The organism is Microcoleus harperi Pol14_C6 (assembly GCF_036701295.1).
GTDB lineage: Bacteria > Cyanobacteriota > Cyanobacteriia > Cyanobacteriales > Microcoleaceae > Microcoleus.
The window spans coordinates 57,672-101,817 of sequence record NZ_JAUBQN010000025.1; the positions used below are offsets into that span (position 1 = coordinate 57,672).

Below are 44,146 nucleotides of genomic sequence, written 5' to 3' on the forward strand. Positions count from 1 at the left end.
TGATATTGTCTCCTACCCTAGCATAGCCCGATCGCGCTACCAGAATCACATCGTTGTTGCGGAGAGTTGGGTTATTATTAGGATTCAACCCTTGAGCAAAATCTACCTCTATCGTGCGGCGAGAAACAGTACCGTTGGGGTTCAAACGCAATAGTTCTACCTTGTCTTTTTTAGCCCGCAATTGATTGAAACTGCCTGCGGTGAGCAAAGCTTGGTGAAGGGAGGTACTAGGCCGCACCTGCAAAGCCCCAGGCCTAATTACTTCTCCTACAATATTGATGCTAATCGCGTTCGGAGAAAAACTGCTATTTGCGACTTGAGAAACTTCAGCCAAGTCTACAGTAGCAGCAGTCGGGATAATTACGCTATCTCCTTCTTGCAGCAAAATATCTTGAGTTGAGTCGCCTTTTTGCAGCAAATCCCACAGATTTACCATGATAGTTTGTTCATTGCCACCTCTGACTCGGCGGCGGATTTGCACGCGGCGAATGTCAGCTTCTGTAGTAATACCACCAGCAATTTTCAGTGCTCTAGTTATTGTTGGTAAGCCCACAACTGCTCCTTGCTGTTGGTCGATAGATACAAAACTCAACTCGGTTTGTTGGTTGCTCGATCGCACATCCGAAGCAAATACAGTATAAGGCCCCGGCCGGTTTACTTCCCCGACAATTACCACGCCAATTGGTTTAGTAATATCAGCGGAAAAATTAGCACTGGCTCTTTGACGAACTTCTTGAGTATTCAGAGCCCTTGCTGTGGGTACAAAAATTGTATCTCCATCTCGAATCGTGACATCTTGACGCAAATTTCCCGTGTCTAAAAAATCCTGCAAATCAACATTAGTAACTTGCTCCGGCCCGCCTCTGCGGGGACGGCGAATTTGGACATTTCGCATATCTCCTGCTGATGTCACCCCTTGTGCAAGTTGCAGCATTTCCATCAAAGTCGGGAATTTTACTCCTCCTCCTTCTCTAGTGGGATTAATCTTGTAGGAACCCGGGCGAGTAACTTCACCCGCAAGACCTATATTTAGGGGGCGAGCGACGATCACAGTCACGGTAACAACCGGAACATTGATGAAGGGTTCGTATCGCTGGGTAATCACGTTAGCGGCTTGTTGCAGGGTCAACCCTTGAATTGAGACGCTGCGAATGATTGGCAAATTGAGCGTCCCGTCAACTAACACTTGATATTCCTTGCTGAATTCAGGAACGCCGAAGATATCTAAAGCAATGCGATCCCCTGGGCCTAAAGTATAAGCTGCTTCTGGTGTCAGCGGCGCAGAATTGCCGATCGGCGGCAAACTTGAACCCCTCGGTGGCGGCGGCGGTACTATCGGTTGGTTTGGGTTCCTAGCGGGCGCAGGATTTCTGATGGCAGGCAACTGAGCTCTACTGGGCAGCGAACTCAATAGCACCAGGAGTGCTGACAAACTCAGACTTGTAGCGGTTTGAATGGTATGTTTCATCTTTCTTCCCTGGTTGCAGCCTGCCAATGAACAAGAGCAATTTAGCTAGTGGATTTTAGTTTATTTTCCCTGCTGTCCAGTGTAGCCTCGCTGCGCTGTAAAATCCACAGGTGCCAGCATAAAAATTGTGCGATCGCACTTAACTATTTAGTACCTTGTTTATAAAGAAACTGTAAAGTCCCCCAACTGCGATCGGGATTAGGATCTCGTTTGAGCAAAATTCTTCCTACATAACTCGGAATACAAATCAACCCGCCAAGGAAATGGATAAAAAAAACGCCCGTATTAGAGGTAAAATGTTAAATAATTCTCTCTGCAGGACAAAGACAAGTGTCACTAAAACTGGATCAAGTAATTCCCTGGGGACGCTGCTTGGATGAATACATAGGAATGTTTAGCTTGACATCAAGTGACCTCAAGCTAAACATTCTTGATTGTGCCGCCGGCCCGGCAAGTTTCAATGCCGAAATGACTCGCCAAGGTAAAAACGTAATTTCTTGCGATCCAGTTTATCAGTTTACTGCGGTGGAAATTGGCGATCGCATCCAAGAAACATATCAAACTGTGATTGACGGTGTTAAGGCAAATGTAGACGGCTACCTGTGGAATAATTTTGAATCGCCGTACCAGCTAGGCGAAGTGCGAATGAAGGCGATGCAGGAATTTTTAGAAGATTTTCCCTCTGGTTTGCAGCAAGGCCGATACATTACTGCTGAATTGCCTGTTTTGCCTTTCGAGAACGGTAAATTCGATTTAGCTTTGTGCAGCCATTTCTTATTTGCTTATTCTCACCTTCTTTCGGAAGAATTTCATCTGGAAGCAATTACAGAAATGTGTCGGGTTGCGAAGGAAGTCCGGGTATTCCCTCTATTGCAGAGTTTTAGCGGGGAGGAATCCGAGCACTTAAACCCGATCGTCACAGAATTGAAAAAGAGAAATTTTAGTGTAGAAATTCAAGAGGCTCCTTATGAGTTTCAAAAGGGCGGTAATAAGATGCTGCGAGTTAGAGGGCGAATGTAATTTGCGGCTATACAAACTTTCGTCCGCGCCACGCGGAATGAAATAGAAATAGGGTGACTAGACTTAGTTTATAAATTTTTCCTTAATCAGAAAACAGCAGATTAACGCAGATGTCTTTCAAGATATTTTGCGACTTTTTCAAGATATCGATAAAAAGCTCGCTTGCCTACCTGATTTTGAATACATGGCAAAATCTACTGTAAAGTTAAAAACACGATCGCATCCATCACCCATTACCAAATCCACCATCCATCTGCGTCTATCTGCGTGCCTCTGCGGTTAAAAAAAATCTCATCAATAGCTTCGGAACAAATCAAATTACCAAACTTTGATATAATATTACACCTAGAAGAAGCCAAACTCAAACCAACTCATGCCGCAAACAGTCTGGATCGCACGACATGGAAACCGCATCGACTTCGTTAACCCCGACTGGTTTCTCACCGCAGAACGCCGCTACGATCCCCACCTTTCCGAAGACGGTCACGTTCAAGCTAAACAACTCGCCAATCGCCTCAAAGGTGAAGGAATTTCTCATATTTTTGCTTCCCCTTTTCTGCGAACTGTCCAAACAGCAAATCATGCGGCAGAAGCTCTCGATTTGTCAATTAAACTAGATTGGGGATTGTGCGAATGGCTGAATCCTGAATGGATGACAGAAATGCCGGAAACTGAGTCAGTCAAAGCTTTGTGCCGGCGTTTTCCCAGGATTGATGCTTCCTACAAAGGCGGTATTGCTAATTATCCCGAAACAGGGGAAGCTTGTCTCAAAAGGGCGGGGGAAACTGCTAAACGCCTCGCGGCTGAGTTTCCCGAAGATATGTTATTGGTAGGTCACGGTGCGTCGGTTTTAGGAACTGCGATCGGGCTGGCGGGCTGTGCTGAAACGGAAATTAACGCTTCTTTGTGCTGTTTGGTGAAAGTGGTGCGGAGTGAAGGAAAATGGTCGATCGCACTTAATGGCGATACTTCTCACCTGACTGACTCTGAAACCGCGATCCGGTTTAATTAAAGTTGAGATTCGTGCCAAAAATCGCATTTTATGCTATGTGTGTAAGGTGCGCCGAGGTGCACCCTACGTTAATCTGATTAGTCCGAATCTGGGTGTTATTGTTTAATCTCGATCGCACATTTTAAATCGAAAATCTTAAATAGGTATGGCTGGACACAGTAAGTGGGCGAATATTAAACGCCAAAAAGCTAGAGTTGATGCCGTTAAAGGCAAGGTTTTTGCTAGAATATCTCGCGAAATTATTGTCGCGGCCCGCAGCGGAGTTCCCGATCCCGCTGGGAATTTTCAACTGCGGACGGCTATAGAAAAAGCGAAGGCGGCGAGTATTCCTAATGAAAACATAGAAAGGGCGATCGCCAAAGGTGCGGGCTTGGCGGGGGGAAGTTCGGATTTAGAAGCTATTCGCTACGAAGGTTACGGCGTTGGCGGAGTTGCTATTCTGATTGAAGCGCTGACAGACAACCGCAACCGCACAGCGGCTGACTTGCGAGAAGCTTTTACTAAAAATGGCGGCAACCTGGGCGAAACTGGTTGTGTGGGCTGGATGTTCGACCACAAAGGAGTTTGTATTGTACGCGGCCCGATTGATGAGGAACAATTGTTTGAAGCGTCGCTAGAGGCGGCTGCGGAATCTTATGATTTGATATTAATTGATGAGGATACTGAAGGTGCAGAGGTATTTACAAGCGTGGCTAATTTGGAACAGTTGGCTGATGTTTTGAAACACAAAAAATTTGCAGTTTTGCAGTCGGAAACTCGCTGGATTCCCAGCAATACAGTGGAAATAGACACTCCTGAAAAAGCTCGCTCGCTCCTTAAATTAATGGATGCACTGGAAGATTTGGACGACGTGCAAAGTGTGACTGCTAATTTTGAAATGACAGATGAATTGATGTCTTCGGTCATGGTTTAATGGTTGAAAGATGAGGGATGGTGAGCGTCCTGCTGGCACTGCAAAAGACGAAAAATGGCCGGCGGGACGATCGCGCTAGACTATTACCAGGAAACGAATCCCTATCTGTACGCGAGTGGGGAGTCTCAATCCAACGCATTGCTCAAAAAGCTGCAATGAAAACGTCACCCCAAAATAAAGCCATGCTAGATAACAACGAAAGCAAAAGAGACAGCACCCACTCACAAGAAGTTCTCTCAGTAACCGAAGTAGCAGAAACCAAGGAGCGATCCAAATCCGAGGTGCAGGCTGAACCAGGGGATAAATCCAATTGGTTCGGTTCCGTTTTCGGAGCCGTCTCTGCAACGGCGAGTGCGGTAGGGAATGCGGTAGGGAATGCCGGAAGTGCGATTGTTAATACGGCGAGTGCGGTAGGGAATGCAGCAGGAAGTGCTGGAGATGCGATTGTTGTTAATACCGCGAGTGCGGTAGGCAATGCTGGAAGTGCGATTGTTAATAGCGCGAGTGCAGTGGGGAATGCAGTAAGCAGTGCTGGAGATGCGATTGTTGTTAATACCGCGAGTGCGGTAGGCAATGCCGGAAGTGCGATTGTTAATACCGCGAGTGCGGTAGGTAATGCAGTAGGCAATGCCGGAAGTGCAGCACTCCAATTTCCCAATTTTTGGGGTTCAGCCCTCGGTTCGATTTCCCAGAGTCCTATCCTGAAAAAACTCACTGAAAATTTCAAAATTGATTGGTTAGTCAGCGCCATCGATAAAGTTGATGTCGTGAATGCCGAGGCGCAAGTTCGAGAGTTGCAGCGCCAATATCCTCACGAGAAACCTCAAGAAATCGCACACCGTTTAATGGTGGAAAAAGCCTTGCTAGCGGCAGGAAGTGGCTTGGTTAGCAGTTTAGTTCCGGGCGCAGCTTTGGCATTTGCTGGCATGGATTTAGCGGCAATGACGGCGTTATCCGCCGAGTTGGTTTATCAAATAGCTGCCGCCTATGGAATGGATTTGCAATCGAGCAATCGCAAAAAAGAAGTTGTCGCTATTTTCGGTTTATCCTTGGGGAGCAATTTAGCGATCGAAGCTGGAGTTACGCTTGTCAGCAATATTCCCTTGGCGGGTGCCGTGATTAATGCTAGCGCCAGTGCGACAATGATTTACGCGCTGGGATACGGTGCTTGTCGGTTTTATGAAGCGCATCTGGATTCCTCGAAAATCGCAACCAAGCTCGAAGATTTACGAGAAGTCTTGCAAGCGGAAGGTGAGCAATATTTAGAGAAAGCGATCGCACAAGAAACGGTGATGGATTGGATTTTGGTGTATGTCGTCTATACCACCCAAAAATTTACCCTATGGGATGAGTTATTACCCCAATTACAAGCAGCGAGTTTAAATCCCAACTCTTTAGCTGAGATTGAAGCTGTGAAAAATAAGTCTAAATTGCCTCCCAAGCTGGATATTTTACTCGAACAACTCGAACTCGACTTTGCCGAACCACTTTTAAAGCGATGCACTGAGATCGTCGAGGCTGACGGTGAAATTAATGAACAAGAGGGGAAAATTTTGCTGACAATTCAACGGGCTGTTTTGAGCAAAAGAAAGCAAGCTCAAAAGCAAGCCTAGCCAACTTCTATCGAGGATGCGGTATCGGAAGCCACTGAAGCACAAACTGAAGTCTAAGCTAGATCGCAAACTCCCCCGTGCGTTCACGGCCGGAAATGTCAAATCCAATGCTCATAAACTGGCTCAAGCGAATGAGTTATAACTCTGGGAACGAGAGCAGTTAATTGATATAATTCCGGTTGCACGAGCGAGAGGATTCTTGACTGTTGACTAAAATTATGATTTCGGGAGGGACAACTGACTGTTTGGACATTGGAAGAATACCGATGCAACCGGACAGGATATGATTTAGTCTTGATTCGAGCTAAAAAATAAGGGATCTATAGACCAAGAATCCCAGTCTCTGAAAGAGCGGGGAGTGTCACTCGATTTTAGATTTTAGGTGTTAGATTTTAGATTGAGTCTACAGATGAATCTCGGAATTTGAACAAGAGTCTAAAATTTGTTCTCTCCACAACAAAAGTCTGAGCCTTGTATCCGTTTGTGGGCCGTGTCAATAATCTTTTTTCCCAGTCAGCAAATAAGTAACCATGTATCCCTTGCCTTTAACTTGAATGGCGCCGCGCTTCTGAAAAGCATATTTATCTTTTAATAACTGGTAGGTTTCGGCGGTGACTTGAATGCAGCCAGTAATGCCGTGGGATTCCATGCGCGAAGCAATATTTACTGTGTCGCCCCAGAGGTCATAAATAAACTTTTTTAAGCCGATGACGCCGGCAACGACAGGGCCACTGCTAATCCCGATCCGAATGCTGAAAGGTTCCGAATGTTCTAAACTCAGGAGCCGAATTTCGTGCAGCATATCGATCGCCATGTTCGCAACCGCCTCGGCGTGATCGTCTCTGGCCGTAGGCAAACCGCCGACAACCATGTAAGCGTCACCAATAGTCTTAATTTTCTCCAAACCGTGGCGATCGGCCAAGTGGTCAAAAGCCGAAAAAATATCGTTGAGCACTTCCACCACCGCAGTCGCTGAAATTCTCGACGAAAGCTCTGTAAACCCCACAATGTCGGCAAACATCACAGTCACTTCCGCAAAACTTTCGGCGATATTGTGTTCATTGTCCTTCAAGCGCAGGGCGATCGCTGCGGGCAAAACGTTCAGCAGCAGTTGCTCGGATTTAGCTTGTTCGAGTTCCAACTGTAGGTAAGCAGCCTGCAACTGTTCGGCTTGGCGAATTCTTTCTCGGGCTAGCTTTTCGATTTGGGCGGTGCGGCTCAAAGCTGTCAGCATATATGTCACCGGAATCAGAGTCCACAGCATCCCCATCGTCAGAGTTCCCCAAGAGCGCCAGTGCTTGCGAATCCGGCGAATTTCCGGCGTTGCTGACACGTACATAGACCACTGGCGGCCGCTAATTTTCAGCCGCCTTCTGCAAGCTGTATAGTTCGGACCTGGATTGTCAAGAATCGGGCAGTTTTGCAGGAGAGATGGTTCCGCAGTGGCTGATGCTGGAAGCACTTGTTGGCTGGCCGATTGGAACTGCACCGCAAATTGCTGAATTCGCCTCTCAGCAGGGAGATTTTTGAGAACTGGGTTCCCCGTTTGCGGTAACAGCGACCCTGCTTCTTGCTTGTTTGGAGCCTCGCTAACGAGATAAATATTGAGGTAGTCGGTATTGCGTCCTTTTAAAGAGGTTTGGAAAATATCTTTGCCTCGAAATACGCCCAGAACAAATCCTTGTAGCAGTTGGCGACGGGATACCAGGGTAGTCGGTTTACTGCTGTTTTCGTAAATCGGAACTATAGCCAAAAGACCCTGTTCCGGGGAATTACCCTGAGTTAAGCCGATGTAGTTGGTGACAATCATTTCTCCTGTATCGCGCCCTCGATCGAGCGCGACGCGGATTTCTGGGTGGGAGGCGAGGTCAAAGCCTAATACTGTCTCGTTTCCGGCTGGTGGTTCGACGTAGAAAGCCGGGAAGTATTCTGAACGCTGGAGAGCCTTGCGGAGTTCTCCTCGCGGGCCGCGCTCTGTAATCTCGAAGCTGGGCTCTGTTTCGTTTCTAGCTTTGGTTTCGTAGTTGCGGCGCTCGGAAGTGGGGACGCGGGGGGCCCAAGCCAGGAGTTGCAGGCTGGGGTGGACGGATAGGGGACGGGCGACAAACCGGGCAAAAGAGGAACGCTCGACGGCGCTGAAGGCTTTCATGTAGTCGCTGAGGGCGAGAACAGTATCTAAGTCGGAGTTGAGCTGGCGTTCGATGCCGATCGAAATATCGTCAATGCGGCGGTGCATTTCGTAGTCGCGGCGCTTGTCTTCCCAGTCCCAAACCAAGGCGAATGTTAGAAGCGACAGTCCCACACCCAAACCTAGCGTCAACGCGGCTGGAATGTAGCGAGACCAGGATAAAGGTAGTTTTTTCAGCATATTTGCCTAGCGAATAAGGGCAGCAGATTAGCACACCGCTGAGTGCGATTTGTTCCGGCCTCTGAGTGCGGTTAATTCAAAACCCTGATAACTCAAGCACCGACGGCAATTGGGAATTAAAAGTTATATCTTGAAACTTTTAAATTAATTTCCGATCGCTCAGCAGGGGATTTCAATCCAGAATTCCGCTCCCTGTCCGGGCGCTGAGATGCACCGCAGGCTTCCCTTATGTTTTTCTACCACAATCTGATGGCTGATGGATAATCCCAAGCCAGTTCCAGACCCTACGGGTTTGGTGGTGAAGAAGGGATCAAATAGCCGCTTGCGAACGTCTTCGGTCATTCCCGGGCCGCTGTCGGCGATGCAAATTACAATGCGATCGCCATCACAGAGCTGGTTTTTACTGTGGCTTTTCAGATCAGCTTTTTTCATGAGGGTGCGAATCACGATCGTCCGAGGTTGCGGTTGGTTTTCTAGAGCGTCGATCGCATTGCTGATAATATTGAGAAATACCTGGTTTAACTGACCCGCACAACAGGAAATTTTGGATATCTTCCCATATTCTTTAATAATTTCAATCCGGCTTTTTCTATTTGCCTGATGCAATCTGTGCTGTATAATTAATAGCGTACTGTCAATTCCTTCGTGAAGGTCTACCAACTTCATTTCTGATTCATCTAGTCGCGAAAAGTTACGCAGCGACAACACAATATTACTGATTCTTTCTACTCCTACTCTCATGGAATTTAGCATTTTTGGCAAATCTTCCTTCAGAAAATCTAACTCTAAGTCCTTAACTTTTTCAGCAATCTGAGGCACGGGGGACGGGTAGCATTCCTGGTAAAGACTTAACAGTTCAATTAAATCATGAAAATAGTTATCAGTGTGAGAAATATTGCCATTAATAAAAGTTGCGGGATTGTTGATTTCGTGAGCGATGCCAGCCACCATCTGACCGAGGCTCGACATTTTTTCGGATTGTACTAATTGGATTTGAGCGTTTTGTAGTTTTTCGTAGGCTTCTTGCAATTGGGTGGCTTGTTTTCTTAATTGAGATTCGGAAGCTTGGAGTGCGGCGGCGGAAATTTTGCGGTTTGTTATATTTTCAATCATCCCTAATTTGTAAATAGGTTTTCCTTCGCCGTCTCGAATTAAAGTAGCTGTCACATTTACCCAAACAATTTTACCTGTAGCTGTAATTTGGCGGAGTTCGATTTGATAGTGAGTAATTTCTCCCCGCTCAAGAGCATCAGCAACTTGGATATTTTTTGGAGAATCGTCGGGATGCCCGAGTTCTATAAAAGTTTTGTTGAGCAATTCTGCTATGGTATATCCCAGCATTTCGCAATAAGTTTTATTGACTCTCACTAACTTGTTATCATCTAAGTTCGCTAAGTATATAGCGATTGGTGCATCTTCAAAAATTGTGCGAAATAGTTCCTCGCTTGCACGGACTTTAGCTGCTAGGGAAAGCCGATCGGTGATGTCTTCAAACGTAGACAAAATGCCGACTACATTGCCGGAATTGTCGTGTAAAGGTATTTTATTTGTATCCAGACAGCACTGGGTGCCGTCGGCTTGCATTTTGGATTCTATGATGTGATATTCTGGGGTGTTGGTTCCCATGATACGACTGTCGCAGGCTCGAAAAACTTTTGTTTCTTCCGGCTTCCAGGGCATATCGAAGTCGGTGAGACCAGCGATTTCGCTGGGGTGATTGAAACCTGCGACTTTAGCAAAGTTTTTGTTACCTCCCAAGTAAACTAAATCTCGATCTTTCCAGGCGATTAACTGAGGGATATTATTGATTACCAACCACAGCATATTTTGGGATGTTTGCAAGGCTTCGGTACGTTCGAGGACGCGCTTTTCAAGTTCTTGATTGGCTTCTTGCAGGGCGATTTTTGACTCGCTGAGGGCGATTTCTGCTAGCTTGCGATCGCTGATGTCGATTGTCACTCCTTCCCACAGTATATCGCCCCCAGGTTGCGCTTCGGGGCGGGCGATGCCGCGAATCCATTTCAGTTTTCCAGATGGCGTTACGATCCGCCCTTCATATATCCAAGGTTTTAAAGTGTCGCCGGAAATTGCGATTGATTCTAAAAGGACTTTTAGGTCTTCTGGATGCACCGTTGACCACATTAAATCCGAGTTTTCTTGAACTTTTTCTGGATCTAATTCGTAGAGTTCGCAACAGCCTGAACTGACATAAATGAATTTATCGGAACCGTCGGGATGTAGCAAGTATTGATAAATCATCCCCGGCACGTTGGCGGCCATTTTTTGAAATCTGGCTTCGCTTTGCCGCAGTGCTGATTCTGCAAGTTTACGATCGCTAATGTCAATCAACAAGCCATCCCAAATAATGTTATCATTTTCGCCCCGTTCGGGTCGCGAAGCCCCGCTAATCCACTTAATCCGATCGCCCGGAAAAACAAATCTGCCTTCCCACCGCCAAGGCTCTAAAGTTTTAGCTGAGATAGCAACTGATTCATGGAAGCTGGGCGCATCCTCTGGATGAATCATTTCTATAGCGGGAATAGCTGAATTTTGGAGTACCTCTGGTTCTAATTCCCAGAGTTCGCGGCAGCCGGAACTGACGTAGGGGAATGACAAAGTACCGTCTGCTGCTAACTGAAATTGATAAATCATTCCCGGAACGTTGGCGACCAGTTTTTGAAACCTCGCTTCGCTTTGCCGTAGTGCTGTTTCTGCTTCTACGCGATCGGTAATATCGTAAAATGCCGATAAAATTGCGGCTTCGCCATTAAAATTAATCGCTCGCATCGACATTTTTACCCAAAACAAACTGCCATTTGCTTTCTTGAGGCAAATTTCTTTGCTGTCGCTAAAGCCGTTTTGTTTGACTAAACCTATCAATTGACGGCGGTCATTGATATTGGCATAAAGTGCCAGTTTTTTTCGCCCTATAAGTTGTTCGTAACTCAAACCTAAACTTTTACCTAGAGCAGGATTTGCATACAAAATAACGCTGTCTTCTAGGCGCGTAATTAACATGGGAACGGGAGTCGTACTGGCGATCGCGCGCAATCTTTCTTCGCTTTCTTCCCTGGCTATTTCGGCTGCTACTCTTTTGCTAATATCGTTCTGAACTCCGATAAAATGAGTTAATTTTCCCTCATTGTCTAAGATGGGGGAAATCATTAATTCGTTCCAAAAAGGAGTTTTGTCTTTGCGATAATTTTTAAGAACTACCTGAATTTCAGTTCCCGCTTGCAAGCTGTGGCGGAGTTTATTTAATTCGGCCCGATCGGTATCGGGACCCTGCAAAAATCGGCAGTTGCGTCCAATAACTTCTTCGCGGCTGTAACCGGTCAGTTTCTCAAAAGCAGGATTGCAGTAGATAATAGGTGTGTCATGCTTGCGAGCATCCGCGATTAGGATGCTGTTGTTCGACGCTGCGATCGCCCGCTCTAGGAGAGACAGGTTGAAAGAGTCTGTTGTCATCTGTGGCAATATCCAAATTCCCAGGGAGGGGACAGAACAATAAAAATTTATAAAAAGCTTGAGCCATTCTTATTCTATAATTTTATTTTCAATTTAGCTTTTTGAACAAAGTCAGCAGCCCAAAAAAGCCCATGGGGGAGAGGACTAATACCATTTTAGATTTTAGATTTTAGATTGGCAATGACTAATTCCATTAGGGTTTGGCGCACGGGCATACAGTTGCCTTTTGGTTTGAAAGTAGTACAACCGAAGGCATTAGGCACTTATCCAGAAAACAGAATGTGAAAATACCGAAAGCCCAAAGAAAACAGAAGGTGAAAATACTGATATTTTTAACTGTTTTTCTTCTCCCCTTTCCATCCGGCTCATCAACCCTTTTAAATTGACAAGCTGATGGAAGAACCCTGAGCAGTTTTGCTTACTTCAATCCTGGCTTGAAAAGCTTCTTTCAGGTGGGGCATATGGGTAACGGTGAGGATGCAGGCGAAGTCGGAGGCGATCGCATTAATTGCAGCAATCAGCCGATCGCACCCTTCAGCATCCTGAGTTCCGAATCCCTCATCAATAATCAACATTTGCAAAGCCGTTCCCGCCCGCTGAGACAGCAGTCTCGCCAGCGCCAGCCGAATCGCAAAATTAATCCGAAAAGCTTCACCGCCAGAGTAAGTTTCGTAGGCGCGAGTACCGCGAGCATCAGCAATTAAAATGTCTAAAGTGTCAATCAATTTAGTTGCTTTTTTAGAAGCAGCAGCCCGCTGAGTAATAAATTGAACGTGCAATTGATTCGCGCTCAATCTCGACAATATCTGATTGGTTTCCGCTTCGAGTTGAGGCAAAACATTTTCAATCATTAAAGCTTGAATGCCGTTTTTACCAAATGCTTGACCCAACTCTTGATAAACTCGCTGCTGGCGTTTTGCAACTTGCATTTGCTCTTTTTGAGCTACTAGCTGAACTTGCAGATTTTCCAGATTTTGCTGCTGCTGCTGGAGGCGTCCGAGACTTCCCAAATGTTGGTCTAGCTGCTGGCGGCGGCGACTCATTTGCTGTTCGATCGCACTTATGCGGGCTGTGGGATCGGGATGTTCTTGCAATTGCTGGTTCATCGCGGAAGTTTGAGCGCTGACAGCTTGCAAATCTCGATCACGCACGGCGATGGAATTTGCTATTTCATTAACCCGCTGCTGCACTTGCGGGTACTGCACAGTTGCTGAGCGCAATTTTTCGGCGCGGGCGATCCAAAACTGCGATCGGCGCATTTCGCTGCGGACGTGTTCGTGCTGCTCCAAATTATAGCCAACTTCCCCAATGTATCTATCTAAAGACAGAATTTGCTGCTGTATTTCCGAGCTATTTTTTTGCTGTTCTAACTGTTGCTGTACCGTGGCTAATTGAGTTTGCAAATCCGGGCGGCGAGCATTAATTTTATTCAGTTTCTGCTGAGCATCTTTGATTTGAGCTTGCTTAATTTCCGCCCACCGCAAGCGCTTTTCATCGCTGCGGGCGAGGGAGTGGCTGCGATCGCTGTAATTGAGCTGTTGCAGTTGCTGTTCGATTTGCTGGAGTTCGCCCAAATCATCGGCTGCATACTCGCCGGTGCGTAGCAACCGCTCTATTTCTGCAGCGTCAAGACGCATACTTTGCAGTCGGTTTTCATCTTGGCTCAGGCTATCTAATTGTGCTTGCAAATGGCTGCGGCGTTCCCGCAATTCTTGGTAGGGCGCTAATTCCTCTTCTAGTTCGCGGTATTCATGTCTGAGGACTTGAATTTCGCGCTCGGAGACGGCCAACTGTTCGCGCACAACCCACAGTTGGTTCCAGATTTCCTGCTGTTGGGTGTGGTGTTTTGTGACTACCAAATTCCAGTAGTGTTCGTCTAAAGGTCGATCGCACAAAGGACAATTGCCAAAATTCGCATCCCGCACCATTAAAGGCGAATTCGATGGCTCGTTTTCGGCAAAATTTGAGGTTTTACCTTCACTTGCGCTGGTTTCTCCTTCATGTTTCCGCAGCAGTTGCAGTTTTTGGTCGATCTCGGCGAGCCTGGTTTGATAGTCGCGGCTTTTGGCTTGCAGGTTTCCGAGAAAGTCGTGCCTTTCTTGACCTTTTTCGCGGACTCGCTGCTGATAAACTCGCTTGTTTTCCAACTGCAAAATTTGATTGGCGATGGCCGAGATTTCCTGCTGTAATTGCGGCTGTCGCTGCTGCTGCTGAACTTGCACCTGTCGGTTGATTTCCTCTAAGCGGGCGGTTAAACCGGCGCGGGCGCGATCGAGCTTTTGTTGCTTTTGCTGCTGCTGTTGTAGGAGCGGCGAAACTTGCAGTTGCAGTTGCTCTAGTTCGTTGAGGCGCGATCGAACTGCTTGCAACTGTGCGAGTCCTTTGTCAACCTCCGGCTGCTGTTTGAGAATTTCCCGAACATCTTTTTCATCTTGTTCTAAAACCTCTAATTGAGCTTGCAACTGCTGAATTTTGCTTTGCAAAAAGCTCAGTTCTTGACGTTGCTGTTCTTGCAATTGCTGACGCTGATTTTGGGCTTGTTGGTTGGCTTTGAATTTGCCAGCCAGAGTCTCTTCTGTCGCTTGCAAGCTGTGGAAATACGCGATGCCTGCTGTTATTTCCTTTTCTTGTCCTAGGAGGGCTTGCAGCTCATTTTGTTGCTGTTTGGCTGCGCTGAGCTCTTGCTGCAAGCGGCGGCATTCTTGAGATATATTGTAGTGCTGTTGCTGGTGGCCGGCGAGGAGTTTTTGCCAAGTTTGGCGGTTGTGGTGCTGGAGTTGCAGTTGCTGTAACTCGGTTGTGTCGGCTTGCTGCTGCTGCTGAAGCAAATCTGTTGCTTGCTGCAATTGAGTTTGTTCGGAGGCGATGATCTCTTTTTGTTGCAGTTGCTCTTGTACGGTTTGCAAACTCTGTTTGAGCACTTCGACTTGAGCTTTAAATTGTTTGGACGTATCTTTGGCTTGTTCGGATAAAGTATCGTAGGAGTCGAGCTTGAGCAGGTTGGCTAAAACTTGTTTGCGTTCGATCGGCTTTTTGAGCATAAATTCATCAGCTCGCCCCTGCCGTAAATATGCCGAGTTGATGAAAGTATCGTAATCGAGTTTGATGTGTTCGAGGATTTTTTGCTGAGTTGTTCTGAGACCTTTGTCTGTAAGCGTGCGAAAATTAAGTTTTTCCTCGCTGTCGGCAGAATTCAAGCTGACTTGAAATTCCAGACTTCCCGATTGTCCGCGCCGGCGGTTGCGAATCACCCGGTAGATTTGGCCGCCGGTGGAGAAAGTGAAATCAACGCGCACATCTGTTTCGCCGATGTGGATGATATCGTCTTCCGTATCGCTGCGGCAACAGCCCCAAAGTGCCCAGGATAGCGCTTCTAAGAGGGAGGATTTGCCAGCACCGTTAGGCCCGCAAATGCAAGCGGTGTGCAAGCCGCGAAAGTCTAAAGCAGCTTCGCGATAGCTGAGAAAATTTTTGAGTGTAAGTTGTATAGGAATCATTTAGGCCATCGCGCCATACAATCTATCTATAAATAACACTATTTGTACGCTGTTGCCTAGTTATTCAATCCAGATCCAGAACAATTGTCAGTGCTTCTGCAATTTATTCCATAATTGTCTCGGACAGGGTTCCGAGTTGTCGGACAAATCTTTGTTGCGAGACGGAACGGACTTGAAAAGTATCGGCGGCGGAGACTTTAGTCAAGCCATTTTCGTCGCTGGGTTCTAGTCGAACCATCGAATTTCTCTCGGTGTATCGCTCTTTTTAGTCAGTGATGGGAACAATAACTTCAAGCAGCAAAATTCCAACCGTTTCATCACTGACAATTACTACCGGACGGGTTTTGCCGATTTCAGCGCCCACAGTAGGTTCAAGCCCAACCAGCCAGATTTCGCCTCTACGCATTAGTTTTTATCCCTGCGTTAAGGCATTCTTCCTCGGAGTCAAAATAGGGTTCGCTGTCAGCCGACCACAAATCATGTAAAGCACCTCCCGGCATATAATCTTTGACTGCTGCTTCTGCTGAGGCTCTGAGTCTCCGCTTTCTCTCGGCTTTGCGCTGGGCTTTTTCTTCTATTTCTTCGCGCATCATCCGCGAAGCTGTTTCGATGATTTCTAGGCGTTCTTCTGCTGTCAGATTTTTGAGTGCTGCTAAGATTTCTGTTTTAGTCACGGTTTTTTCGGGTGGTGGGTGAGAAAGTGCGATCGATCTCATATGTTGCACCATTCTCAATAATCCTTCTTTGGGCGGGATCTCCTGCCCACCCCACAAGAAAATCTACTCTTTGTGGAACGGGCAAGATGCGCGTTCTTGACAAAAATGACGCAACATCTCTGATCTATCCAACCATCATTATATCTTTCACAAAAATCAATCTCGGCGCTCTATGCTTGTGGCGCACCCTGCATCGATTGCACAGGCAGATTTTCCATTATCAAAAAGGGTTGACTGTATTCCTACAGCCAACCCCGCACATATTTATTTGTCCTGTGTTTGCTAAAACAGCAACACTACCTGACAACATTAGGGAACGTATAGCCGACACCGACTAACAATCCCACTTCAGCTCCGTCGAGAAAACCAACATTCAGTCCCGCTGTAGCTGTAAAATTTCTCGACAGCGGCACATCTACACCACCCGAAATCAGGAAGCCAAAATTACTGTCATCGCCGGTAGAAAATGCTACGCCAACACCTGCATAAGGAGCAGCAGTAATCACAAAATCATCGCTGACTTCGACGGCCTCTTGAGATACAAAATCGTAGGTAACGGGAACTAGAACAGTTACATTGTCGCGGAACAAAACAGTCGGTCTCACCGAGAAATTGTTGGTCAAACCGATTTTGCTAATAATCGCAAATGAACCGTCGCCTAAGGCTGTATCTCCGCCAAAACCTAGATTGCCGCCAATGCCGATGTAGCTGGGCCCAGAACGAGTAGCTCGGCCCGGTCGGATTTGAGTTCCTTGAGCCACTTTTTCAGTTGCTTCCGAGACGGTTGCGGGTTTTTCAGCAACTTTCGGTTGGTTTGTCAGAGCGGAGGCGGAAGTGCTGACAGGATTGCTCAACACTTCTTTTGCTGTTTTGACTTCTTTTTCTTCCTTGGTTGCAGTCGGTTCAGAATTATTGCGATCGGTAACAATTGAGGTAGGTCGATCGCTCTTTTTGGCAGTCTCGACTTTTGACTGCACTGTGACACCATTATCAGCAATTTTAGCGGTTTCTTCCGAATTTTCAGTCTCAGCAGCAATGGAGGTATTTTGCGCTGTTTCTGTCTCAGCAATTTCAGATGTTGCTGCTTCCGATTTTTCTGGTGCAGCAATAGATACTGGCAAGTTTGCTGTCGGTTCAGAGGCTACTGGCTCTGGCGCTTCTGTTAGTTCGCTCCAACTGATGGAATCAATTTTTTTATTACTAGCCGTTGTTTCTGCGTCGGGTTTAACTGCTGAAGTTGCCGTCGGCTCAGAAGTTTGGTCAATATTTTGAGCGGCTATTGTTGCAGTTGTAGCGACATCGGGCAAGTTGCCAGTTTCAGCTTTCGCTGACATGGTACTGCAACAAACAGCTAAAGCTGCAAGATTTATTAACGCAAAAGTTGACTTGGAAAATAGACTATTCATAGAAACTCCTCAATGAACCGTGTGTTAAAAGTGTAAGTGTTTGAGGGCGACCGCCGAGAGCTTTGCTAAAAAAAGACACAAATAGGAGTTGTGTTGTTCCTAGATTGGCACTCAACCGTTGAAGAGTCAACTCTCAAACTGATTAGATTTAAGAACTGACGGCCGGTTTAGAGGCTAATTTAAATTTACCTATCGATCGGCTAAAAATCAATCCTAGGGATGGTTCCACCCTTGCTCCTGTTTAATTGAGAGGTCGATCGCGCGTCTGGCGTGCATTCTACAATACTGTACTTGGGGGGCCCTGCACTCGCAGCCACGCCGGAAAAATCCGGTTTTTGAGGGTGCACCAGCTCCCAACCAAGAGACAACAAGCTTTCAAAACTGTTTTGGCAGCCCCACTGTCCACAGCAAGTGCAGTTAATACAACGCGATCGGCTGCTGCACAGTCCATGACAATTAATGTAGAATAATACCACCGATCCGAGAAAGATTTGTGGCTCGATCGTGTCAAACTTACTGAATATTATGAAATTTGTGTAAAATTTAGTGTTCTATTTGTAAAGTTTAGCCTTCGCTTTCGCTCAGGGTCTGACCATCTAACAACAGCACGCAACTAAACAAGTAAAAAAATACAAATTATCTCATCTCAACCTGACTTTATGAGCAAAGTTCTAGTCATATTAGGCGAATTGAGCGATCGCGACATCGATTGGATGCTCGCCAACGGCACCCGTACCCAAGTCCTCCCCGGCACAACTCTGATTACCGAAGGTAAGCCCTTAGACGCCCTGTACATAGTTCTGGAGGGAACTTTGAGCGTTGCTGTATCATCTTTAGGCGACAAAGAAATTGGAAAAATTATTTCCGGGGAAGTTTTGGGCGAAATGTCTTTTGTAGACGGGAGGCTTCCTTCTGCTAGCGTCACGGCAATTGAAGAGTGCCTCATCCTGTCAATTCCCCGGCGGCTGCTAACTGAAAAACTAGAGCAAGACGTGCTTTTTTCCCTGCGGTTTTATCGGGCGATTACCAAATTTCTGTCGTCGAGACTGCGGGGTACAGTCAAACGTTTTGGCGATGATAATGATGGTTTAATATATCAAGATCCCGACGACGAGAGCGCTATCCCGGAAAATGTCGAAAATCCCGATTTGGCTGAATCGAGATTTCAATGGCTGTTGGAGCGTTTGAAGGGGAGTTGAAGTTGGACAACGAACAGTGTACAGGACTTAATGGATTTAACAGTAATTCTCAGTTGCCAATTTCTAGTTACTAACTCCCAATTCCCAATTAGAAAACATATTTTTCAGCGACGCGCCAATAGCGAGAAAAACGCTTCAAATCAATGTAACCATCGTAGCGGACAAAGGGATCGGGTGGCAAAACTTCTACAGGGTGCGATCGCTTAATTTCCCGGCAAATATCCTGAAACCGAGGACTGGGACTTTCCGCAGTCACCACTTGATTCGCGCCGGATTCGATCGCAAAAGCGATAACTTCTTCAGCCACATTGCCCCGCCGAATAACTACCGGCAACTCCAGCAAACATTCGTAAATAAACACCATTCGTTTGAGACTCAACTGCCATTCATCAATGAGCGCATCATCCCAAACCCAGATGGCTGGTGCCTCTGGGTGCGCTTGAAAAGCCGGACCTTCAGGACTCAAACAGTCGCCGTGCAGCCAAATAATCGGATTGTTCATAAATTGGGAATTGGGAATTGGGAATTGGGAATGCGGAATTGGTATTTGGTAACTAATTACAACAGTTAACAGTCAACAGTCAACCAATAAATTTTTAATTTCTGCGACCTTTTTTAGGGCGTTCCCAACTTTTAGAACCGCCACTGCGATCGACCTTTTCTCCATGAGGAAACAACTGCCCTTCCAAATATTCGTAAGTTCCCTCAAAATCGCATTGCCCATAAAAAGGACAATCGCGACAATAAACCGCCTTAGTGTAACGCTCCAAATTTTCCCGATTAAAAAAATAAGGCTTGTGGCTAAAAGTGCTGGCTACCCACTGCCAAGAAAGATTGTTGCTTGCCGGATCTCCATCTAGCAAGTGTTGCAAAAACCAGCGAGCTCCGGCTTGCCAACGAACGCGGCGCCAGTGTACGAGATAAGCTGCAGTCCACATCCGCTGATGATTGTGCAAATAACCAGTTTCTCGCAACTCACGGCTGAAACTGTCGATGCAAACCAAACCAGTCGTGCCCTCGACGACATCCTGTGGCAGAGTTTCGCTGTAATCTTTAGCAGTGTAACCAGTTTTGTAAGGTTCGCGGTCTTGCCAAATCCCGTTGCCCAATTCGGCGTACAGTCGCTGCCAATAATCCCGCCAACCCAACTCGTTGACAAGTTTTACGGCCTCTTCTCGATGCCGCACCTTCTCCAGCACGGCATCCCGGACTTCCGCAAGACTCAAAACCCCGTACCGCAAATAGGGCGACAAGCGCGTTACCGCACCGTTGAGGAAATTGCGGGTTGAGCCGTATTTGCTGGGGTCAATTTGTTGCAGGGCTGTCTCGGCTGCTTTCCGCCCGCCTAGGGTTGGGGGTACGCTGCTGTCCCGGCCGGCGGCTTCGGGGAACTGTTCACGCACGTAGGCAATTAATTCGTCGCGGCTGGCAAATTCCCGCTTCATGTCCTGACTCATTGTTTTTTCAAGCACCTGCTATTGTTTCTTAATGTTAAAGCTATGCGATGGGGTTAGAAGCTGCCCGATCGCCATAAATTGCCATGAGAGCCTGGTAACTTACAGTGGGCCCCAGCAGGAATCGATCGTCTGCTAGCAGCCAAAATTAGCATCAAAGTCAGTACACTCAGGGATAGATATAATACCAAAATCTCATGGAAACTTTTCCGGCGGACGCTCAAGCGATCGCCAGCTTAGCTAATCGACAGCAGCCAGGTACAAAACAACTGGAAAACAGCGAAATTCAAGAGTTCGATCGAGCCATGATGCGCCGCTGCATAGAATTGGCTCGCCGTGCTCTAGGCAAAACCGCACCCAACCCCCTTGTCGGTTCTGTAATTGTCCGAGATGGCAAGATTGTCGGCGAAGGGTTTCATCCCGGTGCCGGTCAACCTCACGCCGAAGTTTTTGCGCTCCGGGAAGCGGGGGAACTCGCCGAAGGAGCGACCGTCTACGTAAACCTGGAGCCATGCAACCACTACGGGCGGACTCCTCCCTGTTCCGAAGCTTTAGTTAAGGCCAAGGTGGCAAAAGTAGTGGCTGGCATGGTCGATCCGAATCCTTTGGTCGCTGGAACTGGGCTGACCCGGTTGCGAGAGGCTGGGATTGAAGTGGTGGCGGGAGTGGAAGGCGAAGCTTGCCAAAAACTCAACGAGGCTTTCGTTCACCGAATTTTATACCGCCGGCCTTTGGGAATTTTGAAATATGCAATGACTTTGGACGGTAAAATTGCTACCAGTAGCGGCCACAGCGCTTGGGTAACAGGCGAGGAGGCTCGGAGCGAGGTACACCGGGTGCGCGTCGGCTGCGATGCTGTGATTGTTGGGGGCAATACGGTGCGTCTGGACAATCCCCTACTAACGAGTCACCAGCCTGATAGGAATAATCCCCTGCGGGTGGTGATGAGCCGCACTCTGGATTTGCCGAAGTCGGCTTGGTTGTGGGAAACCTCTGTGGCGGCTACTTTGGTGCTGACTGAGCCTGGGGTTAACCCGGAATTTCAGGAATTTTTGATCGCAAAAGGGGTGGAAGTTGTGGAACTCTCGCCGCTGACACCGACTAATGTTATGGCTTATTTGTACGATCGATCTTTTCTTTCTGTACTCTGGGAGTGTGGCGGCACTTTGGCGGCGAGGGCAATTGCTGAGGGTGCAGTTCAAAAAATTATGGCTTTTATTGCTCCTAAAATTGTCGGCGGTCAAGGGTCTCCAACTCCTGTGGGAGATTTGGGGTTTTCCGCAATGACTGATGCTTTGACTTTAGAGCGGGTTTCTTGGCGCCCGGTGGGTCCAGATTGTCTGGTGGAAGGCTATTTGAAAATTAAAGATTGAAAGTTAAAAGCGAGTCTTTTTAGTTTTTGATTTTTAACTTTTAACTCCTTTTATGGTTGAAATTCTGATTTGGAGTTTGATGGTTGGCAGTCTCGGCTTGGAGGCGGCGCTCGCGGGTGTATTGGTGAGCCGCGAGCAATTGGCTGTGTGGCAAAAATACAACGAGGAGGAGGAAGTTTTGACTCGGTACGAATCTCAAGAAGATAATTTTAATGCGCCTGAAAATGCGCCCTCTAATGGCAATCCTCCACCTACTCCTAATGCTGTTGATTTGACGGTTTGGGAGTACAAGATTGTGCGGGCTAGCAACGATTTGTTTCGCAATCCTGCGATTTTTCACAAACTGTGCCAAGAAGAGGCGGAAGTTGGCTGGACTTTGCTCGAAAAGCTCGACGACAGGCGAGTGCGGTTCAAACGTCCGATCGCGCTGCGGGACGCCCCGAGACCTAATTTACCCACCTTTGACCCTTACCGCACTCATTACGGCCCGATCTCGAATGCGATGAGTTGGGCTGCGGCGATCGTGTTTCTGAGTGCGATCGTGCTTCCCGCTGTTTTGGGCTATGCTTTGGTGTCTACTACTCTAACCAGAAGTCGCTCTAATTGGCCTCCGGCACCTGTTCAATCTTTGCCCTCTCCCAGGGGGTAAGAAACTAATAAGTGAAAGATCGGCCCAATGGAAGAGGGAAGATGGAAGAATGAAGAGAGAATTGTTTTTTTTATCTCAAGTCCGGTCAACAAAGTATAATTAAGTTTGTAGTGAGGAATTCAGTCCTCTCTTCTCTTAAAAAGCTGACGACAAACTATTATATTAGAAGCAATTAACCGGACAACATCTAACTGACCAACCAGCAGAATTATTGAATTATATGTTTTTCTTTAATTCTGCCTTCTGTCTTCCACCTTCCAATTTTGGCTGCCTTCGACTGTAAACCATCCTGTCATATAAGCGGCGTGGGAGAAGGAGCGGAAAGCAATCTCAAGTCATAATTTGTATCGCCTTGAAATTGAGAAACGCGGACGAAATAATTCCCCGCAGGTAAAGGGCCATTGCTGACAATTGTTTCTGAAGTCGTGCCTAAATTATTAGACGAAGCAATAAGATCGTCTAATCCAACTGCGCCGTTGCCGTTGAGATCTTGAATTAATTCAACATCAACATCTGCACTCAAACCGTCAACAGTTACACTGAAAAGGCTGGGAGTATTGAGGATGAAACTGTAAATGTCGGCTGGTTCAGCATTTCCCACAAAATCGCTCGCCGTTTGAATTTCTGTGACAATGCCCAGGCTTTTTGCTGCGTTCAAATTGTCTGCGGGATCGGGGAGAGTGCTCAACAGTCCTTCTTGTTGACCGAATTGAATGTAATGGTCGATCGCACTTTTAACTGCGCCGCTATTGACTGCTGCTGCTACCAGCGGATATTTTTCTAGATAAAAGCTGGGGTCGAAGAAAACGCTGGCCTTGCGGTTTTCTAATTGACCGGCTTTGAAGTAGTGTTCAAATGGGGTAAATTGATTTGTTTGGACTGCTGTCTGCACGTCTGGGTTGCTTGTTAGATAGAAACCAACATCGAAGAAAGGGTTGGGGTTGCGTCGTTCAAATTGACCGAATCTAATAAAGTGATCTGCGGCTGAAAAGCCATTGAGTTTGGCTGATACCGCTACATCTGTATTGGTGTCTAAATAATAGCTGGCGTCGAACAGGGCATTCGGGTCGCGATTTTCAAATTTGCCAATTTTTCGGTAGTGATCGAAGGGACTCGATACCGTGCCTCTGGCAACTGCTACGGCCACATCTGGGTTGTTTTCGAGATAAAATTTGCTGTCGAACAGTGTTCTGAGGGTTAGCATTATTAAAAAAATCTCTCTGGACTTTAGTCGGGAAATTGCACGATCGAGAATCCAGTTTACATCAAAGTTTTGTTTTGTGAGGATGTCTTAATTATGGCTAAATCTGGACTGATGGCAATGCTGCGCCGCGCTGCGAGTATTGCTCAGAAATCAAGGGAAACGGGCATTCCGGCTGATGAATTGCTGGGGATGCTGAGCGCTGGCATTCCCAATTCTCCCATATCTCGACGCCGCTTACTGCACGGAGGTTTAGCTGCTGCGGGGGCTGTCGCTGCTGCGACTTTTACCAGGGAGGGAGGAGGAGCTTTTGCTCAACAGGGCGGACGATCGCCGATTTTGGTTGTGGGTGCGGGAATTGCGGGTTTGACGGCGGCTTATCGCTTGCGGCAAGCGGGTGTGCGCGCCGATATAATCGAGGCAACTAACCGCGTGGGGGGGCGGATTCGCACTATTCCCAAGGTGGCTGGAACGCTGATTCCGGCGGATCTGGGGGGAGAATTTATTGACACTGGCCACACTAATTTAATCTCGCTGGCGACGGAATTGGGTTTGCGCGCGATCGACTTAGCCCAAGTGCAGAGTGGACTGGTGAAGGATACTTTTTTCTTTCAAGGGCGCCGCTTTTCTCTTGAGCAATTAATCGCGGAATTTGCGCCGCTAGCGAGTAAAATTACTGCTGATTTGCAGGCGGTTGGCGATGAAATTAGCTATCAAGATTTTACCGAAGCAGCGGAAAGAGTGGACAATCTTTCGATCGCTGAATATGTAGACCAAGCTGAGACTAGCACCATTGTCCGGCAGTTACTCCGCATTGCTTACACGACTGAATACGGTCGAGATCCTGAAGAACAGTCGGCGTTAAATCTGCTGTTTTTAATAGGCTCTGAAGCGGGCAGTTTTGAATTGTACGGCAACAGCGATGAGCGTTATCAAATTGACGGCGGCAACAGTCAAATTATCAACAGTTTGGCGGGTCAATTGTCTGGTTCGATCGAGGCGGGGACGGTTTTGGAAGCGATTACTCTTTTGCCGGATGGCCGCTATCGGGTAAATTTGCGATCGGGACAAAGCGCGTTCGAGCGCACTTACGAGCGAGTTTTGTTAACTTTGCCGTTCAGCACTCTGCGAGACGTTAAAATTAACGTACCTTTGCCCCAACCAAAGCGCAGGGCGATCGAGCAATTGGGTTACGGTACTAATTCTAAGTTAATTACTGGCTACCGCAGCCGGATTTGGCGGGAACCTTATCAATCGACTGCTTCTGTTTATAGCGATTTAGGATTCCAGAATACCTGGGAAGCTACACCTTTTGTTCCTACTCCTAACGGTTTAGTTACTAATTTTACAGGAGGAAAGCAGGGTTTGTCGATCGGTGCCGGAACTCCAGAAGACCAAGCACAAAGATTTTTGAACCAATTTGAAAGAGTTTTTCCCGGAGTGAGAAATTTGCGATCGGGCAAAGCTGTGCGGGCTTATTGGCCGGGAGAACGCTTTTCTAAAGGTTCTTATGCCTGCTATTTAGTCGGACAGTGGACGCAAATGTACGGGGTTGAAGGCGAACGAGTTGGCAATTTATATTTTGCCGGGGAACACACTTCGCTGGAAAATCAAGGTTACATGGAAGGCGGTTGCGAAACTGGACAAAGGGCGGCTGTTGAAATTTTGCAAGACTTGGGTTTGATACCTTCTGCTAATGCTTTGAATGCTCGAAATGCAAGCAGTTTGAACAGTCGCCGTCCCAGCCGGAAAATTCCCGGAGCGCAGAATCTTAGGAATAGAAAGCCGAGTATTAGATAATCTCGTAAGGTGCGTATTTAATACTTGTTTGCCGTTGCTCCTAGCCCGTGCATCTAATTCTTGTGGGGTGGGCTTCTAGCCCGCCCAAAAATACAATTTAGATGCCCAACAGCTTAAAGCCATTTAACTGATTTTAAATCGGAACTTACCCCCTGCGGGGGTAGTTCTGGGGGCTGTATTCTTTGTCCCGTCTCGGTTTTAGCGACTTGACTGCCGACAAACCGCAGTCATGTATTTAAGATTTTCTCAATATTTAGCGCCAGAGTATTGTTCTATAGATGAATTTAAGCAAAAACCCAGCCACATAAGGGTTGTAAGAGATTGTAGTCATGTAAAAGACTTGGAGGCTCCGGGCAAGTCTCACCTTGCAATGGTTTCAGACGGAACTTACCCCGTGTGCGGGGTAAGTTCCGTTTAATCAGTAAAATTACTGGTGTTTAAGATGTGTCATCTACCTTAAGATAGAAATTATGAAGTTATTCGAGCATCATTAGGGAAGTACCACGGGAGCATCACCCCTAGCAGGTGTCGCTGATGGACAAGAACTATGAGAATTCCCCCATCCCCTACAGGTAGTTTCCACCAAAGCACAATTTTTCCTACCCATAAGAAAAGATGAATCAATTGAAGCAGTCGGTAAAGCAGTTTTGGTCGATCGCAAACCCCTACTTCTTTTCCAGAGAAAAATGGGGAGCTAGGGGGTTGTTTGCCCTCGTAATTTTATTAATGCTAGGTTTCAATGCTGTGAGCATAGTCCAGAGCTATATTATGCGGGACTTGATGAATGCAGTCACGGGAAAGAATGTTTCAGACTTCTATAAGATGTGGCTGATGCTATTGGGTCTGTTTGCCATATTCACGCCCATTATGGTTTTCTTCTTCTATTCACAAAATGTACTGCAACTCTACTGGCGAAAGTGGCTAACGAACCACTTACTGAAGAAATATTTTAGCAATCAAGGTTTCTACAAAATTAAGTTCAATGATAAGGTTGATAATCCCGATCAGCGTTTAGCTGAAGACGTTAATTTGTTTGTTAAACAAAATATTGATATTTGGGGATTATTATTCAACCAAGTTGTCACAATAATTTCTTTTCTCGGCGTTCTCTTTACAATTGACAAGGCACTGACTTTAGCTGTATTCATACTGGCTGCTTTTAGAACTGTTTTCACTATCTTTATAGGTAAGAAATTAAGTAGATTAAAGTTCAATCAGTTACAACGAGAAGCAAATTTTCGTTATAGTTTGGTTCATCTTCGAGACCATAGTGAATCCATTGCATTTTACCGAGGTGAAGACCGTGAATTTAGTGCAGTATCACAGCGATTTAATGAAGTCTTGAATAATTTTAATAACCTGATTGTCTTGCAGCGTAACCTTGGTTTCTTTACCCAAGGAACCGGGATGATATTTACAAATTTACCTATAGTTTTTTTAGCTCCTCGATACTTTGCGGGTCAGATAGATTTTGGGCAGGTAACGCAAGCTTCTGGAGCGTTTGTGTCTATTTTAAGTGCCCTGGGCTTTATTGCCGAGCATTTTGATATGCTCACTAGCTTTACAACTCAGATTAATCGTTTGGGAACATTCGATCGGGTTCTGTCCGAGCAAATGGCAGCACCTCAAGCCGGCATGGCAACGATTGATGTTGTGGAAGAGCAGTATCTAGCGCTCCAACGGGTTACCTTAGAGACACCTAACTATGAGCGAATTTTGGTTAGGGATTTATCTTTCAAGGTGGCGCAGGGTGAAAGCGTCTTGATTGTTGGACCTTCTGGCGCTGGCAAGAGTTCGTTAATGCGAGCGATCGCAGGATTGTGGAATGGGGGTACGGGTTGCATTGTCCGTCCTAAACCGGAGGAAACGCTGTTTTTGCCCCAACGGCCTTATATGCTGCTAGGGGACTTACGCAGCCAATTGCTATATCCCAACACCAGCGGTCAAGTTACTGATGAACAACTGCACGAAGTACTCGAACAAGTCAATCTTTCCCATTTGCCAGAACGGGTAGGTGGATTTGATGTGGAATTGGAATGGGCTGATGTTTTGTCACTAGGAGAACAACAACGGTTAGCATTTGCACGCCTACTGCTGACTAAACCTCGCTACGCTATTTTGGATGAATCAACGAGTGCATTGGATGTGGCTAACGAGAGACGGCTCTATCAGTTGCTCAAAGAAACAGGAACTGCCTTTATCAGTGTCGGTCACCGTCCGACTTTGGTACAGTATCACGAGCAGGTCTTAAGGCTAGTTGGTAATACCAATTGGCATCTGATATCGGCTAAAGATTACAGCCCCGCTCTCGCCGAGTTTGCTTGAAAAATGCAATTGCCGAACTGCAAGTAATGGTCTTTACCGTATCTGCCTCAAAATTCCAGGCGTGCGATCGGGTAGAACAGAGTAACTTTTGACCGTACACGTCAATCACTTCCTTTTTAGGAGTTTTTCAATAGTGTCGCGTGTTGCCATAGCATTGACATCACTTGAAAGCAGTTGATGAAGACTCCAACGCACAGTATACTGATAGCGATCGCCCTGTTTGAAAAGATGTAGTGGAGAAAGCAGTTATAGTTCTGCTGCCCTAGTTCTACACCAGCAGATGCAACCCGCTACTATCAGCAGGGTTCGCGTGAAGATAGCGACCCGTCGTCTCAATTTAGCTGTGTCCCAATGTTGCTTGCACCAAGAAGTTGATGGGCACACCCCTATTCAATGCCTGACTGGCGGGAGAATGCCTTAGCCAGTGCGGCGAAACTTTCCCCTCAACCTCGGCCCGCTTGCCGGCAGTCCCTACAATTTTGAGAACGTGGGATGAGGTCAAGTGCTCTCCTTTCCTGCTCAAGAACACCACAATCTGTTCTAACGTTTTTGTCCTGGGTTATCTTGAGTAACGACCATGACTTTACTTTACTTTCTAAAGTTTGATGTCTTATTATAGCACCATGCAGCGTGAGTGCGACGCCCCCTAAATATAGATATGCTAGCCTAATTTTTAGCTGTATTGTATTGTAGGATTTATTTCAGAAAAAGCCGAAAAAACATGATTTATTTACATTTAACAGTAGCTTTCTCTAGTTTACTAATGTCCCCGATATCAGCTCGCCCTTTGATTGCAGACGCTACAAATACAATTGCCCAAAACTCCGAAATTGACGAGCCGTTTTGCTACATGAAAACCCCCGACGGCAAAACAGTAGACTTGGGAAAGTTATGCGAGAAACAGCCAGCGTTAGGAACTTCCCAAACTTGCATTCCCGGTTCCAACATTGCTGCGAAAGTGTCTATTGCTGCGACTAATTATGACGGCAACTTTTTTAGCGGTAAAGTCCTTAATCAAGGCTGCAAAATAATTAAGAATGTCAAAGTCAATTATGAAGTTTTGGACGAGTCAGGCAATTTAATTGACAACGGATTTATCTACGCTGAACCAGTTAATCTTGCGCCCGGACAGTCAGCCGCCTTTCGGGGCGAAGTTGTCGCGGGGGCTAAGGTACAGGCTACTCATGCCGACGGTCAGGAATTATTTTAGATTTTAGATTTTAGATTGTAGATTGAAGAATTGGACAATTAGTCCCACGGATGAATCCGGGAGCTTTGTATCCCGAATGCTTTCGGTGAAGAATGATTGTTGAGATTTGCCCGATCGCTGATATCATGTTTTGGCTCAGATATCTCTATGACTTACGCAGAGATCCCCCTAAATCCCCCTTCAAAAGGGGGACTTTGAATAATAATCTTGTCCCCCCCTTACTAAGGGGGGTTAGGGGGTATCGAAGTTTGAATATTCTTGCAGAGATCCCCAAAAACAGAATTTGCGAGGGCAAAATATCTTGAAAACTCGATCGACATATTGGCAAATCTTACCCTACCTCCGTCCCCAAAAACAAACCATCGGTAAAGCATTAGCTTGTACCGTAGTATTTACCGTATTTTGGCCGATTATAGCGTGGCTAGTTGGCGAAACAGCCAAATTTATAGGCAAAGGAGATTTACAAGGGTTCGCTCAAATTGCTGCACTCAGCGCCATTATCTTTCTAATTCGCGGTACAGCCCAGTACGGTCAAGATACGCTGATGGCAAAAGCTGCTTTGACTATTGCTTTAGAAATCCGCAAAAAAGTCTACTCCCACCTGCAAAAACTCAATATCGGCTACTTTGAAACTGCCAAAACCGGAGACTTATCCTACCGCCTCACCGAAGATATTGACCGCATTGGCGAAGTCGTAAATAAATTTTTTCATCAGTTTATTCCTTGTGTTTTGCAGCTAATTGCCGTCCTGGGATATATGATTTATCTCAACTGGCAATTAACTCTAGGTGCATTAATTATTGCACCGCTGATGGCTATCTTAATTGGCTGGTTTGGTGAAAGACTGCTAAGTTACTCGCGGCAAAGTCAAAATCGCATCTCTGATTTATCCGCTTTGCTGACAGAAGTATTTAGTGGCATTCGTTTAATCAAAGCATTTGTGGCTGAAGACTACGAAATTGCCCGCTTTGCAGAAGAAGCAGAACAAAACCGCCGCGCTAAGTATTTGTCAGAAAGAATAAAAGCACTTCAGTTCGTTGTAGTTGGCTTTCTGGAAGCGATGAGCGTAATTTTGCTATTTTTCCTGGGAGGTTGGCAAATTTCTCAAGGAAATCTCACAGGTACTCAATTTATAAGTTATATCGCAGGGGTGGCGCTGTTAATTGACCCGATCGCTATTACAACTGCTAATTACGGGGATTTTAAGCAGGGAGAAGCTTCTAGCGATCGCATTTTTGAATTATTAGCAATTGAACCAACAGTAGTCGAAAAGCCTGGGGCGATCGAACTTCCCCATGTTACCGGAAAAGTCGAATACCGCAATATTAATTTTGCCTATAGCTCAGAGACACCCATTCTGCAAAACATGAGTTTGTTGGTGCTTGCCGGAGAAATGATTGCTCTCGTGGGTGCATCGGGTGCGGGTAAAACTACTTTAGTAAACTTGTTACCAAGATTTTACGATCCGCAAGCGGGACAGATTTTAATTGACGGTATTGATATTCAAGATGTCACCTTAAATACTCTGCGGAGGCAAATCGGAATTGTACCGCAAGAAACGATTTTATTTTCTGGTACAATTGCTCAAAACATCGCTTTTGGGCGATCTTATTATGAACTGAAAGATGTGCAAAAAGCTGCGGAGATTGCTAACGCTCATCAATTTATTAGTGAGTTTCCCGACGGCTATCAAACTTGGGTAGGAGAAAGGGGTGTAAATTTATCTGGGGGACAGAAACAAAGAATTGCGATCGCCCGTGCAGTTTTGCTCGATCCCAGAATATTGATTTTAGATGAAGCGACATCGGCGCTGGATTCGGAATCCGAAAGTTTAGTGCAAGAAGCGCTGGAAAGATTGATGCGCGATCGTACTGTGTTTATTATCGCTCACCGCTTGGCTACTGTGCGGAGAGCCGATCGCATTTTAGTTTTGGAAAAAGGCAGAATTGTCGAATCTGGGACGCACGAGGAGTTGTTGGAAAAGGGCGATCGATATGCTGGCTACTACGCTCAACAGTTTAGTCAGTAGGCTAGGTTAGAAACCGGGTTTTTGGTCATTTCTGCTGGCCTCAACGAAGTATTCTCGAAAAAACCAGGTTTCTGACCACCCGTGGGTAAGTCCTGTTCGCGATAACTGTAGTAAAAATCTCATTCTAAAGCCTCTCTCGTCTCCACAGAAGGGTGAGTCCTGACTCGCATAAAATCGTCCGAGAACATATTTAAACTATCAAAAAAAGTTTTCCAAGGATTTTCTTTGGAGCTCGGGAGCTTTTCTGGTATAATCACAAACACTTCTACTTCTTCACCCACAGATCCAGGCGGCAGTTGAATTTCAAGTTTATTTCCTGCAAGAACTTTGGTTGTAATCCGTATTGCTGACTGCATACTTCCTCCTTTTCGATGATTAATTTTCAACAGCACCTAAAGCTTTGAGCGTGGCTTTTTCAACTTCCGTTAAACCTGTAACTCCTGTGATATTCATGTTTTCATAAGGTCTGTCACTTTTGAGTATTTTGAGGCACTCACCGGTCTCAATCTCCCACATCATAATTGTTCCATCCCGACTACAAGCAGCAATATTTTTTTCATTTGAACTGAAGGCAACTGAGTTAATTCTACTGGTATGACCTTGCAAAATTTTTAGACATTCACCTGTACGGATATCCCATATTCTTACCGTTCCATCTACACTTCCACTAGCAACTATTTCACCCGAATAACTAAAGGCAACTGAACGTATCCAATCAGTATGCCCCTGCAAGATTTGGAGACATTCACCACTGCGGACATCCCATAGTCTTATAGTTCGATCGACACTTCCAGTGGCAAGTATTTCACCGTTATGGCTAAAGGCGATCCCGGGTGCCCAATTCGTATGCGCCTGCAAGATTTGGAGGCATTCACCAGTATGGATATCCCACAGCTTCACCGTTCCGTCAAAACCTGCACTGGCAAATATCTCGCCCAAAGGACTAAAAGCAGCCGAGTGTACAGAATTGTTATGCCCGTCCAACGTTTTGAGGCATTCGCCAGTAACGATATCCCACAGCCTCACCGTTTGGTCATAACCTGCACTCGCAAGTATTTCACCATTTGAACTGAAGGCGATCGATCGTGTTTCATTGCCAAATTCTGGCAAAGTAAGGAGGCATTCACCACTGCGAATATCCCACAGTTTCAGTGTTTGGTCGTAACTAGCGCTGGCAAGTATTTCACCCGAAGGATTGAAGGCAACTAAGTTTACCCGATCGAGGTGTCCGCGCAAGATTTGGGGGCATTCACCACTGCTGATATCCCACAGCTTGACTGTTTGCGCGTCATCGCCGCTGGCCAGCATTTCACCGTTAGGACTGAAGGCGATCGACCTTACTTGATTGCTATGCCCTTGCAGTGTATTCAAGCATTCACCGCTGTTGATATCCCACAGCTTCAGCGTTTTATCGTAACTGCCGCTAACAAGTATTTCACCCCCAGGATGGAAGGCGATTGACCCTACTCGATCGTTATGCCCTTGCAAAGTATTCAAGCATTCACCGCTGTTGATATCCCACAGTTTTGCTGTGCGATCGTGACTGCCACTTGCAAGTATTTCGCCATTTGGGCTAAAGGCGATCGACTTTATTTGATCGAAATGTCCCTCCAAAGTTTTGAGACATTCACCGCTACCAATATTCCACAGCTTCACTGTTTTGTCGCCGCTGCCACTAGCAAGTATTTCACCAGCAGAATTGAAAGCAACTGAAAACACGTTTTTAGTATGACCTTGCAAAGTTTTGACACATTCACCAGTACCGATATTCCACAGCCTCACTGTTTCGTCACCGCTTCCACTGGCAAGCATCTCACCAGCAGGATGGAAAGCAACTGAACATACAACTTTAGTATGGTCTTGCAAAATTTTGAGGCATTCACCCGTGCGGATATCCCATAACCTTATCGTGCGATCGTAACTCCCGCTAGCGAGTATATTTCCATCGGGATTGAAGGTGACTGACATTACTGATTCGGTATGTCCCTGCAAAACTTTTAAACATTCACCAGTCTTGACATTCCATAACTCGATCGTTTTGTCATAACTCCCGCTAGCAAGGATCTCACCATCAGGACTGAAGGCGACTGACTCCACCACGTTGGTATGTCCTTTACAGGTCAATATTTCTCTGCCACTGCTAGCTTCCCACAAGCGAACTATGCCATCAGTATCACCTGTAGCTAACAGTTTCCCATCAGGGCTAAATATGACCGATCGCACGCTGCTGAAGATTTTAGTAAAATCAGAATTAGCCAAATTAGCTTCAGCAAAGTTGACGCCACGCAGCGTCGCATTTGTAAAATCAGCACCTAAAATAACCGCACGAGCAAGGTCTTTTGTTTCTAAGGCAGTGCGATCGATTTTCACCAACAGCGTCGCCGCATTCCCTCCCACATAACCTACCTCACTTTCTGTTTTTCCCCGCGTTGCTTCCACAATTTCCAATAATTCCTCCGTAGCTGCCCCTACATCGAGGCAGGGCCGGCACGAGGACACCGCCCCTACCATTGGTAACAACAAATCCATCACTGCTTTTGTCAGCGGCGCGTGTCCGAAACTCTGACGGAGTTGCCCTAAATCTTCAGCAACAAATCCCTGCAAAGCTGCGATAAGTTCACCCTTATTTCTCTTCAGGGCTTGCAATCGACAATAATTAGACCAAGTATATTTTTGAGGCGCTGCATTAGGATCTAAACAAGAATGTTCAGGCGCAACTAATTCGGTAAAATCTGCCGCCAAAACTCCCAATTCCGCCGCAAATTTATAAGCGACAAAAAACTCTAATAACGAACGGTGGGCTGGAGTATAATCCCCATCTGCATTGCGGATCAGCATTGTCTGACCCATCATATCGTAGTGCCAGTGGTCTAAGTCTTTTTCCTCTTGGACGACGGAACCAAACAGGTTGCGAATGCGATCGGGAAAACCGCGATAATTCAGGCTCATTTGGTCGGTAGACAGCATTTCCCAAGACAGTTCGCACAAAAAGTAAAGCTTATCTGCTACAGAAGTAAAAGTACGTTCTGCTTTGATATCTCTCTCTATCTTCCGCCGCACCGCATACAGATATATCCGCGACATATCGACTGGTTTTCCTGCTTCAATATCGGGCAATGCTTCCAAAATTAACTCGGTCATCACCGGGCGACGCGCTAAATCCAATAGTTGCGGGTTTCCCATGACTTTTTCGACTGTCGCTGCTTCTGTTTGAAATGACAGCGCTTGCCCAATTTGCTCGTCGTTAAATTTCTCTAATTCTAAGACTTCAAATTGGGGAGTTTCGCCTGTTAAAATGGTTGTTGATGCTTGCAGTTCTGCATTGAACAATGCCCGTCCTTCCTTGCCTTCAGGAAAGTGTTCGGTACGGCAAGTGAGGATGACTTTTGCGCCGGGAACGACGGTTTTTGCTAGTTCCCAGAAGTTGTTGATGGTTTCTTGCCGATCGCACTTAGCTGCCATTTCGTCAAAACCATCGAAAATTAACAGAAATTTGCCCATGCGATTCAGTTGTTCAAAAGCAGAATAACCCGCCAAAGGTATCTCGTGCTTGCGAAAGAAAAACTCGGAAAATAGCGACTCAACGCTAACTGCTTTGGCGTAATCTCGCAAAGGAATTACTAACGGCAAACGCGGACGTTCTAAGCCGCGCTTTTGAGCATCTCGGTAGCGTTGCAGCGCCATCCAAGCATAGTGCATCGCAAACCAAGTTTTCCCGGTTCCAAATTCTCCTAAAACTGAAATATGTTCTTTTACTGGGTCATTCAACCACAGGTCAATATAACCTTCGATCCAGCCATCTCGCCCGTCATAATGACTCACGCCTATCTTGCGGTGAGTATCGGGGTCAATTTCTTCTTTCGTACAGGCTAGCGGCACATATTTGGTATCAATTTCTCGGCTAGTAATTTCTGTTTCTAGCCAATCCAGGTAAGCGGTGAAATCGGCATCTTGGTCGAGTAATTCATCGAAGGTATAACAAGCTAAATCGCGATTTTCATCTTTTTCTACTTCATCCCGCGCGGCGCGACTGATGCGGCGGGCGGTGACTAACCAGCCTTCATCGGTGCGCTGTTTTTCCACAGACTCGCGCAAAGCTGAGATATCCCTGAGTCCGGCTTCTCCGGCAATGCCGCGCACTAAAATGCGATCGTACCGATTGCGTCTGACGGGAACATTGATAATCCATTCAAAATAGTTATCTTCCCAAATTTCATATTTCTCAAACCGATAACTTAATGTTTCAAACCAACCTCGAACTTGTTGCGATAAAATAAAAACTTTAGACTTTTGAATATTGCTTGATTCGGCTGCTGGAAGTGCGGGATAATCTTCAGCTTCCAGTCGTGCAAATTCGGTGCGAATTCCTTCGATAGTGGGGAGGCGTTCGATGCGATCCATTACCATAGAGAGGCGTTTTTGCAAAGAGGCGAGCGCATTTCCCACCATCACATCTCCCAGCGTCCGCGTCCGCTTTGCTACTTCCATAAACACGGCGGCAAATGCCATGAATTCCCGTCGGGGGTCAATGCCTAAATCTCGAATTTCTTTGCCTAAAGCACTATCATTCAGATATTCATCGCCTGCTTGAATTAAAATGGCTGGGCTATCGGACTCGAAAGCTTTGCGAAATGCTGATTCAATCTCTTTTTGGCGAAACAGTTCTAAAATTTGCTTGGGTTTGCCAGCGCCGTACTCTACTAAAGTATAAACATAGACTCCCGCGAAATCGGCGGGCGGAGCATCGGGGTCGAGGTTAAATCTTTTTAATAATTTGATGACAGTTTCGTTTCGCTGAAACTTGTCTTTGACGGTGCCGAAGGGAATTGCCGTCAGGAGACTGATAACTAAGTCGAGACTAATTGGGATCATGGAGGTCTTCCTGTTTGTCCGTGGGAGTAATGCTCAAATCTCAAATCCGGTGGCTGCGTCCCTGAAATGCGTTGCGGGCGATCGCAAACTGCTCTAATTTTATGTTAACAGGAGTTACGCACTCCGGCAAAAGAAACCTGGTTTTTACAGACTCTGCGGGCTGGAACAAAAATTTTTCGGAAAAAACCAGGTTTCTGACTACCCGTGCGTAGGTTATATTCAGTTAATTAGCTTAGCATATTTTCCAAAAAATGACAGTAATAAACAGAGCAAATACCGACCTATTTTGTAGTAAAATAAACTTTTATATGAGTTGTTATATCTTGAAGGGAAAAGCTAAAATATAGATAACTAACAAATAAATCTTGCTATCTATGAAAATACAATCTTCTGTCTTAGTCCACCTGGGATTTGGCAAATATGTACGCTCCGATCGAGTAACAGCAGTAATACCAATTGAAGAAGAACGCGGGCCCGGTCGGCGCACTTTCGTGCATATAGACGGCGAAGCAGATCCAATCGTTGCTTCGCGCGCGGAAGACACGATCATCCGCGATTTGGTGCAGGAACCGCGCGAAATAACTCAAGCTCGGCAGCAACAAGAAATTCTCCAAGATTTGCTGGCAGATTTGAGCAATGTTAACGTCACCGTGCGCCGCATCAGCCGCGATGAAGGCGGACTCGACCTCGAACGTTTAGAGCGTCGGATTCGTCAAATTCTAGAAGCCTAAAAACAAAAGACCGCCCGGGCGGTCTTTCTGATTATTTGTGTCGCTAAAAAGTTTAAGTTAAGGGTTTCAATGTAATTTCGATGTCCGCTAAACCGGTGAGTTTTTCCACTACTGGCTCTTCTTCAACTCGCGGTACAAAAATAGTTAAACCTCCTGGAACGCACTCAATAGAAACTGGAGTCATGCCAATGATTTCCCCATCTAAAACCACTTTTTGAGGCGGCTCCGTACTAATCGTTACTTTTTTTGCCCGCAAATAACCGATGTCGTCGCGATCTGTAGGATTGCCGGTCAAAGCTGTTTGCAATAGGTGATAAGAAGCTGCGATCGCCCCAGCTTTATTCTGAGGCGCCACCAGCGTCACGTCCAGCAAGCCGTCATCAAAAACAATCCCCGCCGGGCCTTGAGCTAAAATGGAAGTAGGCGGCGCTGCATTCGCCACTGTCACGGCCACAGCAGTAAGGCTGATAATTCTATCTTCGGTTTCGATTTCTGCTTCAAATCTTTCTAAATTGTTTAACTGTTTAATTCCTGACAGGATGTAAGCCAGCATTCCCCAGCGATTCTTCATTTCGCGATCGGCTAGTTCGACAGTTTCCGCCTCAAAACCCACTCCAGCTAACAAAACCATCGGCTTTTCACCGTTGCAAATCGCCGCATCCACCACCCGCGTCAACCCTCCCAAAATAGTTTCGCAGGCGGTGTCAATAGTATTGGGAATGTCTAAAGCATTAGCAAAAGCATTAGCAGTTCCCCGCGAAATAATTCCTAAAGGAATATTTGTGCCGACAATCGCCCCAGCAACTGCGGACAAGGTGCCGTCGCCCCCGGAAGCAATAATTGCCTCAACCCCCCTAGCAACTGCTTCGCGGGCGATTTGATCTGCGTCTAATTCGGGGGCTGTCAGCCGAATGTCTAAGTCAATAAAAGGCTCTAAAAGTTCCTGAATCCTAGCTAAGTCTTGGTCGGGGTCGCTGTTGCCGGCGGCGGGATTGAAAATTAGGCAAGCTGAACGTTTCATAGTTGGTAATAGGTAATGGGTAATGGCTGAACGGAAACCCTAGATTGTTTTGGTTTGTATCCAAGTTTCGAGCGCCATCGCATCCCCCTTAATAAAACCCATTTTGACTGTTCTTATCCCCCGTTATTAAGGGGAGTTAAGGGGGAGCAAGACTCAACTATAACCCTGATTTAGACATGGTTTTAACATTAAGTTAACACAACTGCCATGCCCGCTAAACTCCGACAACAACCTTCACCTATTTTTCAAAGGTTTAATTAAGACTTGACAAAAGTCCACTCTAAGACTTCGCGCCGAGCTTTGTGCAACGCTTCCTTGATTTCCTTGTTGCTGTCGAACTTGACTTTATCCAAAAGGCACGCTTCGACGTTAACAGTAAACTTATCTTCTTCAAAAGGCCAAGGAGTTACAGTCACGAGTTCGTTGCTGTGCTGTACAATATCGTAGCGCTTGCCGTCCGGGCCGACACTAATTTCTAAAGCTCGTTCTCCGGCGGGTAACTCGCGGCTGCAAAGAATTAATGATAGCCGATCGCACCACTGGAAAAAAGCATAAGCTGCCTTAGCATCTTCCTGAGAAATATTCAACTCTTTTTGCCATTTTTTTTGATTTTCCAGTTGTTCGTCCAAAAACTCGTCGAGTTCCTTCGACTCTCCCCGCTTTCCTTCATTGAGATAGCTCATGTGCATAGAAATCAGCATTGCTACCCACCTACCGCGATATAGGGAATTCTCCGTCATGGCTTTAATTTTCGGCACAGAAGTTTCCGTCTGCAAGGTAAAATCAAAGGGCGCGCCCGCTTCAGTCAAAATATTTTCTTCCCATTCTTTCTCCAAATCGTCGTGATGCGAAATAGCCGCTATGGTTTCGTAGAGGCGAACCGGAGATTTCGAGCGCTTCCACTGTCCGCCAAGTTGGGCCGCGAGCAAAGCGTGGGCCCGGTGGTAAATAATTTCCCAGCCCGTTGCGGTTAAGTTAGCAATCATTGAATTTTTCTCCTCAATTAAGTTAATACGAGTATTTTGTGCCAGCATTCCGCTATCCATCGCCCCGGCGCCTTAAAAAGGGGGGAACCGGAATCGGTCAAAGTCCAGATTTTTAAGGGCGATCGAGACTTACAGAAAAACGAAAGTTAAATCACAAAAGGTTCGATCGAGATATCCTGCCATTTCCCCTCAAATCGTTCAACAACCAAAGGTCGGATGCGGAACTTCGGGGGACACCCATCGAGAACATCAATCCGCAAACACGAATAAGGACGGCGTTTGTGGGAACCTTGACCGCTGCGACCGACAAATAGCAAAGATTCCGCTACCCGCCGGCTTGCTGTTTCGGAACCAGACTGCCGCGCCAACCGATCTTCTGGACTCGATGCTTCCTGCAACACCGGTCCTTCCGGGCGCTGGCGGCGGAGACTGTGGCCGCTTCCGCCGCAGACAATCCAATTAATGCCAGAGTCGCCATGTCCGGTATCCCCAGTCCGCAGGTATTCCAAACAGTGAGCGTGGCCAGTCAGCACCAAATCTACTAGCGGACGCCCCCGCGCCACTTCCCCAACTGCATCAGCCACCCAGTCGAGCACCTCGCGCAATCGCAACCGAACCGCCAAAGTTTGAGCTTGATTCCACTTTGTTGCCTCTGTCACGTAGGGGGGGTGGTGCAGGTAAATTACCCGCCCCCGCACCTCGGAATCGCGCCAAGAGTCAATCAGCCTTTTTTTCAGCCATTCGAGCTGTTCAACGTCGGTGGCGGCTGTTTTGTCGGGGGACAGTTGTTTGTCAATATCCATCAACATTTCGTCAACTTGCTCTAACTTGGCGCCTAAGTCGTCTAGCTGTTCGGCTTCCTCGGGAATTTGGGGGTTGAGCCGATCGCACATTTCGAGCATTACCAATTTTTCTTGTTCCAATTTCTGGCGATCGAGTTCCAAATTCTGGCGGCGAATGTCGCCCTGTTTGGTTTTCGGGATCGGTAAGGGCTCGTTGAAGGTGTTGGAGTCGAGGGCGAAGAAGTCTATGCCGCCGCTGCGGAAGGTGTAATAGCGGTTGGGTAAGCGGGTAAAGCGTCCGGGTTGGTAGCGGAGGCAGCGGCCTGTGCTGGTGCTGGCAGTGTAGTGGGCGTCTAGGTGGCGATCGAGCTCTCCCGGCATTTTGTGAGCTTGCAGGTAGTCGAGAAACGCTTTGGCGTAGGTATTTCCGCGATCGGAACCGCGCCAGCCGACATCGAGATCCAACTTGGAACCCAACAGCCGGCGCAGCGGCAAAGCTGTCGCCGACAGAATGCCGTAGACTATCGGCAAGTCGTAATAGTCGTGGTTTCCCGGTACGGGCAAAAACGGAAAGTTAAACACCATACGATCGTAGGCAATGCGAGAGGGATGCTCGCCGCCGACTATAAATTCTCGGTAGGGGCGAATAAAGTTTTGCAAGTAATATTCGCTGGAACCGACGAGATAAACTACATCGCCCGTGTGCAGCACGAAACGGCAAGTTTCGCGCTCCGAGACCATCAGTTCGGCAATCTGCCGCTGGGGATTGTAGCCGCGGTGATTGCCCGTGCCGCTGTCGCCTACGACTAAAAACGAAAACTCTGGAGAGTCGGTGGTTGGAGATTCCAAAACCATCCGAGTTTGGTCGATTCCCCGATCGACGATCGATTTTTCTTGCCACCGCACCCGCTCGTTCATTTTGCGGATTTTAACTTTTATTTGCGGGTCGGAAACGAATTTCAATTCACCTCTTCTCCAAAATTGCTGAGTTCTTAGTTAATAGTGTAGCGATCGGGGGACTTTTTACCTCTCTCTAAAAGCTGAAAATCGAGGCCGGGTGGTCAGAAACCAGGTTTTTTAGGAGAATACTTCGTTAAAATCGACAGCCACAGCCACAAATCCGGTTTCTTTGGTTTTGATGCGATCGCCCCGTATCTAAACTCAAATAAGGGTTTGTACGAGCCGGTGCTGTTTGTTGTTGCCGAAGACGAGGGAATCTATCAAGGAGTTGGGAAGATAACACTAACAATGCCAGCCAACTACACCGAACTCGAAATTATTTGATCGATCGCCCGGAAGCTGAGGATATTGGCGGGGCGATTAATGCTGCCATGAAGGCGATCGCAGATGAAAATGAGGAACTCGGCGGCGCTTTACCTAGAAATTATAACAGCTTGGAAAAACCGATTTTGCGGGAGTTGTTGAAAATCTTAAATCCGATTCGCCCAAAGAATATTACTGAGGATGCCTTTGGGAAAATTTATCAGTATTTCCTGGGGAATTTTGCTCATAAAGAAGGACACAAAGGCGGAGAGTTTTTCATTCCAATTTCACTTGTAAAGCTGGTTGTCGATGTAATAGAGCCGAATTACAGGCGAATTTTAGACCCGGCTTGTGGTGGGGGAATGCTGGTTTCGAGTGGCTAAATAAAAATTTGGGTTAACAAAAAGCCATTACGAGAGAGTAATTCTCGCAATTTGCGGTTTGATTAGATTGAGAGTTGGAGCTTGAGTTTTACCTAGTTAATAGCTGACAAAATTCTAAAAAAAACGAATAAATTCATCGATATTTATTCACTCTTTTCAACTAGAATTGCTTCTAATCCTTATGCTGTCCTCAAATCTAGGTTAAGTCAACTGGCTTTGCAAATTATGCACAATTGTGTCCCAGTAAGCCATTCAGCTTGTGCCCAGATGTCTAGTGTTTTTGCGAAATAGTTTTAACGTTCTGGACTAGATCGATTAAACCCCCTAATCCTTTCATCCTCGCAACTATTGCCGAGGAGTGTTCAGGTTTTATTTTATAATCTTAATCAACACTCAAAGCATCGAACCACTGTAAAATCCGATTCCAGGCCCACCACCGATCGCTATCAGCAAATTGACGCTGACAACGTTTACTACTGATATGCCCAACATGACCGCCGTAGGCTGTCACCACTAATTCTAAGGCCGGATTGTTCGCGCTAATGGCTTGCAACTCAGGGACAAGAATCGGGTCAAACATCGGATCGTCGGCTGCATAGAGGATGAAAGTGGGTTTTTTGAGGTAAGGCAATATGTGTAGAGCGCTGCTAGCGTCATAGTATTCTTCCACAGATGAGAAACCTAACGGGCCAATTACCAGTTCGTGGTCAAAGCCCCAAATGCTGTTGGCGCGTTCAATAGCGGCAGGATCGATCGCCCCTGGATGCAATGCGGCGATCTGTTTTGCTAGTTTTTTTAACTGTCGCGCGATCGCTTTTTCTAAAAATTTCCCCCACTCATCTTTAACGAGATAAGACAGAGAACGGTTCGAGTCCAAGCTGGGGCAAATCACCGCCGCGCCTGCTAGTTCTGACTCTTCAATCCCTAAGTCAGGCCCCCAATCTGCGATCGTCTGAGCAGATTTTACGGCCCACAAGGCTAATTGTCCGCCCAGGGAATAAGCCGTGAACCAAAAAGGGGCGGGACATCCCATTTCTTTAGCAGCGGCAGCAATCCGAACGAAATCTTCGCCTTCGTATAGGCCATCAGAAGTCAGGGTGGGAGAGAGTTGGGCAGTTTTGCCGTGAGCTCGCCAGTCAAATAATACCACTGCACAGCCTTGGGCATAGGCTTTACGGCCTAGTAGCTTCAGATACCATTGATTATCCAGATCGCCAGTAATGCCGTAAGTGCCGACAATGGTATATCGGGGATTTTCGGGGATGGCAACCCAGCCGAAAATCGGGACTCCACAGGCGCCAGTAAAGATGTGTTCTCGGTAAGGGGGTTCTGGGTAAGGGATCGTCTTTTCCCAACCGCGACTAGCCCTTAATGCGGTGTACAACGTCATTAATAGGCCGTTGTTCAGCAGCCAAGGTGGAGTATAGGCATTGGTCATAAGCGAATGTCGGAAATGTCTGTCTCGTTGGTGGGATTTTTTTACTTGACAGGTTGGCTATTCTAGCGAATAACCCTGAAAACCGCAATACTTTTTGAGTAAATGCACTCAAGGGCGAAGTCAAGCCAAAATATTAATGGCTATTCATTTGGAACCCTTTATTGGCGAATAGAGAAGAATGCCAGCTAACGAGGTTTAGCATATTGTAGCGGAGCGCCCAAACTACAACAACCTGGTTGCTTTCAGAAACAGGGTTTCTGAGTCTTGCATCCCCGCGCAGATGTACAATAGGGCGATCGCACTTGGAGTCGAAGTGCGATCGAGCCCTACACCCTGCCCCAAGTCGGCAACATCAGATAGAACGCCGTAAACAAATATAAAATGGAAGCAATACAACTGTCTTTATTCTCAAAAGAGTCAGAACCAATTCCTGCCAAAAAGCAGAAGAAAGCAAAATTAGGGCGTTACGAACGCATCCAACGCGAACTAGAAGCAAATGACTGCGACCCCTACAAGATATTCATTGATGTTGAATCTCAGTCACTGCCAAAATCAGACTATACATTTGTCGATCTTTTTTGCGGTGCGGGCGGCATGACCCAAGGTTTATTGCAAGCAGGTTTTCGACCAGTAGCAAGCCTTGAAATTAATCCCATTGCCTCTGCAACTCACACAAAAAACTTTCCCGATTGCCATCACTTGTGCGACGATATAAAAAACTTAAATCCCCAAAATTTTCTAGCGGAAATTGGTTCGCCAGAAGTTCATGTTGTTGTAGGTGGGCCGCCGTGTCAAGGCTTCTCTGTGGCAGGAAAACGCGACCCCAACGACCCTCGAAATCGCTTATTTAGAGAGTTTGTCCGCGTTGTCTCTGAAATACGTCCTTGGTATGTTGTCATGGAAAACGTACCCGGAATATTGACTATCCAAAAAGGAACTGTTAAGCAAGCAATTTGCGAGGCTTTTGAGGAAATTGGGTATCCCCATATGTCCGTTGCTGTTCTGGAATCCGCAACCTATGGAGTCCCGCAAATCCGGCCGCGAGCCATTTTTATTGCCAATAGATTTGGGATGCCAAACCCCTATCCGAAGCCGCAATTGTTGCCCGAACAATACAAAGCGATTGAGTCAGCAATTGATGATTTACCAGAGTATACTCCCATACCGGAAATTAACCACGAATGGACTCGTCATTCTGTTGAGTACATGGAAAGACTTGCTAAAGTTCCACCAGGCGGTTCTTTGTACGAAAGCTATGCCGATGCTTTCAAGCGACAGTATCCGGGAAAACCGAGTATGACTGTTAAAGAAAATCACGGTGGCACTCATATTCATCCTTATCTCAATCGCGTTATTTCCGCTCGCGAAATGGCTAGATTGCAAACTTTCCCGGATTCATTTATTTTTGAAGGTTCAATGAAAAAGGCAATGTGGCAAATTGGAAATGCCGTGCCGCCCCGTTTAGCAGAGTGTATCGGTTTTGCACTTATTCCATATTTGACTGATATTGCTGTGAACAAATTTAAGCAGCCTGAAATAATCGTTCTAGCTTCTTAATTGCTGGTAATGGTTTACCTTCAGCTTGACAACTCTCGATTAGTAACTCCAGTACCTCTCGCGCATTGTAGATAGCTTCTTCATAAGAATCTCCGTGAGTTACCGGCTGCATTACCTCCTCAAATTCGGGCAAAAACACGACAAAGCACCGATCTTCTTCTGACCATTGGATAACAATTGTATATTTCATGGTTCTGTCTCCTGTGCTTCGATTTGCCTAAGCACCTCAATTGTTTCGTTGCTGGGGGGGTGACAAAGAGGTCTACGAAATAGACTGTATAAGGGTTGCAGCCCGCATACCTTGTTGATAAAAGCGGCGTTTAGAAGGAGTTAACTTCATTAACTGTTCCACCTCCGAAGAACATTGTTCTAGATAATTAACCCACTTTTCT

Annotated in this window: 33 protein-coding genes and 1 pseudogene (1 of these 34 running past the window's edge); 14 read left to right on the plus strand and 20 right to left on the minus strand. The window is 46.5% G+C overall.

Going from position 1 to position 44,146, the window contains the following annotated elements; genetic code table 11:
* On the minus strand, window positions 1-1,468 hold the 5' portion of the coding sequence (locus tag QUA27_RS17495; protein ID WP_333069360.1) for a polysaccharide biosynthesis/export family protein. Its footprint begins 377 nt before the window's first position; 1,468 of the gene's 1,845 nt are visible here — the first part of the coding sequence; its start codon is at window positions 1,466-1,468; the stop codon falls past the left edge of the window.
* A 330-nt stretch (window positions 1,469-1,798) separates the two neighbouring features.
* On the opposite strand from QUA27_RS17495, the gene QUA27_RS17500 reads away from it, so the two are divergent.
* From QUA27_RS17500 to QUA27_RS17515, 4 genes are all read left to right on the plus strand, one after another.
* Window positions 1,799-2,488, plus strand: a complete 690-nt coding sequence (locus QUA27_RS17500) for a class I SAM-dependent methyltransferase (RefSeq protein ID WP_333069362.1) — start codon at window positions 1,799-1,801, stop codon at window positions 2,486-2,488.
* A gap of 373 nt (window positions 2,489-2,861) precedes the next feature.
* Window positions 2,862-3,500 (plus strand): histidine phosphatase family protein, encoded by a 639-nt coding sequence (locus tag QUA27_RS17505; RefSeq protein ID WP_333069364.1) that lies wholly within the window; start codon window positions 2,862-2,864, stop codon window positions 3,498-3,500.
* A gap of 145 nt (window positions 3,501-3,645) precedes the next feature.
* On the plus strand, window positions 3,646-4,413 hold the full coding sequence (locus QUA27_RS17510; protein WP_333069366.1) for a YebC/PmpR family DNA-binding transcriptional regulator: 768 nt from the start codon (window positions 3,646-3,648) through the stop codon (window positions 4,411-4,413).
* Window positions 4,414-4,430: 17 nt separating this feature from the next.
* Complete coding sequence (locus QUA27_RS17515) at window positions 4,431-6,026, plus strand: hypothetical protein (RefSeq protein ID WP_333069367.1); 1,596 nt, start codon at window positions 4,431-4,433, stop codon at window positions 6,024-6,026.
* Between the two features lie 493 nt (window positions 6,027-6,519).
* On the opposite strand, the gene QUA27_RS17520 is transcribed toward QUA27_RS17515, so the two are convergent.
* The 7 genes and pseudogenes from QUA27_RS17520 to QUA27_RS17550 form a co-directional block, all read right to left on the minus strand.
* The gene (locus tag QUA27_RS17520) at window positions 6,520-8,394 is read right to left on the minus strand and encodes an adenylate/guanylate cyclase domain-containing protein (RefSeq protein WP_333069368.1); all 1,875 of its coding nucleotides are present in this window, start codon (window positions 8,392-8,394) and stop codon (window positions 6,520-6,522) included.
* Between the two features lie 159 nt (window positions 8,395-8,553).
* Window positions 8,554-11,862 carry a PAS domain-containing sensor histidine kinase gene (locus tag QUA27_RS17525; RefSeq protein WP_333069369.1) on the minus strand — a complete coding sequence of 1,103 codons (3,309 nt, stop codon included), beginning with the start codon at window positions 11,860-11,862 and terminating at the stop codon, window positions 8,554-8,556.
* Between the two features lie 377 nt (window positions 11,863-12,239).
* A complete protein-coding gene (locus QUA27_RS17530; protein WP_333069370.1) occupies window positions 12,240-15,359 on the minus strand; it encodes an AAA family ATPase in 3,120 nt (1,039 codons plus the stop codon).
* Between the two features lie 103 nt (window positions 15,360-15,462).
* Window positions 15,463-15,765 (minus strand): annotated as a pseudogene (locus QUA27_RS17535) (type II toxin-antitoxin system PemK/MazF family toxin).
* Window positions 15,758-16,087 carry a hypothetical protein gene (locus QUA27_RS17540; RefSeq protein ID WP_333069371.1) on the minus strand — a complete coding sequence of 110 codons (330 nt, stop codon included), beginning with the start codon at window positions 16,085-16,087 and terminating at the stop codon, window positions 15,758-15,760. Before QUA27_RS17540 ends, QUA27_RS17535 begins: the two are co-directional and overlap by 8 nt.
* Window positions 16,088-16,371: 284 nt before the next feature.
* On the minus strand, window positions 16,372-17,481 hold the full coding sequence (locus tag QUA27_RS17545; RefSeq protein WP_333069372.1) for an outer membrane protein: 1,110 nt from the start codon (window positions 17,479-17,481) through the stop codon (window positions 16,372-16,374).
* 277 nt (window positions 17,482-17,758) lie between these two features.
* A complete protein-coding gene (locus QUA27_RS17550) occupies window positions 17,759-17,932 on the minus strand; it encodes a hypothetical protein (RefSeq protein WP_333069373.1) in 174 nt (57 codons plus the stop codon).
* A gap of 208 nt (window positions 17,933-18,140) precedes the next feature.
* Here QUA27_RS17550 and QUA27_RS17555 point away from each other — a divergent pair, with 208 nt between their 5' ends.
* Window positions 18,141-18,680, plus strand: a complete 540-nt coding sequence (locus QUA27_RS17555; RefSeq protein ID WP_333069374.1) for a cyclic nucleotide-binding domain-containing protein — start codon at window positions 18,141-18,143, stop codon at window positions 18,678-18,680.
* Between the two features lie 88 nt (window positions 18,681-18,768).
* Here the strand turns inward: QUA27_RS17555 and QUA27_RS17560 are convergent, their stop codons facing one another.
* Window positions 18,769-19,182 (minus strand): hypothetical protein, encoded by a 414-nt coding sequence (locus QUA27_RS17560; protein WP_333069375.1) that lies wholly within the window; start codon window positions 19,180-19,182, stop codon window positions 18,769-18,771.
* A 94-nt stretch (window positions 19,183-19,276) separates the two neighbouring features.
* The gene (locus QUA27_RS17565) at window positions 19,277-20,152 is read right to left on the minus strand and encodes an FAD-binding domain-containing protein (RefSeq protein ID WP_333069376.1); all 876 of its coding nucleotides are present in this window, start codon (window positions 20,150-20,152) and stop codon (window positions 19,277-19,279) included.
* A 179-nt stretch (window positions 20,153-20,331) separates the two neighbouring features.
* Here QUA27_RS17565 and ribD point away from each other — a divergent pair, with 179 nt between their 5' ends.
* On the plus strand, window positions 20,332-21,507 hold the full coding sequence (gene ribD, locus QUA27_RS17570; RefSeq protein ID WP_333069377.1) for a bifunctional diaminohydroxyphosphoribosylaminopyrimidine deaminase/5-amino-6-(5-phosphoribosylamino)uracil reductase RibD: 1,176 nt from the start codon (window positions 20,332-20,334) through the stop codon (window positions 21,505-21,507).
* Window positions 21,508-21,559: 52 nt separating this feature from the next.
* Window positions 21,560-22,156, plus strand: a complete 597-nt coding sequence (locus QUA27_RS17575) for a hypothetical protein (RefSeq protein WP_333069378.1) — start codon at window positions 21,560-21,562, stop codon at window positions 22,154-22,156.
* Window positions 22,157-22,448: 292 nt separating this feature from the next.
* On the opposite strand, the gene QUA27_RS17580 is transcribed toward QUA27_RS17575, so the two are convergent.
* Window positions 22,449-23,360 carry a PPC domain-containing protein gene (locus QUA27_RS17580; RefSeq protein ID WP_333069379.1) on the minus strand — a complete coding sequence of 304 codons (912 nt, stop codon included), beginning with the start codon at window positions 23,358-23,360 and terminating at the stop codon, window positions 22,449-22,451.
* 93 nt (window positions 23,361-23,453) lie between these two features.
* Between QUA27_RS17580 and QUA27_RS17585 the strand changes: the two genes are divergently transcribed.
* Both QUA27_RS17585 and QUA27_RS17590 read left to right on the plus strand, forming a co-directional pair.
* Window positions 23,454-25,157: a flavin monoamine oxidase family protein gene (locus tag QUA27_RS17585; RefSeq protein ID WP_333069380.1), complete on the plus strand. Its 1,704-nt coding sequence runs from the start codon at window positions 23,454-23,456 to the stop codon at window positions 25,155-25,157.
* A gap of 615 nt (window positions 25,158-25,772) precedes the next feature.
* Window positions 25,773-27,482, plus strand: a complete 1,710-nt coding sequence (locus tag QUA27_RS17590; RefSeq protein WP_333069381.1) for an ABC transporter ATP-binding protein/permease — start codon at window positions 25,773-25,775, stop codon at window positions 27,480-27,482.
* A gap of 337 nt (window positions 27,483-27,819) precedes the next feature.
* Here the strand turns inward: QUA27_RS17590 and QUA27_RS17595 are convergent, their stop codons facing one another.
* Window positions 27,820-28,014, minus strand: a complete 195-nt coding sequence (locus tag QUA27_RS17595; protein WP_333069382.1) for a tyrosine-type recombinase/integrase — start codon at window positions 28,012-28,014, stop codon at window positions 27,820-27,822.
* A 231-nt stretch (window positions 28,015-28,245) separates the two neighbouring features.
* Between QUA27_RS17595 and QUA27_RS17600 the strand changes: the two genes are divergently transcribed.
* The gene (locus tag QUA27_RS17600) at window positions 28,246-28,692 is read left to right on the plus strand and encodes an FxLYD domain-containing protein (RefSeq protein WP_333069383.1); all 447 of its coding nucleotides are present in this window, start codon (window positions 28,246-28,248) and stop codon (window positions 28,690-28,692) included.
* A 301-nt stretch (window positions 28,693-28,993) separates the two neighbouring features.
* Window positions 28,994-30,721 carry an ABC transporter ATP-binding protein gene (locus QUA27_RS17605; protein ID WP_333069384.1) on the plus strand — a complete coding sequence of 576 codons (1,728 nt, stop codon included), beginning with the start codon at window positions 28,994-28,996 and terminating at the stop codon, window positions 30,719-30,721.
* 119 nt (window positions 30,722-30,840) lie between these two features.
* Here the strand turns inward: QUA27_RS17605 and QUA27_RS17610 are convergent, their stop codons facing one another.
* Both QUA27_RS17610 and QUA27_RS17615 read right to left on the minus strand, forming a co-directional pair.
* Window positions 30,841-31,077: an antitoxin gene (locus QUA27_RS17610; protein WP_333069385.1), complete on the minus strand. Its 237-nt coding sequence runs from the start codon at window positions 31,075-31,077 to the stop codon at window positions 30,841-30,843.
* Between the two features lie 19 nt (window positions 31,078-31,096).
* A complete protein-coding gene (locus QUA27_RS17615; RefSeq protein WP_333069386.1) occupies window positions 31,097-35,593 on the minus strand; it encodes a WD40 domain-containing protein in 4,497 nt (1,498 codons plus the stop codon).
* A gap of 374 nt (window positions 35,594-35,967) precedes the next feature.
* Here QUA27_RS17615 and QUA27_RS17620 point away from each other — a divergent pair, with 374 nt between their 5' ends.
* Complete coding sequence (locus tag QUA27_RS17620) at window positions 35,968-36,324, plus strand: hypothetical protein (RefSeq protein ID WP_193972401.1); 357 nt, start codon at window positions 35,968-35,970, stop codon at window positions 36,322-36,324.
* A gap of 52 nt (window positions 36,325-36,376) precedes the next feature.
* On the opposite strand, the gene QUA27_RS17625 is transcribed toward QUA27_RS17620, so the two are convergent.
* From QUA27_RS17625 to QUA27_RS17635, 3 genes are all read right to left on the minus strand, one after another.
* Window positions 36,377-37,345 (minus strand): YegS/Rv2252/BmrU family lipid kinase, encoded by a 969-nt coding sequence (locus tag QUA27_RS17625; protein WP_333069387.1) that lies wholly within the window; start codon window positions 37,343-37,345, stop codon window positions 36,377-36,379.
* A 257-nt stretch (window positions 37,346-37,602) separates the two neighbouring features.
* The gene (locus tag QUA27_RS17630; RefSeq protein WP_333069388.1) at window positions 37,603-38,331 is read right to left on the minus strand and encodes a DUF3891 family protein; all 729 of its coding nucleotides are present in this window, start codon (window positions 38,329-38,331) and stop codon (window positions 37,603-37,605) included.
* Between the two features lie 146 nt (window positions 38,332-38,477).
* The gene (locus QUA27_RS17635) at window positions 38,478-40,076 is read right to left on the minus strand and encodes a metallophosphoesterase family protein (protein WP_333069389.1); all 1,599 of its coding nucleotides are present in this window, start codon (window positions 40,074-40,076) and stop codon (window positions 38,478-38,480) included.
* 317 nt (window positions 40,077-40,393) lie between these two features.
* On the opposite strand from QUA27_RS17635, the gene QUA27_RS17640 reads away from it, so the two are divergent.
* The gene (locus tag QUA27_RS17640) at window positions 40,394-40,759 is read left to right on the plus strand and encodes an N-6 DNA methylase (protein ID WP_333069390.1); all 366 of its coding nucleotides are present in this window, start codon (window positions 40,394-40,396) and stop codon (window positions 40,757-40,759) included.
* A gap of 382 nt (window positions 40,760-41,141) precedes the next feature.
* On the opposite strand, the gene QUA27_RS17645 is transcribed toward QUA27_RS17640, so the two are convergent.
* Entirely contained in the window at window positions 41,142-42,197 is a 1,056-nt protein-coding gene (locus QUA27_RS17645) for a YheT family hydrolase (RefSeq protein ID WP_333069391.1), read from the minus strand.
* Window positions 42,198-42,419: 222 nt separating this feature from the next.
* The gene (locus QUA27_RS17650; protein WP_333069392.1) at window positions 42,420-42,593 is read right to left on the minus strand and encodes a hypothetical protein; all 174 of its coding nucleotides are present in this window, start codon (window positions 42,591-42,593) and stop codon (window positions 42,420-42,422) included.
* On the opposite strand from QUA27_RS17650, the gene QUA27_RS17655 reads away from it, so the two are divergent.
* Window positions 42,579-43,754 (plus strand): DNA cytosine methyltransferase, encoded by a 1,176-nt coding sequence (locus tag QUA27_RS17655; RefSeq protein ID WP_333069393.1) that lies wholly within the window; start codon window positions 42,579-42,581, stop codon window positions 43,752-43,754. The genes QUA27_RS17650 and QUA27_RS17655 overlap by 15 nt on opposite strands.
* On the opposite strand, the gene QUA27_RS17660 is transcribed toward QUA27_RS17655, so the two are convergent.
* The gene (locus QUA27_RS17660) at window positions 43,720-43,944 is read right to left on the minus strand and encodes a type II toxin-antitoxin system HicB family antitoxin (protein ID WP_333069394.1); all 225 of its coding nucleotides are present in this window, start codon (window positions 43,942-43,944) and stop codon (window positions 43,720-43,722) included. The genes QUA27_RS17655 and QUA27_RS17660 overlap by 35 nt on opposite strands.
* Window positions 43,945-44,146 lie beyond the last annotated feature (202 nt).

Bases quoted from the DNA above. Each gene is read 5' to 3' on its own strand.
- QUA27_RS17560 (WP_333069375.1), bottom strand. From the start codon at position 19,182: ATGAACAATCCGATTATTTGGCTGCACGGCGACTGTTTGAGTCCTGAA.
- QUA27_RS17585 (WP_333069380.1), top strand. From the start codon at position 23,454: ATGGCTAAATCTGGACTGATGGCAATGCTGCGCCGCGCTGCGAGTATT.
- QUA27_RS17525 (WP_333069369.1), bottom strand. From the start codon at position 11,862: ATGACAACAGACTCTTTCAACCTGTCTCTCCTAGAGCGGGCGATCGCA.
- QUA27_RS17550 (WP_333069373.1), bottom strand. From the start codon at position 17,932: ATGGACTGTGCAGCAGCCGATCGCGTTGTATTAACTGCACTTGCTGTG.
- QUA27_RS17615 (WP_333069386.1), bottom strand. From the start codon at position 35,593: ATGATCCCAATTAGTCTCGACTTAGTTATCAGTCTCCTGACGGCAATT.
- QUA27_RS17590 (WP_333069381.1), top strand. From the start codon at position 25,773: ATGAATCAATTGAAGCAGTCGGTAAAGCAGTTTTGGTCGATCGCAAAC.
- QUA27_RS17540 (WP_333069371.1), bottom strand. From the start codon at position 16,087: ATGGTGCAACATATGAGATCGATCGCACTTTCTCACCCACCACCCGAA.
- QUA27_RS17555 (WP_333069374.1), top strand. From the start codon at position 18,141: ATGAGCAAAGTTCTAGTCATATTAGGCGAATTGAGCGATCGCGACATC.
- QUA27_RS17600 (WP_333069383.1), top strand. From the start codon at position 28,246: ATGTCCCCGATATCAGCTCGCCCTTTGATTGCAGACGCTACAAATACA.
- QUA27_RS17610 (WP_333069385.1), bottom strand. From the start codon at position 31,077: ATGCAGTCAGCAATACGGATTACAACCAAAGTTCTTGCAGGAAATAAA.
- QUA27_RS17515 (WP_333069367.1), top strand. From the start codon at position 4,431: ATGGTGAGCGTCCTGCTGGCACTGCAAAAGACGAAAAATGGCCGGCGG.
- QUA27_RS17620 (WP_193972401.1), top strand. From the start codon at position 35,968: ATGAAAATACAATCTTCTGTCTTAGTCCACCTGGGATTTGGCAAATAT.
- QUA27_RS17625 (WP_333069387.1), bottom strand. From the start codon at position 37,345: ATGAAACGTTCAGCTTGCCTAATTTTCAATCCCGCCGCCGGCAACAGC.
- QUA27_RS17530 (WP_333069370.1), bottom strand. From the start codon at position 15,359: ATGATTCCTATACAACTTACACTCAAAAATTTTCTCAGCTATCGCGAA.
- QUA27_RS17630 (WP_333069388.1), bottom strand. From the start codon at position 38,331: ATGATTGCTAACTTAACCGCAACGGGCTGGGAAATTATTTACCACCGG.
- QUA27_RS17510 (WP_333069366.1), top strand. From the start codon at position 3,646: ATGGCTGGACACAGTAAGTGGGCGAATATTAAACGCCAAAAAGCTAGA.
- QUA27_RS17580 (WP_333069379.1), bottom strand. From the start codon at position 23,360: ATGCTAACCCTCAGAACACTGTTCGACAGCAAATTTTATCTCGAAAAC.
- QUA27_RS17505 (WP_333069364.1), top strand. From the start codon at position 2,862: ATGCCGCAAACAGTCTGGATCGCACGACATGGAAACCGCATCGACTTC.
- QUA27_RS17655 (WP_333069393.1), top strand. From the start codon at position 42,579: ATGGAAGCAATACAACTGTCTTTATTCTCAAAAGAGTCAGAACCAATT.
- QUA27_RS17660 (WP_333069394.1), bottom strand. From the start codon at position 43,944: ATGAAATATACAATTGTTATCCAATGGTCAGAAGAAGATCGGTGCTTT.
- QUA27_RS17520 (WP_333069368.1), bottom strand. From the start codon at position 8,394: ATGCTGAAAAAACTACCTTTATCCTGGTCTCGCTACATTCCAGCCGCG.
- QUA27_RS17645 (WP_333069391.1), bottom strand. From the start codon at position 42,197: ATGACCAATGCCTATACTCCACCTTGGCTGCTGAACAACGGCCTATTA.
- QUA27_RS17545 (WP_333069372.1), bottom strand. From the start codon at position 17,481: ATGAATAGTCTATTTTCCAAGTCAACTTTTGCGTTAATAAATCTTGCA.
- QUA27_RS17575 (WP_333069378.1), top strand. From the start codon at position 21,560: ATGGTTGAAATTCTGATTTGGAGTTTGATGGTTGGCAGTCTCGGCTTG.
- ribD (WP_333069377.1), top strand. From the start codon at position 20,332: ATGGAAACTTTTCCGGCGGACGCTCAAGCGATCGCCAGCTTAGCTAAT.